Source organism: Salmonella sp. 741265055_HSA, from assembly GCF_046569525.1.
Classification (GTDB): Bacteria; Pseudomonadota; Gammaproteobacteria; order Enterobacterales; family Enterobacteriaceae; genus Salmonella; species Salmonella enterica.
This window is the reverse complement of record NZ_JBKFSQ010000034.1, coordinates 1-45,593: the sequence shown is the minus strand read 5'-3', so window position 1 is coordinate 45,593 and position 45,593 is coordinate 1. Positions and strand designations below refer to the sequence as shown.

The following is a 45,593-nucleotide window of genomic DNA, read 5'->3' as shown; positions in this document are numbered from 1 at the left end:
CTGCCCAGGTCCAAAATGGCAAGTAAAATAGCCCTAATGGGATAGGCTCTAAGATTGTCATGAATAGTCATTTGCGATTCCTAAAAAAGCGAAGGCTGTTATGAGAGTTGAATTGTTTAATATGCTTCTGCTGTGATGCAACGGTCCACTGCCCGAAGCCCCGCTTTATAAGCTGCGGCGTGTATAACTACAAGGTAATCTTTGACACTCATTAACAACATCAAGAAAATAGACTTTCTGTGCTTCAGATAAATGTTCTGCGATTTCCTCAACCGTAAACTCTGATGACCTCATCATGTCCGTTCTGAAGTGCTATAAGTAAAGCAGATACTCCATCATTATTTTTTGCCGCAAGTAATTCTGCTGTTTTATCCGCAGTCAGATATGAGTTTTTAAGCAGTTTTCCGTGAGCAAGAACAGCCTCGGAATGCCCATTATTTGACGCTATAAGCATTCCCGGAACATTATCAAATCTCTTTGCTGCCAACAAAATAGCTTTTTCATCCAAACTGAGCGTCGCTGCTTTGAGAAGTATTATATGCGACCGTTGTTATATGAAAATAAATGCTACGAGGTGAAAATGAAATCGTTCCCGACATATACTATGCCTCCATTTATTATCAATCAATGGGAATTGTTATTTAATAGCCAATTAAATTATTTAAGCTCTTCTTACTCCCATATTTCACAAGGAATGCCGTATATCTCCGTTCTGAACAGCACTGCGATTTTAAAGTTGGCTGTAGTAGAGAAAACTGGATTCCGCTCAAACCACTGGAAAAGAAAAGAAGAGGGGTTTTCTCATCTAAAAGGCACAAGGGATAATCTTTTCCATTAAAACTTGTAAACTGAATGTCCCTGTTGGTAACAGTTTTAACCAATTCATTTTTTGAAAGCGCGGGAACATATCTATTTAATGGTGGAATCATAACAATTAAATGCTCCATGCTTACTTCATTACATATTTTACATGATGATTATTAGCACATGTTTTTTAGCGTTGCAATCGCTGTCAGCTAAAAGATGCTAAATTAAGCATTAACCGATGGATACATACATATCCTACTAGTGAGCAATGAAACAAATATTTTATTGTTAAAATTGATACTTTATGTAAATTCTGTAGACAAATCACAGGGATAACATGATACAACAGCTACGTGCTAATTTTAATCTATGCTTAAACTGAGTTCTATCAAGATCTTTAAGGCGACTGTTAAGGGATACGCCTTGGTTAGCATATAATTCTTGACGGACTGATGTTTAAATAGAGAACATACGATATCATTGTAGCATCTAAATAAAAATGGAATTGTAAATGAAAATACCCAGCATTAGCAATCAAAAGATTTCGTTTTCGGATCGGATTAATACAATAGATATAATAATGAAAACTTATCCTGATGTAACTCATTATTTTTTCATGGAAAAACCTAATATTTATGATCAGAAATATATTTCAGGTATAACCAGAGAACAGTCTGTATTTAAAATTAATGGATACATTAATAAAAAGGCAGAACTCACTCATTATATGCAACGTATGTATTCAGACTCTCACGTTAATTTTAAAACCATCTCCAGGGATGAAGCCAACACCGCTGAAGGAAGTTGGTTAACTGTTATTACAGGGAAACGTCCAATGGGACAGTTTTCAGTAGATAGTCTTTATTCACCGGTGTTGCATTCATTGCTTGAACTACCAAATATTGGATGTAAAATCTTCCCCAAAGAGGGCAATAATTTTTTATATATAATAGTAGTATACAGAAAAGATTGTGCGCAGGGTGAACAATATGCAAACCGATTTATTGAATTATACAATAAAAAAAGAGAATTAATGTATGATATGAGTGATGAGTCTAATGAATTGAAAACAATAAAATCAGAGCTTGTTGTCGCAAGGGAGATGGGAACAATTTTAAGTTACTTACCAGAGGAAATAGATAATTATATCTCTAAAATGAATTTATTATTTTTAAAAAAAACTAATTAACATAACCACGAGAGTCCGCAGCATAAAAAGAGACTGTAATTTAAATTATGTAATTGTCTGTTTTTGATATGTTCACTCCAACACCGGAGACAGGCAAATTATGGACGAAAATAAACTCAAAGCACTGGCTGCTGTACTGGCTAAGGGCCTTAAAACCGAAGCCGATCTTAACCAGTTTTCCCGGATGCTGACGAAGCTTACTGTCGAAACAGCACTCAATGCTGAGCTGACTGACCACCTCGGACACGAGAAAAATGCGCCCAAAAAAGGCTCTAACACCCGCAATGGCTACTCGTCAAAAACGGTGTTGTGCGATGACGGCGAGATTGAGCTGAACACGCCGCGTGATCGTGAAAATACCTTTGAACCTCAGTTGATTAAGAAGAACCAGACGCGTATTACGCAGATGGACAGCCAGATTTTATCTCTGTACGCCAAAGGTATGACCACGCGCGAAATCGTCGCCACGTTCAAAGAAATGTACGACGCGGATGTATCGCCCACGCTGATATCTAAAGTCACCGACGCCGTAAAAGAGCAGGTCACTGAGTGGCAAAACCGACAGCTGGATACGCTGTATCCCATTGTTTATATGGACTGCATTGTCGTCAAAGTCCGTCAGAATGGCAGCGTAATCAACAAAGCCGTCTTCCTGGCGCTGGGTATCAACACCGAAGGCCAGAAAGAATTACCAGGTATGTGGCTGGCCGAAAATGAAGGCGCAAAGTTCTGGCTAAGCGTACTGACGGAGCTGAAAAACCGTGGCCTTCAGGACATTCTGATTGCCTGTGTGGACGGTCTGAAGGGCTTCCCGGATGCGATAAACAGCGTCTACCCGCAGACTCACATCCAGCTGTGCATCATCCATATGGTGCGTAACAGCCTGAAATACGTGTCCTGGAAGGACTACAAAGCCGTCACCGGTGGGCTAAAAGCAGTTTATCAGGCTCCGACCGAAGAGGCGGCGCTGATGGCGCTGGATGCGTTCGCAGACGCGTGGGATAATAAGTATCCGCAAATCAGCAAAAGCTGGCGTACGCACTGGGAAAAACTGAACACATTCTTCGGCTACCCGCAAGGCCATCTACACCACGAATGCCATAGAATCGCTGAACAGCGTGATCCGTGCCGCGATTAAGAAACGCAAAGTGTTCCCAACGGACGACTCGGTGCGGAAGGTTATTTATCTGGCAATCAAGGATGCGTCAAAAAAATGGAGTATGCCGATCCAGAACTGGCGGCTGGCGATGAGTCGTTTTATTATCGAGTTCGGTGACCGCCTGAGCGATCAACTTTAATACAGTGGCAGTTACACAGAATTACGGACAAGCTCTCTCCGAGAGAGTAACACAGTACATGATAAAATTTATCATATAGATTTGCATTTAGCGATAAGGTGAATCCCCCTTTTGCGCCTGGTTACATAATCACGCATCACGATGCTTTGCTGTCTGATTAACACTACGTCCTTTCTGGGGAAACATTCTCCATCCATGTTGTCTGACTTACACCATACCAGCCAAATAAATATATTGGCTTATACTCGTCATACTTCAAGTTGCATGTGCTGCGGCTGCGTTCCCTCACCCCAGTCACTTACTTTAGTAAGCTCCTGGGGATTCGCTCGCTTGCCGCCTTCCTGCAACTCGAATTATTTAGAGTATAAACATTATTTAAAATAATAAACACGGCATTCGTTTTAATACTACGTTCAGGACTCATCCCATTCATTAGCAGAAAACCTATTAAAAAGCGTGTTCAGGCGTTTTATTGCTTCCATTGATAAACCGTTTAACAACATCGTCTATACAGGCCCTCTTCGTTGCCTTTACGTTTAACTCAATCAGGCTACCGTCTCGGTTATAAGTCTATCGAGTAGTAGGGACGTAGTATGACGATGCAGCCAAGTGATATGGAAAGATATAATCCATTATTAATGTTAAAAGAAGTCATGGCGCAGACGCCTTATCGCCATAAACGCTGGGGAGAGCGTAAGTTTCGCTATAAATTTGTATTACGTTGCCTTATTAACCCCGTAACGACAATTAAATACTTCAATGAATTATGCCATCTGTCTCAGCCCAGAACGCTGATCATTCATCGTCCACTGTTGCCGGCAAAAATCCAGCGGCCCTATTTGTATACCGGACTTAGCATGCGTTGCCGGGCAAGGGCTATTCTGGAACACTACCAGTTCGTTCAGTCCTTTCCGGAAAATAAAATTAAAAAGATCCTCCTGTCCGAGGAACAAATCTTACTCGCTCACCTGGAAGGAAAAAACGGTGCTCTGGTAGATATCTACTGCGGTCCCTGTGGCTATGACAGAGAAGGTGAACTGACATTAACGCTGTGCTTCAATGATACGCCGTTGGCACGTTTATCATTTTCCTTTATCCGCCATGAAGGGAAGCAAATAGCGCTGGTTGCCGGGTTACAAGGGCCCAGTAAACATGTCGGCCCACAAGTCATACGTAACGCCACCAAAGATTGTTACGGTCTCTTTCCTAAACGGATGCTGTATGAAGCATTTGCGACATTGATGCAGGCCTGTAATGTCGACGAGATTTATGCGGTAAGTGAAAACAACCATGTTTATCGTCAACTCCGGTACTTATTCCAGAAGAAAAAAACTTTTGTGGCCAGCTATAGTGAATTCTGGGAGTCGCTAAACGGCGTTAAGAAAGGTGCCTTATATCATCTGCCATCACAGGTGATGCGTAAAGCGCCTGAAAGTATCCCCAGCAAAAAACGCGCAGAGTATCGGAAACGCTATCATATTCTGGATACAATAATACAAGAGGTTAACAGCCTCTCCCGATAGAACTATTTCATACGCGGATGTGCAGATCCTGCTACCGTTCAGCGGAGCTCTTTGAAATCTGTATCGCTACTGGATGGTTAAATACAGAATGGCTTGCGAGTGAAAAGCGCGGCATTAAACCGTCGCTTTCACTCATGCTATGATCAACATCTTAATCTTATTCCCTTCACCATAACGTCATCGATTAGCATGTTAACCATTAAATACAAGCTAAACATTTTTCACTTTTTTATTTGGTTGAGCGAAAAAATAATACAAAATAGAATTTTCAGTAAGCTAAGTCAGGAGTTTTGGTGAAAATACAAGAAGTTAAGCGTATATTAACCCGCTGGCAACCGTCTTCCTTTTCCCTATACCGGGAGGTGTTTACGCAATACGGCGGTAGTATCAATATGCACCCAGATATTGTGGATTATTTCATGAAGCGCCATAACTGGCATTTTAAATTCTTCCACTATAAAGAAGATGATAAGATTAAAGGCGCCTACTTTATCTGTAATGATCAGAATATTGGCATCCTGACGCGCAGAACCTTCCCGCTATCTTCAGATGAGATACTTATTCCGATGGCACCAGATTTACGCTGCTTCTTACCCGATCGTACTAACCGGCTTTCGGCGTTACATCAGCCACAAATACGCAATGCCATATGGAAACTCACCAGAAAAAAACAAAATTGTCTGGTCAAAGAAACGTTCTCTTCTAAGTTTGAAAAAACACGCCGTAATGAATATCAGCGGTTTCTTAAAAAAGGCGGAAGTGTAAAAAGCGTTGCTGATTGTTCTTCTGATGAACTGACTCATATTTTTATCGAGTTATTTCGGTCTCGTTTCGGCAATACTTCATCCTGCTATCCCGCTGATAACCTTGCCAACTTTTTTAGTCAACTGCATCACCTTCTGTTTGGGCATATTCTTTATATTGAAGGGATACCCTGTGCATTTGATATCGTACTGAAATCTGAAAGCCAGATGAACGTCTACTTTGACGTATCTAATGGTGCAATTAAAAATGAGTTCAGGCCACTCAGTCCCGGCAGCATACTAATGTGGCTAAATATTAACCGCGCCAGACATTACTGCCAGGAAAGACAAAAAAAATTACTTTTTTCCATCGGCATACTAAGGCCTGAATGGGAATATAAGCGCATGTGGTCGAACCCCTATTTTACCGGAAAATCGATTTGCTAAAAAGAAAGCCTGGACGTAAATATGTTTTTTACGTCCAGATTTTTCATAAGTCCTGATGAACTGATAAAAAACGAAAGTTTAATCATAATTTGAAAAATAAGTTAACCACCATATAATCATAATGACAATTACTCGAAATTCACTTACACTACACTCGGTTTTACGGAATTGATTAACACAGTATGTTACAGATAACGTGCTAAAAAGCGTGCAGCGGTTATACATTTTCATATGTGTGTGTCATTAACCTGGCGTCAGGAACAGATGATGATGACAACCACCATTTTATCTCTTCTGCCCTGGCATACCGTCAGTAGATTAAAGGTGTAGCCTTGTTTTATGGCATTACAAAAATGTGGGTGAGGTCTATGCTCAATGTATACGTTATTTGTAACAACGCTCTTGTGCATAAACAATGCGTTATTGCCAACAGCACTGAACGGGTACAGTGGTTCTTGCTGACAACAGGCTTAAAGATCGCCTTAACACGGGATACCTGATAACTGGATTATATTATGACACATGCAGACTGGCTGATTCTTGGGTATACAACTGTTATTATTATTTTTGGTATTGTATGTTATATCGGATTGCTTAAATTGATAACGAAAGGCAAGCATGAAAAATAACGCACTTACCGGGAAGAATATACTCTCAGGAGATAAAATTCTTCGGCAATGATGCGACACCACTGCCGAAATGCTATTTTTACAGAAATCAATCAGGTATTGAGGGTGATTTTATCATAGCCGCGCCAGCGATAATTCAACAACGAGAGCAGCCAGAATAGCACAAAAGCGCCCACTACCCAGAAGCCCACATTCCCCATATGATCGTTAAGCGTGCTTACGGTCTGCCAAAATGTTCCGCTTAACTGTAACGCATCATCAATCAACCCCAGCGCCTCAAGCCCGCCAATCGCCAGCGCGACAATGACGGATGCGGCGGTAATGGTCATATTATAATAAAGCTTACGTAATGGATGCGAGAAAGCCCAACCGTAAGCGCCGACCATGACAAAGTTATCCAGGGAATCCACCAGCGCCATCCCGGCGGTAAACAGCACAGGAAAAATCATCATCGACCAGAGAGATAGCCCCTGGTTGGCTGCTGAAGCGGAAATGCCCAGCAACCCAACCTCGGTTGCGGTATCAAATCCCAGACCAAACAGAAAACCGACAAAATACATATGCCAACTGGAAGTGACCAAACGAAACGTACGCTGAAATATACGCGTCATCAGCCCGCCAGGTATCGCCTCGTCATGCGCCCTCACTGACTCGCCGCGGGTAACCGAGCGAAATTGCCGCCAGACGTTGAACAAAATAAACAGGTTAAGCAGGGCCATCGCCAGCAGAAAAAAAGCGGAAACAGCCGTACCAATCAACGAACCATATTGATGCAAAACATCAATACGATCGCGAAATGCCATCGACGTCACAACAATCGCCAGACATGCCAGAACGACAATGGTCGAATGACCCAATGAAAAAAACGCCCCCACGCCTAAAGGCGTTTTACCCTGCTGCATCAGTTTACGGGTGACGGTATCGATGGCTGCGATATGATCGGCATCAACCGCATGACGCAGCCCAAAGCTATACGCCAGTATGGCTGCACTTAGCATGACTGCATGGTGATGAAAAACACAGAACGCCCAAATCCAGGCCAGGAGGTTAACCCCGACAAGAAAGACGGTTAATGCTATTCCCCGTCGTTTAGTATGATTATTCATGCCCCTGCACCCACTATATTTTTAATTAACGCTACGGTTTGTAGGGGGAATGTATGATCATTTGATTAAAACGTCACACCTCAAGATGCGACTTTTTGTAAACGTGCTTTACCGCTGACACATTTGTGCGCATTACTGCGGAACAAGGCTTAAAAAGCGTATCCGAACGTATAACCCTCCCAACGCTTCGCTACGGGAAAAATGGGGATGAGTACGGTGCAGGCGTGCGATATCATTGACCAAAGCCAGACCAATGCCCGCCCCGGCCACATTTCCTACGTTATCGAGCCGGTGGAACGGCTGTAGCGCCAGATGGATGTGTTCATCATCAATGCCGGGGCCGCTATCTTCGACAACCAGCGTCACGGCATCGCCATCCCGTTCAAGCCGCGCGGTGACGATGCCTTGCTCCGGCGTGTATTTCAGCGCATTATCCAACAAGTTTCCGCACAGCTCGCTAAGCAGTACCTCATCCCCCTCGATCCACATCGCTTCCTGTTCGCCTTCGTAGCCCAGGTCGATATGTTTACTCCGCGCCTGCGCCAGGCGGGTAAAGCAGCCGCTCTGTACGATATCGTACAGATTCACCGGGGAAAAACGCCGCTCGCCCTGCTCTTTATGCTTTACCGCAGAAAGTTGCAACAATCTTTCCGTGAGCTGAATGGTGCTATTCAGCGTTACGCTCATCGCCTGCAGACTTTCGTACCAGTGATGAGGGTGCTGGCTGGCTAACGCCACCGCCGCCTGCGTTTTTAACACCGCCAGCGGCGTTTTTAACTGGTGAGAAGCATCGGCGCTAAAGCGTTCCTGCCGGGAGAGGATGCCGCGGAGCCTGTCAATGTAGCGATTAAACGCCACGATTAACAAGCGTGTTTCCGACCACGGCAGCAGTTCCGGCAGCGGCGTTAACAAACCCGGTTCGCGGCGTATCATTAATGACGAAAGTTGCCGCATAGGCCGCAGGATCCGGCGTAATAACCAGCCAACCAGCACCAGGGTCAGCAACACCAGCAGACCCTGTGAGATCCAGGAGGAGAACAGCAGTTGGCCCGCCAGATAACGACGGGACTGCAGCGTCTCTGCGACATAAATCTCCGCCATGCCGATAATGCCGCCTTCGTTGACCGGCTGTAGCAAACGCGCCACGCGGATCGCCTCGCCGCGATACTCGGTATGATAGAACCACGCCAGCGCCGGATAAAGCCGGGTACGGGGCGTAGCAGGCGGCATGGCGGGCAGATCGTCATAACCGGAAATGACCTTTCCGGAAGGGTCTACGACTTTGTAATAGAGTCGATCATTCATATTAAGCTCGAAGCTATCCAGCACCACCCAGGGCACGTTAACTTCCAGATGGTTATTGCGCACCACCAGCCGTTCCGATACCGTTCGCGCCGAGGAGAGCAACGTACGATCATAAGCCTGCGTGGCGGCCTGTAGCGCATTGACATAACTGTTAAACGCCGACAGCCCCCATAGCAGAATCAGCGGCAACCCCAGGAATAGCAAGAGTTGCAGGTACAACGATTGCGGCTTAACCCACTTCATCGCCGCGCTCCAGCACATAACCCAGGCCGCGCAGCGTCGTAATTCGTACATCGCTTCCCTGGAGTTTTTTACGCAGTCGATGAATATAAAGTTCGATGCTTTCAGGACTTACCTCATCGTTCAGGCTGAACACCTGTTCAAAAAGCTGCTGACGCGAAACCGGCCGCGTTCGTCGGTACATCAATACGGTTAAGAGCGCCTGCTCACGCGGCGTCAGCGCTAACGGCTGTCCCTGTAACAGAAAATACCCTTCATCATGAAAGATCAATTCCCCCAGTTGCTGAACTTCATGAACCTGCCCAGCGCTGCGTCGGAGCAAGGCCCGTAAACGGGCATCCAGCTCCTCCAGTTCAAAGGGTTTCGGCAGATAGTCATCGGCACCGACGTTGAGACCTTTTACGCGATCCGCCACCGCGCTTCGCGCCGTGAGCAGCAAAACGGGCAAGGTCTGACCGCGTTTACGCAGCCGTTGCACCACCTCCAGCCCATCCATTCCCGGCATATTGATATCCAGCACCGCCAGCGCGTACATTTCACTGTGCAGAAGATGGTCAGCCGCCAGGCCGTCAAATACGCAGTCCACGGCAAAGCCGTTTTGCACCAGCGCTTTCTCCAGCCAGTGAGCCAGCTCACGGTTATCTTCCGCCAATAAGAGACGCATATCACATCCTGTAAAGTTTCTGCCGCATTGAAAGGGAATTGAAAGGTTATTGTTTTAACAATCACGCAACCGAACTGCTACATGTCGGCTCACATAATCACAAAAATCTTCTTCCGAACCTGAAAAATCCGGACGTCCGGCGTGAGGATAAAAAATGAAAAAACAATTACTTCGTACCCTTACTGCAAGCATTTTATTAATGAGTACCTCTGTTCTGGCGCAGGAGGCGCCGTCGCGAACGGAATGTATCGCGCCAGCCAAACCTGGCGGCGGTTTCGACCTCACCTGTAAGCTGATTCAGGTGAGTTTGCTGGAGACTGGCGCTATCGAGAAACCCATGCGGGTAACGTATATGCCCGGCGGCGTCGGCGCTGTGGCCTATAACGCGATAGTCGCCCAACGCCCTGGCGAACCCGGGACAGTGGTCGCCTTTTCCGGCGGTTCGCTGCTCAACCTGTCGCAGGGGAAATTTGGTCGCTACGGCGTGGATGATGTGCGCTGGCTGGCCAGCGTGGGCACTGATTACGGCATGATCGCCGTGCGTGCGGATTCCCCGTGGAAAACGCTGAAAGATCTGATGACGGCGATGGAAAAAGATCCCAACAGCGTGGTCATTGGCGCTGGCGCCTCTATTGGCAGCCAGGACTGGATGAAGTCGGCGTTGCTGGCGCAAAAGGCGAACGTCGACCCGCACAAGATGCGCTACGTTGCCTTTGAGGGCGGCGGCGAGCCGGTGACGGCATTAATGGGCAACCATGTTCAGGTTGTCTCCGGCGATCTCAGTGAAATGGTGCCTTATCTGGGCGGCGACAAAATCCGCGTGCTTGCCGTCTTTTCAGAAAATCGTCTGCCGGGCCAGCTTGCCAATGTCCCTACCGCTAAAGAACAGGGCTACGACCTGGTGTGGCCGATTATTCGCGGCTTCTACGTCGGCCCCAAAGTCAGCGATGCCGATTACCAGTGGTGGGTGGATACCTTCAAGAAGCTCCAGCAAACCGACGAGTTTAAAAAGCAGCGCGATCTGCGCGGCCTGTTTGAGTTCGACATGACCGGCCAGCAGCTCGATGACTACGTGAAAAAACAGGTTACTGATTACCGTGAACAGGCGAAAGCCTTCGGACTCGCGAAATAATCGCGGAGGCAATGATGAGCGATCGTATCTTTGCGGGTATCTGGCTGTTGCTCTGTATCGCCGGGCTATTCATCGCCTGGCAGATCCAAAGCGAATACAGCTATGAACCCGTCGGCCCCCGCCCTTTTCCGCTGGGGATTATCGGCCTGATGGCGCTCTGCGCGCTGGCGCTGTTATTACGCCATCCCGACACGGTTAGCTGGCCGCGCCGCCATGTTCTGCAAAAGCTAATTACCATGATCATCATCCTGTTGATGTATGCCTGGGGATTCGAATGGCTGGGTTTTCCCATCGCCACCGCGCTTCTCACCATGGTTATCGGGATGCTGTTCGGCGCCACGATTCCGGCGGCGGGTATCTCCGGCGCGGTATTGGGCATTCTGCTGTGGTATGCCTTTGACCGGCTGCTTGATGTCACCTTACCTCTCGGCGCCTGGCTGAGTTAACGGAGCAACGATGGATACCTGGATATATCTTTCTCAGGGCTTTGCGGTGGCGATGACGCCGGAAAACCTGGTTATCGCGTTGATTGGCTGCTTCGTGGGCACGATCGTCGGTCTGCTGCCGGGTCTGGGACCGATCAACGGCGTGGCAATCTTACTGCCGCTGGCCTTTGCGTTGCATCTGCCTGCGGAGTCGGCGCTAATTCTGCTGGCGACGGTGTACATTGGCTGTGAGTATGGCGGCAGGATCTCCTCCATATTGCTCAACGTCCCAGGCGATGCGGCGGCGATCATGACGGCGCTGGACGGTTACCCGATGGCGCAGCAAGGGAAAGGCGGCGTGGCGCTGTCGATTTCCGCAGTCAGCTCATTTTTCGGTTCATTAATCGCTATCGGCGGCATCATTCTGTTCGCCCCTTTACTGGCGCAATGGTCGCTGGCCTTTGGCCCGGCGGAATATTTCGCCTTAATGGTTTTTGCTATCGCCTGTCTTGGCAGCATGATGGCACAAAACCCGCTTAAATCATTTCTGGCAGCGCTGATCGGTCTTGGCCTGGCGACCGTCGGCGTGGACGCCAACACCGGGGTTTATCGCTTTACCTTTGACAGCGTTCATCTTTCCGACGGCGTACAGTTTATCGTCGTGGTGATCGGCCTGTTCTCGGTATCAGAAATACTTTTAATGCTGGAACATACCAGCAGCGGGCAAACAATGGTCCGCAAAACGGGTCGAATGTTGTTCAACCTGAAAGAAGGCGCGCAGTGTATCGGCACCACCCTGCGTTCTTCGGTAATCGGCTTTTTTGTCGGCGTATTGCCCGGCGCCGGGGCGACCATCGCCAGCGCCATTACCTATATGACCGAGAAAAAACTCAGCGGCAACAGCGATAGCTTCGGCAAAGGGGATATTCGCGGCGTCGCGGCGCCGGAGGCGGCAAACAACGCCTCAGCCTGCGGCTCCTTCATCCCGATGCTGACGCTGGGCGTTCCCGGTTCCGGTACTACGGCAGTGATGATGGGGGCGCTGACGCTGTACAACATCACGCCAGGCCCGGCGATGTTCACCGAACAGCCGGATATCGTCTGGGGACTCATCGCTGCGCTGCTGATTGCGAACGTGATGCTGCTGATCATGAATATCCCGTTGATCGGTCTGTTCACCCGTATGCTCACCATTCCGCTGTGGTTCCTGGTACCCGCCATCGCTGCCGTATCGGCGGTAGGGGTGTATGCGGTACACAGCACCACCTTCGATCTGGTGCTGATGGTCGCGCTTGGCGTGTTAGGGTACATTTTACGTAAAATGCACTTCCCCATGTCGCCGCTGATCCTGGGGTTCGTACTGGGGGAAATGCTGGAGCAGAACCTGCGTCGCGCACTCTCCATCAGTAACGGCAATATGGCGATTTTGTGGCAAAGCGGCGTTGCCAAAGCCCTGCTGATCATGGCGATCATGGTCATTGTCGTACCGCCAGTGTTACGTCTGATCCGTAAACACAGCCGTAAACCGCAGGTTGACGCCGGTTAATTGACTACTGAAATACGTTGTACTTGTCCGGCCTACGCGCTCATGTGCCAGGCCGGGCAACCCCGCCAGCATCCCTCTCCCATAACTTGTTAATTTTATACCCCTTCTTGCCGTTGTCAGGCTCGTGGCGCCGTTAACCTCACTTTTCATATTGTTAAATATTTGTTGTTTTTGATCACAATAATTAAACAAAAGCGGTTATTTCATACGCGTTCCTGGAAAATGTCGATATTTTTAATTTATGGCTACGAAATGAGCATCGCCATGTCTCCCTGACCACCTATCGAGAGGAATGATTCTGATGAATGCACTGACTGCCGTAAAAGCGAACACAGATGATTTAGCCCAACGCCATACTGGTTTCACCCTTGCCCCTTCGGCGCAGTCGCCGCGCCTGCTGGCGTTAACGTTTACGGCGGATACCACAAGACAATTTCTCCATCAGGTTGCGCAGTGGCCGGTGCAGGCGCTGGAATACAAATCTTTCTTACGTTTTAAAATCGGCAAGATCCTCGACGATCTGTGCGGCAATCAGCTACAACCGCTGTTGATCAAAACGCTCCTCAACCGTGCACAAGGCGCGCTGTTGATCAGCGCCGAAGGGATCGATGATGTCGCACAGGCAGAAGAGATGGTCAAACTGGCGACGGCGGTGGCGCATCTTATTGGTCGCTCCAACTACGATGCGATGAGCGGCCAGTATTACGCGCGTTTCGTGGTCAAAAACGTCGACAACTCCGACAGTTATCTGCGCCAGCCCCACCGCGTAATGGAACTGCACAATGACGGCACCTATGTTGAGGAGGTGACCGACTACGTGCTGATGATGAAAATCGACGAACAAAATATGGAAGGCGGTAATTCGCTGCTGCTGCACCTTGATGACTGGGAACATCTGGAGTCGTTTTTTACCCATCCGCTGGCGCGTCGCGTCATGCGCTGGGCGGCGCCGCCAAGCAAGAATGTTAGCCATGACGTCTGGCACCCGGTGTTTGATGTCGACCAACAAGGCCGCCCGGTCATGCGTTATATCGACCAGTTCGTCCAGCCAAAAGACTTTGAAGAAGGCGTCTGGCTCAGCGAGCTTTCAGACGCGCTGGAAACCAGTCAAAACATCCTCTCCGTACCGGTACCGGTCGGCAAATTCCTGCTGATTAACAATCTGTTCTGGCTACATGGACGCGATCGTTTTACGCCGCATCCTGACTTGCGTCGCGAACTGATGCGCCAGCGCGGTTACTTCGCCTACGCCGTCAGCCATTATCAAACTCACCAATAAGCGCCACGGCGAAGGAATTACGCGGATGTATGATTTTGTGATTATCGGCGGCGGCATTATCGGCATGTCGACCGCCATGCAACTTATTGATGTCTACCCGGATGCGCGCATCGCGTTGCTGGAAAAAGAGTCCGCGCCAGCTTGCCACCAGACCGGGCATAACAGCGGCGTGATCCATGCCGGGGTGTACTACACGCCCGGCAGCCTCAAAGCGCAGTTTTGTCTGGCAGGCAATCAGGCGACCAAAACCTTTTGCGATCAAAACAACATCCGCTACGACACCTGCGGCAAAATGTTGGTCGCCACCTCGGAGCTGGAAATGGCGCGGATGCGCGCGCTATGGGAGCGGACGGCGGCCAACGGCTTAGAGCGCGAGTGGTTAAGCGCGGCGGAGCTGCGTGAACGCGAACCCAATATCATTGGCCTGGGCGGGATTTTTGTCCCTTCCAGCGGGATTGTCAGCTATCGCGATGTCGCGACGGCCATGGCGAACCGCTTTCAGGCCAAAGGCGGCGAGATCATCTACCATGCCGAGGTCAGCGCGCTAACAGAACATGCCGCTGGCGTTGTCATTCGCACCTCGCAAGGTCGGGAAATCGAAACCGCTACGCTTATCGGCTGTGCAGGACTGATGGCGGATCGGCTGGTCAAAATGCTGGGCGTGGAGCCCGGTTTTATTATCTGCCCTTTCCGCGGCGAGTACTTTCGTCTGGCCCCGCGACACAACCGGATCGTTAACCATTTGATCTACCCGATCCCCGATCCGGCAATGCCGTTTCTCGGCGTCCATCTTACCCGCATGATCGACGGCAGCGTTACGGTCGGGCCGAATGCGGTGCTGGCGCTTAAACGCGAAGGCTACCGTAAGCGCGACGTTTCCTTCACCGACACCCTGGAGATTTTCCGCTCCGCCGGCATTCGCCGCGTACTGCAAAACCATCTGCTTTCCGGACTGGGCGAGATGAAAAACTCGCTGTGCAAAAGCGGCTATTTGCGGCGAGTACAAAAGTATTGCCCCAGCCTGACCGTCAACGATCTCCAGCCCTGGCCGGCAGGCGTGCGGGCGCAGGCGGTTTCGCCGGACGGCAAACTGATTGATGATTTTCTGTTTGTCACGACGCCGCGTTCCATTCACACCTGTAACGCCCCCTCCCCGGCGGCGACATCCGCGATACCTATCGGCGCGCATATCGTCAGCAAAGTTCAGGCGCTACGCGCAAGCCAGAGCAACCCCGGACGTGCGCTGCGTGCGGCACGCAGCGTGGACGCATTACACGCCGCATTTACCCGTTAACCCTTCAGACAGGAAGCAATTATGCAACTTAACGACTCTACCCTGTTCCGCCAGCAGGCCTTTATCGATGGCGACTGGCGCGACGCGCGCGGCGGCGATGTCATCCCCGTGAGCAACCCCGCCAACGGGAAACCGATCGGCAATGTGCCCAAAATGGGGGCGGAAGAGACTCGCGACGCCATCAATGCCGCCAATCGCGCCCTGCCCGCCTGGCGCGCGCTCACCGCCAAAGAGCGAGCCAATATCCTGCGTCGCTGGTTCAATCTGATGATGGAAAATCAGGACGATTTGGCGCGTCTGATGACGCTGGAACAGGGCAAACCGCTGGCGGAAGCGAAAGGCGAAATTAGCTACGCCGCCTCGTTTATTGAATGGTTCGCCGAAGAGGGGAAACGTATCTATGGCGACACGATTCCAGGTCATCAGGCCGATAAACGGCTGCTGGTGATTAAGCAGCCCATCGGCGTCACCGCCGCGATTACCCCGTGGAACTTTCCCTCGGCAATGATCACCCGTAAAGCCGGCCCCGCGCTGGCCGCAGGCTGCACAATGGTACTCAAACCCGCCAGCCAGACGCCGTTTTCCGCGCTAGCGCTGGCGGAACTGGCCCGGCGCGCCGGAATTCCCGCAGGCGTATTTAACGTCGTTACCGGTTCGGCAGGCGATATCGGCGGCGAGCTGACCAGCAACCCGCTGGTACGCAAACTGTCGTTTACCGGCTCGACGGAGATTGGCCGCCAGCTAATGGAACAATGCGCCAAAGACATTAAAAAAGTGTCGCTGGAGTTGGGCGGCAATGCGCCGTTTATCGTCTTTGACGATGCCGATCTGGATAAAGCCGTCGAAGGCGCGCTGGCTTCGAAGTTTCGCAACGCCGGGCAGACCTGTGTCTGCGCCAATAGATTGTATGTACAGGACGGCGTTTACGATCGTTTTGCGGAAAAACTCAACCAGGCGGTAAATAAGCTCGCGGTCGGCGACGGCCTGCAAGCCGACGTTGCTATCGGGCCGCTGATTGATGAAAAAGCCGTGGCGAAAGTCCAGGAGCATATCGCCGATGCGCTGGAAAAAGGCGCCCGCGTCATTACGGGTGGTGAAGCGCACAAATTGGGCGGCAACTTCTTTCAACCGACCATTCTGGCGGATGTTCCTGATAACGCGAAAGTCGCCAAAGAAGAGACATTCGGGCCGCTCGCGCCTCTGTTCCGCTTCAGCGGCGAGGCGGATGTCATCAGGCAGGCTAACGATACCGAGTTCGGCCTGGCAGCCTATTTTTATGCACGCGATTTAAGCCGCGTTTTCCGCGTCGGCGAAGCGCTGGAATACGGCATCGTCGGTATTAATACCGGCATTATCTCCAACGAAGTCGCGCCTTTCGGCGGTATTAAGGCCTCCGGATTAGGCCGTGAAGGTTCCAAATACGGCATCGAAGATTATTTAGAAATCAAATATATGTGCATCGGCCTTTAACAGGAGAGTCGCTAATGAATACCAATCACGCTTTAATGCAGCGCCGTCATAACGCCGTTCCTCGCGGCGTGGGCCAGATTCACCCGATTTTCGCCGAGCGGGCGGAAAATTGTCGGGTCTGGGATGTCGAAGGCCGTGAGTATCTCGATTTCGCGGGCGGCATTGCCGTCCTGAACACCGGTCATTTACATCCGGGCATTGTTTCAGCGGTGGAAGCGCAGCTGAAGAAATTGTCGCATACCTGTTTTCAGGTGCTGGCCTATGAACCGTATCTGGCGTTGTGCGAACGCATGAACCAGAAGGTACCAGGCGATTTCGCCAAAAAAACGTTGCTGGTCACGACCGGTTCAGAAGCGGTTGAAAACGCGGTGAAAATCGCCCGCGCGGCGACAAAACGCAGCGGCGCTATCGCGTTTAGCGGCGCTTACCACGGTCGTACCCACTACACGCTCTCTCTGACCGGGAAAGTACACCCGTACTCTGCTGGTATGGGATTGATGCCAGGCCATGTCTACCGCGCGCTTTATCCTTGCCCGCTACACAACATCAGCGACGACGACGCCATCGCCAGCATTGAACGCATCTTTAAAAATGATGCCGCGCCGGAAGATATCGCCGCCATTATTATTGAGCCGGTACAGGGCGAAGGCGGATTTTACGCCGCCTCTCCCGCGTTTATGCAGCGACTGCGCGCGCTATGCGACCAACACGGCATTATGTTGATTGCCGACGAAGTGCAAAGCGGCGCGGGCCGGACCGGTACGCTGTTCGCCATGGAACAGATGGGCGTTGCGGCAGATATTACCACGTTTGCGAAATCGATCGCCGGCGGCTTTCCGCTGGCAGGCGTTACCGGTCGGGCAGACGTGATGGACGCTATCGCGCCGGGCGGTCTGGGCGGCACCTATGCCGGAAACCCGATTGCCTGCGCCGCCGCGCTGGCGGTACTGGACATTTTCGAGCAGGAAAATCTACTGCAAAAGGCGAATACGCTTGGCAACACGCTGCGCGATGGCCTGATGGAGATAGCGGAAACGCACCGTGAGATTGGCGACGTGCGCGGACTGGGCGCCATGATCGCCATTGAGTTGTTCGAAAATGGCGACCCCGGCAAACCGAACGCGACTCTGACCGCCGACATTGTGGCCCGCGCCCGCGATAAAGGATTAATTCTGCTCTCCTGCGGTCCTTACTACAACATCTTGCGCATCCTCGTTCCACTCACTATTGAGGCCTCGCAGATTCGGCAAGGCCTGGAGATTATCGCCCAGTGCTTTGATGAGGCGAAACAAGCGTAATGTCCAATAAGCAGCGTCGGATGGCGACGTAACTGTCTTATCCGGCCTACAAAAACCGTTTCGATTGTAGGCCGAATTAAGCCAGGCGCCATCCGGTAAACGAGCGCAATAACAATAAAGAGGTTTTAGGATGGGGCAATTGTCACAATCACATGCATTAGGGGGCGGGCTGAAATCACGCCACGTCACCATGTTATCGATCGCCGGCGTCATCGGCGCCAGCCTGTTTGTCGGCTCCAGCGTGGCGATTGCGGAGGCCGGCCCTGCGGTACTGCTGGCCTATCTGTTCGCAGGACTTTTAGTCGTCATGATTATGCGAATGCTGGCTGAAATGGCCGTCGCCACGCCGGATACCGGTTCTTTTTCCACCTATGCGGATAAAGCGATCGGCCCCTGGGCCGGGTATACCATCGGCTGGTTATACTGGTGGTTTTGGGTGCTGGTTATTCCGCTGGAGGCCAATATTGCCGCCATTATTCTGAATTCATGGATACCGGGTATTCCGGTGTGGCTATTTTCATTAGTGATTACGCTTGCCTTAACCGGAAGCAATTTATTGAGCGTCAAAAATTACGGCGAATTCGAATTCTGGCTGGCGCTATGTAAAGTAATTGCCATTCTGGCGTTTATCGCGCTGGGCGCGACGGCGATTAGCGGTTTTTATCCATATGCCGAGGTAAGCGGTATCTCCCGGCTCTGGGATCACGGCGGTTTTATGCCTAACGGCTTCGGCGCGGTGTTAAGCGCCATGTTGATCACCATGTTCTCTTTTATGGGCGCGGAAATCGTCACTATTGCTGCCGCGGAATCCGATACGCCGGATAAACATATCGTACGCGCCACCAATTCTGTTATCTGGCGAATTTCCATCTTTTACCTGTGTTCCATTTTCGTGGTGGTGGCGCTGATCCCGTGGAATATGCCGGGTCTGAAAAGCGTAGGTTCGTACCGCTCGGTACTGGAGCTGCTTCATATTCCGCACGCAAAATTCATTATGGACTGCGTGATTTTGTTGTCGGTGACCAGTTGTCTGAACTCCGCATTATATACCGCCTCCCGGATGCTCTATTCCCTTAGCCGCCGCGGCGATGCGCCTGCGATAATGGGAAAAACTAACCGTAGCAAAACGCCCTGGGTGGCGGTTCTCCTCTCTACCGGCGCGGCCTTTTTAACCGTTATCGTCAATTATTACGCCCCGGCAAAAGTGTTTAAATTTCTTATCGACAGTTCTGGCGCCATCGCGCTGCTGGTCTATCTGGTGATTGCGATTTCGCAATTGCGGATGCGTAAAATTCTGCTGGCGCAGGGCGGAGAAATTAAGTTGAAAATGTGGCTTTATCCGTGGCTCACCTGGCTGGTTATCGGCTTTATCTGCTTTGTCCTGGTGGTGATGCTGTTTCGACCGGCACAACAACTAGAAGTCATTTCGACCGGGCTGTTAGGGCTGGGCATAATAGGTACTGTACCCATTATGTCTCGCTGGAAAAAACTGATAAGGTGGCAAAAAGCCCCCCTGCAAAACCTACGTTAGTTATTCCCGGCGTCAGCCGGGAAGCTTCTCAGGAGTAAAAGATGACCGCCCTTTCCCAACCGACGGCCATAGATGGCTATCGCTGGCTTAAAAATGACATTATTCGCGGCACTTATCAGCCGGATGAGAAACTGCGGATGAGTTTATTAACCGCCCGCTATGCGCTCGGCGTAGGGCCGCTGCGCGAGGCGCTGTCGCAACTGGTGGCGGAACGGCTGGTCACCGTGGTGAATCAAAAAGGCTATCGCGTGGCATCCATGTCAGAGGCGGAACTCCTCGATATTTTTGACGCGCGCGCCAATATGGAAGCGATGCTGGTACGCCTGGCGATTGAACGCGGCGATGATGCGTGGGAGGCGGAGATCCTGGCGCGAGCGCATATGCTCAGTAAACTGGAAGCCAGCGATGCTAGCGAACATATGCTCGATGAATGGGACCAGCGCCACCAGGCGTTCCATTCCGCCATTGTCGCCGGGTGCGGCTCCCACTATCTGCTACAGATGCGTGAACGCTTATTTGACCTGGCGGCCCGCTACCGCTTTATTTGGTTACGTGAAACCGTTCTGTCCGTCGAGATGCTGGAAGATAAACATATCCAGCATCACACGCTAACCGAAGCGATACTGGCGCGCGAGGCGGCACGCGCCAGCGAATTAATGCGTCAGCATTTGCTGACGCCGATTCCCATTATTCGCCAGGCGATGGCAGGAAAAATGTAGCCTGGCGCGACCTGATAGCCATTATTCTTCAGGAATACGCAACACTTGTCCCGGATATATTTTTTCCGGGCTTTTCAGCATCGGTTTATTTGCCTCGAAGATTTTATTATACAGATTGGCGTTACCATACACTTGCTTTGAAATAGCGCTCAGGGTGTCGCCTGATTTTACGGTATAAAACTGACTTTCAGCCGCCGGCGTCGTGGTTTTAACCTGATCGTCAACACTGCTAATCCCGGCGATATTCCCCACGGCAACCAGAATTTTTTCTTTTGCCTCCTGACTCAGCCCATCACCCGTCACTGTCGCTTTTCCATCAGCAATTTGCACATTCACTTTGTCAGCGTCGGGTATTCCCGTTTTATACCCTTCATACTTCAAGTTGCTTATGTGTTGGCTACGCTCGCTCACCCCAGTCACATAGTTATCTATGCTCCTGGGGACTCACTCCCTTGCCGCCTTTAAGCAACTCGAATTATTTTGGGTATATTTAAATGTTCCTGGACTTTTTTCGCCTGATCGTCCTTATCATGATTATCGGTTACCGCGTCCCAGAGTTTTTCACCTGCATCTTTTACAAAATTGAAGAGTCCCATATTCGCCTCGCTTGTCAAAAATACACACAGAGAAAAGTGTAGCAGAGGGAATGAGGTTATCCTGATAAGCGGCGCTTATGCGCCGCCGGTGGCCGGTAATTAATGACGCATCTGAACCCAAAACGCGTGGATAAGCCCCGGAATATATCCGAGTAATGTCAGCAGGATATTAAGGATAAATGCCCAACCGAACCCTTTTCCTAAAAGTACGCCGAGCGGAGGCAAAATAATCGTAAATATAATTCTCCAGAAACCCATATACACTCCATACAAGCAAAATTAGTCTTTGTTTAAAAAGAGATTTTATCTCTAAGCATAGTCAGTTTACCTGAGCCTGCCAGTCGCGCACCGCGCTTTTACCCTCCTTTACGCTCTTTACGCTGGCATTAGGTTGACGTTTATTTTAGAATTAACTAAATTTAGAAAATGCTTAAATAGCTATGACAGAGCTTGAACAACTTCAGGCCAGCGCAGAACAGGCGGCGGCCCTGCTCAAAGCGATGAGCCACCCAAAAAGATTACTGATTTTATGTATGCTTTGCGGTTCGCCAAAAACCAGCGCAGGCGAACTGGCGCGCATTACCGGGCTAAGCCCCTCCGCGACGTCGCAACATCTGGCGCGGATGCGGGAAGAAGGGCTGATTGATAGTCAACGCGATGCCCAGCGCATTCACTATTTCATTAAAAATGAGGCGGTTAATACGATTATCGCCACGTTAAAGAATCTCTATTGTCCATAAGGAGGCACGATGTCCATTGGGATAGTTTCCCCCCGTGAGGCGCAAGCGCTGATAGCGCAAGGCGCAAAATTGATTGATGTGCGCGACGCCGACGAATATCTGCGCGAGCATATTCCACATGCGCAACTGGCGCCGCTCTCCCGGCTTGAACAGGGCGATTTACCCGCCAACCTGCGAGCGGAACAGATTATTTTTCACTGTCAGTCAGGTAAACGAACCAGCAGCAATGCAGCAAAACTACAGGCCATTGCCGCCCCTGCTCAGGTCAGTTTACTGGAAGGCGGTATCGACGGATGGAAAGCGGCAGGATTGCCCGTCACAGAAGACAAATCGCAACCGCTGCCGCTGATGCGTCAGGTGCAAATCGCCGCCGGCGGGTTGACATTGCTTGGGGTGATTCTGGGCTATACGGTCCACGGCGGCTTTTTCCTCATTAGCGGTTTTGTCGGGGCCGGGTTAATGCTGGCAGGCATGACCGGCTTCTGCGGAATGGCGCGACTACTGGAAAAAATGCCCTGGAATACCCGTACTCATTAAGCGGTACACTCACCGCGCGTCGGTAAGTGTGTAGTAGACTGAAGGCGGGTTTATACCATTGTTCAACGGGAGGACGTGATGTTCACACCAGGCGATATCGTACAGCCCCGAATGGGGGGGCCGAAACTGAAAGTGATTGAAGTCAACGAGGATCATATTGTCGCGGTACAGGTCGGTAATGAGCAGGGCGAAAAATTGATCCTCAAAGCGGCAGATGTCACCCCCTATTGCGAAGAGGGCGATTTTGGCGTGTGCTGATTTATCAAAATGAGCATGGCGCAACGTTCCCTGAGTCCCGGTTAATAGAAACAGGAAACGCAGCGCCATCTGTTAAAGGTTATCCGTGATTAGATTAAGAAATCATCCAGAGATTTCCCCGCCGCCAGCGCCTGGGCAATCGGTTTAGGCGTACGACCTTGTCCGGTCCAGGTTTTTTCTTCGCCATTGAAATCAGTAAAACGATATTTTGCCGGACGCGGCTGGCGCTTTTTAGCAGAACGCGGCATTGCTGAATCCATGGCAAATAACTCTTCCGGGTTAATACCGTCTGCTTTCATCAGCTCCAGAAAGGCATTAATTTTCTCCTGCTTCTCGGCAAGCTGGCGTTGCTGCAATTCTTCTTCTTCGCGTCTTTCTTTAGTGACAACCCTGAATTTTTCGAGCATTTCTTCAAGAACGTCAATGGAGAATTCGCGAGCCATAGCGCGCAGCGTACGGATATTATTTAAGTTCTGTAACATCAAATTCATATCAATAAAAACCTTTTAACGCAGAAAACAAAAAACTATTACAGGCGGTATTGTATACGATTATTGATTATATTTCCAGATCCTAAAGTTCATACAGATATACTCAGTATAACTCGATTAATTATATTAATCTGTTAACCAGAAGGTTATATTCATTACCCCCTGTGTGTTTCAGGTTATTCTGCCTACGGTATATCTGTAGGTTTCCCGTTCGGCTGTTTATACCCTTCATACTTCAAGTTGCTTATGTGTTGGCTACGCTCGTTCACCCCAGTCACATCGTTATCTATGCTCCCGGGGACTCACTCCCTTGCCGCCTTTAAGCAACTCAAAATCCATAGAATATATAGCGTATTGCGTATCTCAGTAACCACGGTGGCCCTCACGGTGGCTGACCTTATACAGAAGTGAATATTTCAGCACAATAATAGATTAACCATTCAAAAATGATCATCAGAGCTTTATGCTAAAAATCAGCCTGCAATAGCTATAATTATGCTGAGAAAAGTAGAGCGCGTGCCGTTAGCCGAGAATACATCGCATCTGACAACATTTGGAATGTGGCTGAAAATAGCCAGAAAAACAATGCATTATAATACATTGATTTAAAAGTAATTAATGACTAACAACAACGAAAATCTCGCCGCGGGCAAAAAACAGACAATCACAGAGTATTTTATCGACAAAAAGCCCATAAATAAAAATATTGCACTAGTTGATAGTTATTATATAGGGATATACTCTATACAAATACAAAAGTGCTTTATGATTTCACTACCAACCATCACCTCATTCTGATCGATACACTACAAGGAGCATTAACATGTTCTCTCCACAGTCACGCTTGCGTCATGCCGTAGCAGACACGTTTGCGATGGTTGTTTACTGTTCTGTTGTGAACATGTTGATCGAGATATTTCTCTCCGGAATGAGCTTTGAGCAGTCGCTTTCTTCCAGGCTGGTGGCGATACCTGTCAACATTTTGATTGCATGGCCATACGGCGTTTACCGCGATCTAATTATGCGCGTCGCGCGTAAGGCAAGCCCGGCGGGATGGGCCAAAAACCTGGCGGATGTATTGGCTTATGTCACCTTTCAGTCACCCGTTTATATTATCATCTTGCTGACCGTCGGCGCCGGCTGGCATCAGATAGTGGCCGCCGTGAGTTCAAACATTGTTGTTTCAATGTTAATGGGCGCGGTTTATGGCTATTTCCTGGATTATTGTCGTCGCCTGTTTAAAGTGAGCAGCTATTATCAGGCTAAGGCATAAGTTAACGTCGCGACTGGCATTGCCAGTCGCGCTTTTAGTCGCTTTTTTCGTCGCCAAAAAGCCCATTCAGATAACGTTCTAACGCTATTCGGGAGCTAAAGCCGTGGGGAATACCGTAATGTTCGTGGGTCTCGCCGCCTAAATAGAGCGGAAAATTTTGGTAGTGATCGCAGGTTTTAATATCCGAAGCCGGGTCAGCCAGTGATGAGCTACGGTCTTTTAATCTGGGGTGAATGATCAGCGCGGTACGCCCCATACGCGCCTCACGGTTAACATAAACATAATTCTCGCCGCGTCGATAACCATACGTCTTATTCGTCACCACATCGACGGTAAACCCTGCCTTTTCCAGTACCCGCGCCACTTCGTCAGGTCGTAAATACATATTTTATCCTCATTCTCTTTTACTGCGGGCTTACCTTACCCGATAGCGCGTTATCAACGCTTTCAGAAAAGTCCAGAAACGCATGATATCGCCGTAACAAGCCTCAGCAGGTAAAAATATGAACTACACTGAAAGCTACATCGAAATCAATGGAGGATCATATGCTTAACAAACCGAACCGAAACGACGTCGATGATGGTGTTCAGGATATTCAGAATGATGTCAATCGATTAGCCGACAGTCTGGAAGATGTCCTTAAATCCTGGGGAAGCGATGCGAAAGACGAAGCCGAGGCTGCGCGACGTAAAGCACAGGCGTTGCTGAAAGAGACCCGGGCGCGGATGCAGGGTCGTACTCGCGTAAAACAAGCCGCCTGTGATGCGATGGGGTGCGCGGATACGTTTGTGCGTGAAAAACCCTGGTGTAGCGTAGGAACCGCCGCAGCGGTAGGGATTTTTATCGGGGCGCTGCTTAGCCTGCGTCGCTAACGACGTGCCCTGCCGGATGGCGACATACTTTATTGGGCCTGCATCATTGCCGCAGGCCCAGGTCGCGCCATTCGGCGAAACGGTTACTGTATCGCCTGTCGAAGCTGCCATGCGACCTGTTTCGCCATGCCAGCGGAAGTAATATTGGTAAACGACAGTAAAATGCCCCCCTTTCCTGACGAAACCACTCGCCAACGGCTTAGCGCCTGTACCGCCAGTCCGGCCTGATTCGCTTTTGCTACCTGCACTTTATCATCACCTTCAACCTCAATAACCAATTGAATACCGCCTTTCTGTAATGTCACGACAAATCCCTGTTCTGCCAGCGCCTCTTCAATCCATAACCGTCGCTGAGCATAATGTTGACGCATCTTTTTCAGATGCCGCCAGAAATGGCCATCACGGATAAAATCAGCCAGCGTGTGCTGCCATAACAACGGTACGCTACAGGGCATCAGCGACGCCTGCTGGCGGAAATGCTCAATCTGCTTTATCGGCACCACCAGCCAGGCGGTACGTAATGCCGGAAAGAGCGACTTACTGAACGTTCCGGCGTAAATCACTCGCTGCGGGGCATCCAGACTCTTGAGTGGCGGAAGTGGTTTACCGTGATAACGAAATTCGCTGTCATAGTCATCTTCAATAATCCAGGCCTGCACATTCGCCGCCCATGCCAGAAGTTGCCGTCGGCGAGTTAGCGACAGCGCCACCCCCAACGGACTTTGATGGGCGGGCGTCACCAATGCAAAGCGCCCCTGCGGGCAATCCCGCATCCCCGCCGCGACATTCAGCCCATCGGCATCGACCGGAATCGGCACCAGCGTAATCCCCTCCTGCGTTATCACCGGGCGAATTAACGGAAAGCCGGGATCTTCCACCCACATGCTGTCTCCCGGCACAGACAATGTACGCAGGATTAGCCGCATAGAATCCGCATATCCGGAGGTAATAAATACCTGTTCCGGCAGGCATTCAATGCTACGCGAAACCCGCAGGTAATCGACTATTGCCTGGCGCAAAATCGCCTCGCCGCAGACGTCGCCTAATGCCAGATCGAAGCGCGTCTGCGTGCGCAACCGACGCCCCATCACTCGCGCCCACTTCTCGCGCGGAAAGAGATCCAGCGCCGGTAACCCCATCTGAAAGGGTTTCGGCTCCGGACTTTCTCCGGCAAAAACGGCGGGTATCGGCGGCGCCGTCTCAAACCGTAGAGCGTTGCTCACAAACGTGCCTGCCTGGCCACGTCGCTCCAACCAGCCCTGCGCCACCAGCTCGCCATAGGCATTTTCCACCGTGGCGCGAGAAACGCCCAGTTCCTGCGCCCACGTCCGACTGGAAGGCAAACGCGTTCCGGGCGCGAGTTCCCCTTGCTCAATGGCCGTTTTTAACTGACGAGCGATGTGTTGATAGCGCGGCATATGGTCTGCTTTTTCTGTAAAAATATGGCTCTCTTTAACAGACCATTATAGTGCTACAGTGCTCGTCATCAACACGAGGAGAAACATGATGACGACGTTACGCCAACCCTATTATGAACTGAGCCCGGAGGTTTACAGCGCTCTGGTGCAGGCGAAAAACGCGCTGGAAAAGAGCACGCTTGACCTCACTCTGATGGAGCTGATTTACCTGCGTGTTTCGCAAATAAATGGTTGTGCATTTTGCCTGGAGATGCACAGTAAAGCGCTGCGTAAGGCTGGCGTAAATCAAGCTAAATTAGATGCGCTGGCAGGATGGCGGGTAAGTCACCATTTCAGCGAGCAAGAGTGCGCGGCGTTAGCCTGGGCGGAATCGGTGACGCACATTGCTGAAACCCACGCCGAAGATAATGTTTACCTGCCGCTGCTCGATCATTTCAGCGCGCGTGAAATCAGCGATCTGACCTTCGCCATTGGTTTAATGAACTGCTTTAACCGTCTGGCGATCGGTATGCGAATGTGACGCATTGTTGCCGGATGGCGCGGATGCCAGCCAACTCTGTTATGCGTGAACCTGCAGGCCGGATCGGGCGTTCACGCCGCCATCCGGCAAAAATTAGCCATGCCCCCCTACCCCGCTGCGTTCATCAGCGGCGTTAAAATCAATCTAAAATTCCCATATCTTGTATGGTTGAATCTTAATTCAACTACATCTAGTATTCCCTGTATCAACACACGACAATCCGACGCGTTTCATCGCGCCGTTTTCTCATTTTAAATGGAAATACGAATCATGAGCATTACTATTTACACTCGCAATAACTGTGTTCAGTGCCACGCCACAAAGCGGGCGATGGAAAGCCGTGGATTTGAATTTGAGATGGTGAACGTCGATCTGGTGCCGGATGCAGCGGATACGCTCCGGGCGCAAGGATTTCGTCAATTACCGGTGGTGATGGCGGGCGATTTGAGCTGGTCCGGCTTCCGCCCGGACATGATTAACCGTCTGCACCCGACACCCCACGCGGCAAACGCATGAGCGCGCTCGTCTACTTCTCCAGCAGCTCTGAAAATACGCACCGTTTTATGCAGCGTCTGGGGCTGCCTGCCACGCGTATTCCGCTCAATGAACGGGAGCGAATTCAGGTAGACGAACCGTACATTCTGGTTGTGCCGTCATACGGCGGCGGCGGGATGGCCGGTGCGGTGCCGCGACAGGTGATCCGCTTTTTAAATGATGAACACAACCGGGCGCGCATTCGCGGCGTCATTGCCTCCGGTAATCGCAATTTCGGCGATGCCTGGGGATGCGCTGGCGATGTGATAGCACAAAAATGCGGCGTACCCTGGCTGTACCGCTTTGAGCTCATGGGCACACAACGCGACATCGATAACGTCCGAAGAGGAGTAAATGAATTTTGGCAACAACTACCCCGGAGCGCGTAATGCAGGAAACTATGGATTACCACGCCCTGAACGCGATGCTGAATCTTTACGATAAAGCAGGCCATATTCAGTTCGACAAGGACCAGCAGGCGATCGACGCCTTCTTTGCCGCCCACGTCCGCCCGCATTCCGTGACGTTTGCCAGCCAGCATGAACGTCTGGAGACGCTGGTTCGGGAAGGGTATTACGATGACGCTGTCCTCGCGCGTTACGACCGCGCCTTCGTCCTCCGCCTGTTCGAGCACGCCCACGCCAGCGGCTTTCGCTTCCAGACGTTTCTTGGCGCCTGGAAGTTCTATACCAGTTACACGCTGAAAACCTTCGACGGCAAACGTTATCTGGAACACTTTGAAGATCGGGTGACAATGGTGGCGTTGACGCTGGCGCAGGGTGACGAAACGCTGGCCACCCAACTGACCGATGAAATGCTTTCTGGTCGCTTTCAGCCCGCCACCCCGACTTTTTTAAATTGCGGTAAACAGCAGCGTGGAGAACTGGTCTCCTGCTTCCTGCTCCGTATCGAAGACAATATGGAGTCGATCGGGCGGGCGGTGAATTCGGCGCTGCAACTCTCCAAACGCGGCGGCGGCGTCGCGTTTTTGCTCTCCAATCTGCGCGAGGCGGGCGCGCCGATCAAACGCATTGAGAATCAGTCTTCCGGCGTGATCCCGGTGATGAAAATGCTGGAAGACGCATTTTCGTATGCCAACCAGCTTGGCGCGCGCCAGGGGGCCGGCGCGGTTTATCTCCATGCGCACCACCCGGATATTCTGCGTTTTCTGGATACCAAACGGGAAAACGCTGACGAAAAAATCCGGATCAAAACGCTCTCTCTCGGCGTGGTGATCCCGGATATCACCTTCCGGCTGGCGAAAGAAAACGCGCAAATGGCGCTCTTTTCGCCCTATGACGTACAACGACGCTACGGCAAACCGTTTGGCGATATCGCCATTAGCGAACGGTACAATGAATTAATTGCCGATCCACACGTGCGTAAAACCTATATTAACGCCCGTGACTTTTTTCAAACACTGGCGGAGATTCAGTTCGAATCCGGGTATCCCTACATCATGTTTGAAGATACGGTAAACCGCGCGAATCCCATTGCTGGGCGCATTAATATGAGTAATCTGTGCTCGGAAATTTTACAGGTCAATAGCGCCTCCCGTTACGACGATAACCTTGACTATACCCACATCGGGCATGACATCTCCTGCAATCTCGGCTCGCTGAATATCGCTCACGTCATGGATTCACCGGACATTGGCCGTACCGTAGAAACCGCTATTCGCGGCCTGACGGCGGTGTCGGACATGAGCCATATACGCAGCGTGCCCTCAATAGCCGCCGGTAATGCCGCCTCTCATGCCATCGGTCTGGGCCAGATGAATCTGCATGGCTATCTGGCGAGAGAAGGCATTGCCTACGGTTCGCCGGAGGCGTTGGATTTCACCAATCTCTATTTTTACACCATTACCTGGCATGCCGTGCATACTTCAATGCGGCTGGCCCGCGAACGCGGCAAAACCTTCGCCGGATTTGCGCAGTCGCGCTATGCCAGCGGCGACTATTTTACGCAGTATTTACAGGATGACTGGCAACCGAAAACAGCGAAAGTCAGGGCGCTATTTGCCCGCAGCGGCATTACGCTGCCCACACGAGAAATGTGGCTAAAGCTGCGCGACGATGTGATGCGCTATGGCATCTATAACCAAAATTTGCAGGCGGTGCCGCCGACCGGTTCGATTTCTTACATTAATCATGCGACCTCCAGCATTCATCCGATTGTGGCCAAAATTGAGATTCGCAAAGAGGGCAAAACCGGGCGTGTGTATTACCCCGCGCCGTTTATGACCAATGAAAATCTGGATATGTATCAGGATGCTTACGATATCGGTCCGGAAAAAATTATTGATACCTATGCCGAGGCCACGCGCCACGTCGATCAAGGGCTGTCGCTCACCCTGTTTTTCCCCGATACCGCCACGACCCGCGATATCAACAAGGCGCAGATCTATGCCTGGCGAAAAGGTATTAAGTCACTGTATTACATCCGGCTTCGCCAGTTGGCGCTGGAAGGTACTGAAATTGAAGGCTGCGTATCCTGCGCGCTATAAGGAAAGCCATATGAAATTATCTCGTATTAGCGCCATCAACTGGAACAAGATCCAGGACGACAAAGATCTGGAGGTGTGGAACCGGCTGACCAGTAACTTCTGGCTGCCGGAAAAAGTGCCGTTGTCGAATGATATTCCGGCCTGGCAGACGCTGAGCGCCGCCGAACAGCAGCTCACCATTCGCGTGTTTACGGGACTTACGCTGCTCGACACTATCCAGAACATCGCAGGCGCGCCGTCGTTAATGGCAGATGCCATCACGCCGCATGAAGAGGCAGTGCTGTCGAACATCAGCTTTATGGAAGCGGTACACGCCCGCTCTTACAGTTCTATTTTTTCCACGCTGTGCCAGACGAAAGAGGTTGATGCCGCCTACGCCTGGAGCGAAGAAAACCCGCCGCTACAGCGTAAGGCGCAGATTATTTTGGCTCATTACGTCAGCGATGAACCGCTAAAGAAAAAGATTGCCAGCGTCTTTTTAGAGTCTTTTCTGTTCTATTCCGGCTTCTGGCTGCCGATGTATTTCTCCAGCCGCGGTAAGCTCACGAACACTGCCGACCTGATTCGTTTAATCATTCGCGATGAAGCGGTTCACGGTTATTATATTGGCTATAAGTATCAGATAGCGCTACAAAAACTATCGGCAATCGAGCGCGAAGAGTTAAAGCTTTTCGCGCTGGATTTATTGATGGAACTGTACGACAACGAAATCCGCTACACAGAAGCATTATATGCGGAAACCGGCTGGGTTAACGACGTCAAAGCCTTCTTGTGCTACAACGCCAATAAAGCCTTAATGAACCTGGGTTATGAGGCGTTATTTCCGCCGGAGATGGCAGACGTGAATCCCGCGATCCTTGCCGCGCTCTCGCCGAATGCCGACGAAAACCATGATTTCTTTTCCGGCTCAGGTTCATCTTATGTGATGGGGAAAACAGTCGAAACCGAAGACGAAGACTGGAATTTTTAACCTTACGGGCATGGGAAATAACGTTACATTTTCCATGCCTTTATTTCAGGCAATACCGGGTTAAATCGCGCAAATATTACAACATGTCCTACACTCAATACGAGTGAGATTATTCACCTGGATTCCCCCAGTTCAGGTGGATTTTTGCTGGTTGCCCCAAAAAATATCTCTCTCTCCTCATTCGCGTTCAGCCCTTATATCATGGGAAATCACAGCCGATAGCACCTCGCAATATTCATGCCAGAAGCAAATTCAGGGTTGTCTCAGATTCTGAGTATGTTAGGGTAGAAAAAGGTAACTATTTCTATCAGGTAACATATCGACATAAGTAAATAACAGGAATCATTCTATTGCATGGCAATTAAATTAGAAGTGAAGAATCTGTATAAAATATTTGGAGAGCATCCGCAGCGTGCCTTCAAATATATTGAAAAGGGACTATCGAAAGAGCAAATACTGGAAAAAACGGGGCTATCGCTTGGCGTTAAAGACGCCAGTCTGGCCATTGAAGAAGGCGAGATATTTGTCATCATGGGATTATCCGGCTCGGGTAAATCCACAATGGTACGCCTTCTCAATCGCCTGATTGAACCCACCCGCGGACAGGTACTGATTGACGGCGTTGATATTGCCAAAATATCAGACGCTGAGCTTCGCGAGGTGCGCAGGAAAAAGATTGCGATGGTCTTCCAGTCATTTGCGCTCATGCCACATATGACCGTGCTGGATAATACGGCATTCGGTATGGAATTAGCGGGCATCGCGGCGCAAGAGCGTCGCGAAAAAGCGCTGGACGCCTTGCGTCAGGTAGGGCTTGATAATTACGCTCACGCCTATCCGGATGAACTTTCCGGTGGGATGCGTCAGCGTGTTGGGCTTGCCCGCGCGCTGGCAATCAACCCTGATATCTTATTAATGGATGAAGCGTTTTCCGCCCTCGATCCATTAATTCGTACCGAAATGCAGGATGAGCTGGTGAAATTACAGGCGAAACATCAGCGCACCATTGTCTTTATTTCCCACGATCTTGATGAGGCTATGCGTATTGGCGACAGGATTGCCATTATGCAAAATGGCGAGGTTGTACAGGTTGGAACGCCGGATGAGATCCTGAATAATCCGGCAAATGATTATGTCCGCACGTTCTTCCGTGGCGTGGATATTAGTCAGGTCTTTAGCGCCAAAGATATTGCCCGCCGCAGTCCGGTCGGCTTAATTCGTAAAACGCCAGGTTTTGGTCCCCGTTCGGCACTGAAATTATTACAGGATGAAGACCGTGAATATGGTTACGTCATTGAGCGTGGCAATAAATTCGTGGGCGTCGTGTCCATCGACTCATTAAAAGCGGCATTAAGCCAGGCGCAAGGGATTGAAGCGGCGCTTATCGACGACCCTTTAGTTGTTGATGCGCAAACCCCACTCAGCGAGTTGCTCTCTCACGTCGGCCAGGCGCCCTGCGCGGTGCCGGTTGTCGATGAAGAACACCAGTATGTTGGCATTATTTCAAAACGTATGTTGCTACAGGCTTTAGATCGCGAGGGGGGTAACAATGGCTGATCAAACGAATCCGTGGGATACCGCACAGGTGGCCGATACGACGACGCAAACGGCTGATGCCTGGGGAACACCGGCAGGCGTAGCCACGGACGGCGGCAGTACCGACTGGTTGAACAGCGCGCCCGTGCCAGCCCCTGAACACTTTTCTCTTCTGGACCCGTTCCATAAGACGCTGATCCCGCTGGATAGCTGGGTCACAGAGGGAATCGACTGGGTTGTCACCCATTTCCGTCCCCTTTTTCAGGGGATTCGTGTGCCGGTGGATTACATCCTTAACGGCTTTCAGCAACTGCTGCTGGGAATGCCCGCCCCTGTGGCGATTATTCTCTTTGCGCTGATTGCCTGGCAGGTTTCCGGCGTGGGCATGGGGATCGCGGCGCTGATATCGCTGATCGCCATCGGCGCGATCGGCGCCTGGTCGCAGGCGATGATTACCCTGGCGCTGGTGCTGACCGCCCTGTTGTTCTGCGTCGTGATCGGATTACCGATGGGAATCTGGCTGGCGCGCAGCCCGCGCGCGGCCAAAATAGTTCGTCCGCTGCTGGATGCGATGCAGACCACGCCCGCGTTTGTCTATCTGGTGCCGATTGTCATGTTATTCGGCATCGGTAACGTGCCGGGCGTGGTGGTGACGATTATTTTTGCTCTACCGCCGATTGTACGCCTGACGATCCTGGGCATTAACCAGGTGCCTGCCGACTTAATTGAAGCGTCGCGCTCGTTCGGCGCCAGCCCGCGCCAAATGTTGTTCAAAGTGCAGCTACCGCTGGCGATGCCCACCATTATGGCAGGCGTTAATCAGACGCTGATGCTGGCTCTCTCGATGGTCGTCATCGCCTCGATGATTGCGGTCGGCGGGCTTGGCCAGATGGTACTACGCGGCATTGGTCGTCTTGATATGGGGCTGGCAACCGTCGGCGGCGTCGGCATAGTGATTCTCGCCATCATTCTGGACCGTCTGACGCAGGCCGTCGGACGCGACTCGCGTAGCCGCGGTAACCGTCGCTGGTATACCACCGGTCCTGTTGGGCTAATCACCCGCCCTTTCGTTAAGTAACTCTCCTGACGCCCGGTGACGCTGCGCTTACCGGGCTTACAACTCTCTACCATAATTAAAGGAACAACGATGCGACATACCGTGATATTTGCCTCAGCGTTTGCCACCCTTGTCACCGCCAGCGCTTTCGCTGCCGACCTGCCTGGCAAAGGCATTACCGTCCAACCTATCCAAAGCACGATTTCTGAAGAGACCTTCCAGACGTTACTGGTCAGCCGGGCGCTGGAAAAGTTGGGTTATACCGTAAATAAGCCGAGTGAAGTCGATTACAACGTAGGCTATACCTCCATCGCCTCTGGCGATGCGACGTTTACCGCCGTGAACTGGCAGCCGCTGCATGATGATATGTATGCCGCAGCAGGCGGAGACAACAAGTTTTACCGCGAGGGCGTCTTCGTCTCCGGCGCTGCGCAGGGCTATCTGATCGATAAAAAAACCGCCGAGCAGTACAACATCACCAATATCGCTCAGCTAAAAGATCCGAAAATCGCCAAAATCTTCGATACCAATGGCGACGGAAAAGCGGACATGATGGGCTGCTCGCCGGGCTGGGGCTGCGAAGCCGTGATCAATCACCAGAATAAAGCGTTTGATCTGCAAAAAACCGTTGAGGTCAGCCACGGTAACTATGCGGCGATGATGGCTGATACCATTACCCGTTTTAAAGAAGGCAAGCCGGTGCTGTATTACACCTGGACTCCGTACTGGGTGAGCGACGTAATGAAGCCGGGTAAAGATGTCGTCTGGCTACAGGTACCGTTCTCCTCCCTGCCGGGCGAACAGAAAAATATTGATACTAAACTGCCGAACGGCGCGAACTATGGGTTCCCGGTTAATACCATGCATATTGTCGCCAATAAGGCATGGGCGGAGAAAAACCCGGCGGCGGCGAAACTGTTCGCCATCATGAAGCTGCCGCTGGCGGATATCAACGCGCAGAACGCCATGATGCATGCCGGTAAATCGTCTGAAGCCGATGTTCAGGGCCACGTGGACGGCTGGATCAACGCCCACCAGCAGCAGTTTGACGGCTGGGTGAAAGAAGCGCTGGCCGCGCAGAAATAGTATCGTTTTTTATGCCGGATAAGGCGCAGTTCATGCGCTGCTATCCGGCCAACGCAATCTCTCCTCAAAGCGCACGATTCATCACGTCACCGTTCCCCTTTATTCATCAACATCCGCTATGATTGTTTTCCCAGGAAATAATTATCTGAATCACGATTACCATAATGACGAAACCCACTCATGAGCTTAGCCCGGCGCTGATCGTTTTAATGTCTGTGGCCACGGGTCTGGCGGTCGCCAGCAACTACTATGCCCAGCCGCTGCTTGATACCATCGCGCATCACTTTTCGCTTTCCGCCAGCTCCGCAGGGTTTATCGTTACCGCCGCGCAGTTGGGCTATGCCGCTGGCCTGTTGTTTCTGGTGCCGCTCGGCGACATGTTTGAACGCCGAACGCTGATTGTCTCCATGACGTTGCTGGCGGCTGGCGGAATGCTGATCACCGCCAGCAGTCAGTCGCTTAGCATGATGATACTCGGAACGGCCTTAACCGGACTGTTCTCCGTGGTGGCGCAGATTCTGGTTCCGCTGGCCGCCACGCTTGCGACGCCCGCCACCCGCGGTAAAGTGGTCGGCACCATTATGAGCGGCCTGTTGCTGGGGATCCTGCTGGCGCGAACGGTCGCCGGACTGCTGGCAAACCTCGGCGGTTGGCGCACCGTATTTTGGGTAGCGTCGGCGCTGATGGCGCTGATGGCCGTCGCGTTGTGGCGCGGACTGCCAAAGCTCAAATCCGACACCCATCTTAACTACCCGCAACTGTTGGGTTCTGTATTCAGCCTGTTTATTCACGATAAGCTGCTGCGTACCCGCGCGCTGCTGGGCTGTCTGACCTTTGCTAATTTCAGCATCCTCTGGACATCAATGGCCTTTTTGCTCGCCGCGCCGCCGTTTAGCTACTCCGAGGGGATGATTGGCCTGTTTGGCCTGGCGGGGGCCGCCGGCGCTTTAGGCGCGCGTCCGGCGGGCGGATTTGCCGATAAAGGTAAATCTCACCTCACCACCACGTTCGGCTTACTGCTGCTGTTACTCTCCTGGCTGGCTATCTGGCTTGGGCACACCTCGGTACTGGCGCTGATTATTGGCATTCTGGTACTGGACCTCACCGTTCAGGGGGTACATATCACCAATCAGACGGTCATCTATCGTTTGCATCCGGATGCGCGTAACCGGCTCACCGCCGGCTATATGACCAGCTACTTTATCGGTGGCGCTGCAGGGTCGCTGATTTCCGCCTCCGCCTGGCAACATGCCGGCTGGGCCGGCGTTTGTCTGGCGGGTGTCACGGTAGCCTTACTTAATTTACTGGTCTGGTGGCGAGGTTTTCACCGACAGGAAGCCGTAAATTAAGCGGATAGTGAGCGTTTACCTTTGTTTAAGCTCCTTAGGGTGTTAAGGAGCTCCCCAGTCTGTTAAGGTTATGCTATTCATTTATCATGGTTATTTTTATACCGGTGAAGAATAATATAATTCTATGGAAAGCCCTGCATCCCCATCTGCTCCCAGGCCAATAGCGCCCGTTCAAGGATTCGAAGGTCGTTCACCGATAGCTATCCGTGATATTCCGGTGGCTTTTGCATCGGGTTGTAAGGCCGTTTACCCGGCTTTCGCCCCTCCCGCTTATCGTTCTCTCCTGATTTTTTCATGCAGGCACTCACGCTTTTCTCGTCATTCCTGGATTTGCCGCAGGCGGCGCTTTACCGGGCCCAATGTTCCCGCTGGCGTCTCAGTCTGCGTATCATTGGTTGCTTTATAGCCTGAAAGAATGATTTTGTATTAATAATACATTTACTTTATTTGTCACTGTCGTTACTATATCGGCTGAAATTAATGAGGTCATGCCCAAATGGATAGTTCGTTTACGCCCATTGAACAAATGCTAAAATTTCGCGCCAGCCGTCACGAAGACTTTCCTTATCAGGAAATTCTTTTGACTCGTCTTTGTATGCACATGCAAGGCAAGCTCCTGGAAAACCGCAATAAGATGCTGAAGGCTCAAGGGATTAACGAGACGTTGTTTATGGCGTTGATTACGCTGGAGTCTCAGGAAAACCACAGTATTCAGCCGTCTGAATTAAGCTGCGCGCTGGGTTCATCTCGCACCAATGCGACACGCATTGCAGATGAGCTGGAAAAACGCGGCTGGATTGAGCGTCGTGAGAGCGATAACGACCGCCGTTGCCTGCATCTGCAATTAACGGAGAAAGGCCAGGCATTTTTGCAAGAAGTGCTTCCGCCTCAGCATCATTGTCTGCATCAACTCTGGTCATCACTTAGCACTGCCGAAAAAGATCAACTTGAGCACATCACTCGTAAACTCCTGACGCGTCTTGATCAAATGGAGCAGGAAGGCACTGTTCTTGAGGCGCTGCGCTAAAGCGCCGACCCGCTCAAAAATCCAGATTAATAACAGGAAAGCGGACAGGCCGGCACGCGTTACTGCTGGCCTTTCTGACAACAGGTCGGCTCAGCCGATGTGAATAATAAGATCGTGGAGAACAACATGAGCGCAAATGCGGAGATCCAAACCCCGCAGCAACCGGCTAAGAAGAAAGGCAAGCGCAAAACAGCGCTGTTACTTCTTACCTTGCTCTTTATTATTATTGCCGTGGCATATGGAATTTATTGGTTTTTAGTATTGCGTCATATTGAAGAGACAGATGATGCTTACGTGGCAGGGAACCAGGTTCAAATCATGGCGCAGGTGTCAGGCAGCGTGACGAAAGTCTGGGCTGATAACACCGACTTTGTAAAAGAGGGCGATGTTCTGGTCACGCTCGATCAGACTGACGCCAAACAAGCGTTTGAAAAAGCCAAAACGGCGCTGGCCTCCAGCGTGCGTCAGACGCACCAGTTGATGATTAACAGCAAGCAGTTGCAGGCGAATATCGACGTGCAAAAAACCGCCCTGGCGCAGGCGCAAAGCGACCTTAACCGTCGTGTGCCGCTGGGGAATGCCAATCTTATTGGCCGTGAAGAACTGCAACACGCCCGCGATGCCGTCGCCAGCGCGCAGGCACAACTGGATGTCGCCATTCAACAGTACAATGCCAACCAGGCAATGATACTCAACAGTAATCTGGCAGATCAGCCCGCGGTTCAACAAGCGGCGACCGAAGTGCGTAACGCCTGGCTGGCGCTGGAGCGTACTCGCATCGTCAGCCCGATGACCGGTTATGTCTCCCGCCGCGCCGTCCAGCCTGGCGCGCAAATCAGCCCCACCACGCCGCTGATGGCCGTGGTGCCTGCAACCGATCTGTGGGTGGACGCTAACTTTAAAGAGACCCAATTAGCGAACATGCGCATTGGGCAGCCAGTGACGGTGATTACTGATATTTATGGCGACGACGTAAAATACACCGGTAAAGTCGTCGGTCTGGATATGGGAACAGGCAGCGCCTTCTCCCTGCTGCCCGCGCAAAATGCGACGGGTAACTGGATTAAAGTGGTTCAACGTCTGCCAGTACGCGTCGAACTGGACGCCCGCCAGTTAGAACAACATCCGCTGCGTATTGGTTTATCGACGCTGGTCACCGTGGATACCGCTAATCGCGACGGTCAGGTACTGGCCAGCCAGGTACGAACGACGCCGGTTGCCGAAAGTAACGCACGCGAAATTAATCTCGCGCCGGTCAATAAACTGATCGACGACATCGTGCAGGCTAACGCGGGTTAATCCTGAGGTGCGTGTGATACAACAGCAAAAACCGCTGGAGGGCGCGCAGCTCGTCATCATGACGATCGCGCTGTCGCTGGCGACATTCATGCAGGTGCTGGACTCCACCATTGCCAACGTGGCGATTCCTACCATCGCCGGGAACCTGGGTTCTTCCCTAAGCCAGGGGACATGGGTTATCACCTCTTTCGGGGTGGCGAACGCTATCTCGATTCCCTTAACCGGCTGGCTGGCGAAACGTTTTGGCGAAGTCAAACTGTTCATGTGGTCGACGGTCGCCTTTGCCGCGGCCTCCTGGGCCTGTGGCGTATCCAGCAGCCTGAATATGCTGATCTTCTTCCGCGTGGTGCAGGGCGTGGTCGCCGGGCCGCTGATTCCGCTCTCGCAAAGCCTGTTGCTGAATAACTATCCGCCCGCAAAGCGCTCCATTGCGCTGGCGCTCTGGTCAATGACCGTCATTGTCGCGCCGATTTGCGGCCCGATTCTGGGGGGCTACATCAGTGATAATTACCACTGGGGATGGATTTTCTTCATCAACGTGCCGATTGGCATCGCCGTCGTCCTGATGACGTTACACACGCTGCGCGGACGTGAAACGCATACCGAACGGCGACGTATTGACGCCGTCGGGCTGGCGTTACTGGTGATTGGCATCGGCAGCCTGCAAATTATGCTCGATCGCGGTAAAGAGCTGGACTGGTTCTCCTCACAGGAAATTATCATCCTGACCGTGGTCGCCGTCATCGCCATCAGTTTCCTGATCGTCTGGGAACTGACCGACGATCACCCTATCGTCGATCTTTCTCTTTTTAAATCGCGTAACTTCACGATTGGCTGCTTGTGCATCAGCCTTGCCTATATGCTCTATTTCGGCGCCATTGTTCTACTGCCGCAGCTTTTGCAAGAGGTGTACGGCTATACCGCAACGTGGGCAGGTCTGGCGTCGGCGCCAGTCGGCATTATTCCGGTAATTTTGTCGCCGATTATCGGACGCTTCGCGCATAAACTGGATATGCGCAGGCTGGTCACGTTCAGCTTCATTATGTACGCCGTCTGTTTTTACTGGCGCGCCTGGACGTTCGAACCGGGTATGGATTTCGGCGCTTCCGCATGGCCGCAGTTTATTCAGGGATTTGCCGTCGCCTGCTTCTTTATGCCTCTGACCACCATTACGCTCTCCGGGTTACCGCCAGAACGGCTGGCGGCGGCATCAAGCCTGTCGAACTTCACGCGAACGCTGGCGGGCTCCATCGGCACCTCGATTACCACCACTATGTGGACCGATCGTGAGTCGCTACACCATGCTCAGCTCACGGAGTCGATTACGGCGTATAATCCAAACGCTCAGGCTATGTACGATAAACTGGAAGGCTTAGGGATGACGCACCAACAGGCGTCAGGCTGGATAGCCCAGCAAATCACGAATCAGGGGCTGATTATTTCCGCCAACGAAATCTTCTGGATGTCGGCGGGGATCTTCCTGGTGCTGCTCGGCCTGGTGTGGTTCGCCAAACCGCCCTTCGGTGCGGGCGGCGGCGGCGGCGGCGCGCACTAACTATCTGATAAAAGGGATCTGCGGATCCCTTTTTTAGTAGACCAACAATCAGAAGAAATATTTGAATCTCAGACGCCCGCCGTAACGCGCATCTTCACTGTTATCGCCATTATTCGGATTGGCCTCTACCCATGAAGCATAGGCACCGAGATAGATGTTAAAGTTTTTCATATCCATCACGTTGGGGAATAAATATGAGGCATGAATAGTGTGAATGTCATAATTGCCGGGATCGGTGATCCAACAATCGTCCTCACAAACGGCATCGATATTGGTAGCATTGAAGGCTTCGATTTTGTTATGCGCATAGATATAACCCAGTTCAAATCGATGCCACAGCGCATTCACCCCAGCGGTAAAATCTGTCTCATCGGTCGCATCCATATAGGCGGTATTCAGGTTAATCACTGCGCCATCTTCCGGGTCAGTTTTTTGACCATTCCAGGTCATGGTAAAACCATAGCCCGTACGATCTGACTGATCGATCCACTTCCCATTCTCATAATAGCCATAGGCGTTGTTAACGACGTTACTTTCCATCGCTATCGCCGTTGAAAAACGCCCGTTTTGCCAGGCGATAACCGGACGGACGTAAGCCGCGTTTTTATCGTTGGTTAAATCCATTCCGTGGTACTGCTTCTCGGTATATAACGTACTGCCATTTTCCAGCAATGTGTTAACTTCGAAATACCAGTTGTCGATGGTTTTACTCAGCAGGAAGTTACCCCCACTGTCGCTACGTCCCCGTCCTTCTTTCATCATATAGATATAGCCGTAACCGTCACTGTAAAGATCGTTCGCTGTATTCCCCGAATATTCAATAAACGTATCCTGATTCAGCGGGAACATATCGTAGGCTTCAAAACGACCAACCTTAATTTTCCAGTCATTCTCACGACCAAAGAAGAAAACAGCATCATCAAGGTTCATTTTTCCGGTCAGGTCCGCCAGTGGCTGTACAGAGAATCCGGCAAAATTACCATTGTCCAGCCGCTGGTAGCCATCAAAGCCCAGCAACAGGCGTCCGTTAATATCCCAGCGTTCATTGGTTCCTGATGCCCAATCTTTATTCGCTGACGTTCTCATCGATGTCAGGCTACCGGAACGGCTTGCCGCATCCATATTAAATTCGACATCGCCATAGAACTTAATATCGCTGAATCCGGATAAGGTCAGCTTCGGCGGCTTTTTACCTGCTGCTATGGGCTCGGCGGACTGGACATTCACCGTCGGCGTAGCGGCGACCTGCTGCTGTTTCAGCGAGCGAATTTGCGCCTCGGCATCGGATGCCCGTTTTTCAGCATTAACAACACGTTGCTCCAGTTCAGCCAGACGCTGCTCAATAGTGATATTATTCGCTGCCCAAAGGTTATGAGAAAAGCAAGCACCGATCAGCAGCGCCAAATATTTAGCCTTCATTTTTTATCCCTTAAGTTTGATGTATACCAGATAAGATTTGCTAAAAACCCCATCTACCGGCTATTAGTAGAGTCTTGTTATTACCTGGATATCTGGCGCATTCCATTATGTTTTTCTATTAATTATTTATGATTTTTAGTTTATGTGATCAATACACTCTGGCATCGTTAATTATGCCGCCTTTTCTGTTTACCAGATCACACTTTATTATTTAACAGGCCAGGCACTACTTAATTTAAAATGTATTCTCGCCGCAAATATAATAAACAAAAATTATATTAAGCAATAAAAAACCCCGGACATAAACCGGGGTTAATTTAAATACTGGAACCGCTTACCAATAAGACTAAATATGCAGTTCCTGCAGTTTTTCTTTCGGTAGCGCCAGCTCTTTATTGCTGTTCACGCGTACATCACGCTCCAGAATATGACGGGCAATGTCCTGCGCTTCACTGAGCGAGTGCATCTGATACGTACCGCACTGGTAAACGTTCAGCTCCGGGATCTGGTTTTGATCCTGCACTTTCAGCACATCCGCCATCGCCGCTTTCCAGGCGTCGGCAACACGCTGCTCGTCCGGCGTGCCAATCAGGCTCATGTAAAAGCCGGTACGGCAGCCCATCGGCGAGATATCGATAATCTCAACGCCGTTACCATTAAGGTGGTCGCGCATAAAGCCAGCAAACAGATGCTCAAGCGTATGAATCCCTTTTTCCGGCATCACTTCTTTGTTCGGAATGCAAAAACGCAGATCAAATACGGTGATTGCGTCGCCATGCGGGGTGTTCATCGTTTTTGCCACGCGGACCGCCGGCGCTTGCATCCGGGTATGATCGACTGCGAAGCTATCTAATAATGGCATTTAGTCACCTCCGATAATTTTTTAAAAATAAACTGAACTCTTTGTTCCGGGGCGAGTCTGAGTATATGAAAGACGCGCATTTGTTATCATCATCCCTGTTTTCAGTGATGAAATTTTGGCCACTCCATGAGTGGCCTTTTTCTTTTGGGTCAGGCGTGCTTCGCAAGCCACGCGGCAAACGGCTCGGTATCCGCCGCCTCAATCTCCTGCTGACGACGTACTGAAGCGTCACGTTCAGCAATAAACTCTTCTTCCTGTAAAATCTCCAGCGGCTCTTCGCGTAACAGATTACGGTAAGCCTCACCGAACGCTTTCCCGGTGCCGCCAATGCCTTCATCAATCATAGACCGTAGGATCCGGGCGGAGAATGTCAGTTCAGGATTATCAAAGCAGGCGACCAACTCGTCACACACCTTTTGATACTCCTCTCCCCCGTGGATACTGTCCAGCGTTTGCGCCACACGTTTCAGATCGCGGAAGAGATCTTTCCCTACTTTGGGCAGCGGGAACTGCGCAGTTTCACAGCCAATGCCTAACGTCAGGCCCGGCTTACGCCCTTCCAGAATAACGCGATTCCAGTTAGTACGCGTACATAACAGCTCATCGCTACTCATTTCCGGCGCATCGGCCAATACGCACCAGACCATAAACAGATCGAGGAAGCGCACCTGTTGCTCGTCTACGCCGATCGGTGAGAACGGGTTAATATCGAGAGAACGAACTTCGATGTACTCAATACCACCACGCAGAAGCGCGTCAGAAGGCGATTCGCCACTGCGCGTCACGCGCTTGGGACGAATGGGCGCGTACAGCTCATTTTCAATTTGCAGAACGTTGCTGTTAATCTGTAGCCGCTTGCCGTCTTTTTCCAGACCAATCCGCGCGTACTCTTCGGAAGGGGTTTTAATTGCCCGCTTCAGACCTGCCACATACTCATGCAAATCGTTAAACGTAATTCCGAGATTGCTTTGCGACTTATTGGTATAACCCAAATCACTCAAACGCAGCGACGTCGCATACGGCAGGTAGTACATGCCGCAGTCCGTTTTTTCAAACGGTAATGTGGTTGGCTTTCCTTGCAGGAAAGAGGAACAAATGGCCGGAGACGCGCCAAACAGATAGGGGATGACCCAGCCAAAACGGTAATAGTTGCGAATCAGACGAAAATAGCCGGCAGAAATTTTTTCTTTTGCCGCTTCGCCTTCCGTAACGCCGCATTTCGCCTGCCAGAACGCCATCGGTAATGAAAAATTGTAATGTACGCCGGAGATGGTTTGCATCAAAGCGCCATAACGATTTTTCAGCCCTTCGCGATAGAGCGTCTTAAAGCGCCCCGTATGTGATGTGCCGTACTGCGCCAGCTCTATGTCCTGCCCTTCCGCAATATAGCAGGGCATACTTAATGGCCACATTCGCTCATCGCCCAGTTTCCTGGCCGTATACCGATGGAGATCGCGCATAAAGGTGAGCATATGCTGGATATCGCCATCGACTGGCGTAATAAACTCCAGTAGGGCTTCCGCAAAATCCGTGGTAATCCATTTATGGGTCAGCGCTGAACCTAACGCTTCAGGATGACCTGTTGTCGCCAGCGTGCCATCAGCATTGACACGCAGCGTTTCGCGCTCTAACCCGCGCTGTATCCCCTTTAACGCCTGAGGATGTTTTTCCAGCCAGGCCAGAGCCTGTGATACGTCCGGGATCAAATTGACCTCCCGCCTGTCCAAATCGTTTTAATAAGCATAACTGTAATGGCGGCCATACATACATGCCAAACCTACAATTATTACCACCACATCATGCCCTGAACCGTCGCCGCTGCGAGCGCAACATAGCGCAGCGCCTTACCAAGACACAAAAAAAAGATCGTCCGCCCCCACGGGATGCGCATCCATCCCGCTAACAGGCACAACAAATCACCGATGACCGGCATCCAGCTTAATAATAGTGTGGCTGCGCCATAACGCTTTAGCCAGCCAGTCGCTTTTTCCTGCCAGCGCGACGTTTTGCGCAGCGGAAAGAAACGCCCAAGAATAACGTTAGTTACCCCTCCAAGGCTATTACCCATTGTTGCTGTTAAGACTAAGACCCAGGGATGACTGACGCCGGAGACCAGCATAGCAACCAAAACCACCTCAGAATTACCGGGTAACAGCGTCGCGCTGAGAAAACTGCTGGCAAACAGAGACAGGAGCGACAGTCCGTCACTCACAATAGTCGAACATCCACGGCATCCATTCCCGCCGCCCGCGCCGCCTGTAAACCAAAATCGGCATCTTCAAATACCACGCACTGCGTCGGCATGACGCCCATCCGCTGGGCGCACAGTAGGAAGGTGTCAGGCGCGGGTTTGTGATGCTGTACGTGATCTGCCGCCACAACCGCATCAAAATAACGACGCAGTCCCAGATGCGCTAACAAGGCTTCCGCGATAGCGCTTTCGCTACCGGTACCGACCGACATGGGACGCCGCCCATGCCACACTTTAACCACCTCAACCAGCGGCAGCGGTTCTACGCAGTCCAGCAGGATGCTTTTTACCGCGTCGGTTTTCTCGCGCGCCAGTGACAGGGGATCAAGATCGGCATGGTTAAGCTCAATGATTGACTGGGCGATAAGCCAGGTTGGCGAACCGTTAAGCGCGACCATTGCCTGTTCATCAAAACGAAGACCATAGCGCCCCAAAACCTCACGCCACGCTTTGCGATGCGTGGGTTCGGTATCCAGGAGAGTACCGTCCATATCAAAAATCAAACCAGCATAACGTGCGTACATCGTGTTCTCGCAAACCGAATAACCAGACAGTACTTTATCGCAATTGGTTGATTTTGTCGCTAATAGAGATGAAGAGGTATGTTCAGGATAAGGGGAAAAGCGATTGCAGGGCAGGAACGTATCCGGGAGGATTATTCGCCTTATGGGCCGTTGCTGACGCAACGTTATCCTTCCTGGTGCCAGCGGTGATTATAGCTATCTTATCTTCATCGCTGAAAGTACGGAGAATATGGTGCATCCGGGAGGATTCGAACCTCCGACCGCTCG

44 protein-coding genes and 3 pseudogenes are annotated in these 45,593 nt (G+C 51.2%); 31 read left to right on the top strand and 16 right to left on the bottom strand.

Features of this window, described 5'->3' with window-relative positions:
- Positions 1 to 268: 268 nt before the first annotated feature.
- Entirely contained in the window at positions 269 to 508 is a 240-nt protein-coding gene (locus ACLD4K_RS17430; protein ID WP_183058741.1) for a hypothetical protein, read from the bottom strand.
- 248 nt (positions 509 to 756) lie between these two features.
- Positions 757 to 947, bottom strand: a pseudogene (locus ACLD4K_RS17425) (non-LEE encoded effector protein NleB); the annotation flags it as partial.
- Between the two features lie 371 nt (positions 948 to 1,318).
- Here ACLD4K_RS17425 and ACLD4K_RS17420 point away from each other — a divergent pair.
- The 5 genes and pseudogenes from ACLD4K_RS17420 to ACLD4K_RS17400 all read left to right on the top strand — a co-directional run bounded on the left by ACLD4K_RS17420 (position 1,319) and on the right by ACLD4K_RS17400 (position 6,007).
- Positions 1,319 to 1,996 (top strand): NleE/OspZ family T3SS effector cysteine methyltransferase, encoded by a 678-nt coding sequence (locus ACLD4K_RS17420; RefSeq protein WP_411012227.1) that lies wholly within the window; start codon positions 1,319 to 1,321, stop codon positions 1,994 to 1,996.
- Between the two features lie 100 nt (positions 1,997 to 2,096).
- Positions 2,097 to 3,156: pseudogene (locus ACLD4K_RS17415) on the top strand (IS256 family transposase); the annotation flags it as partial.
- Positions 3,157 to 3,165: 9 nt separating this feature from the next.
- Positions 3,166 to 3,294, top strand: a complete 129-nt coding sequence (locus ACLD4K_RS17410; protein WP_411012230.1) for a hypothetical protein — start codon at positions 3,166 to 3,168, stop codon at positions 3,292 to 3,294.
- A gap of 593 nt (positions 3,295 to 3,887) precedes the next feature.
- Positions 3,888 to 4,817: a VirK family antimicrobial peptide resistance protein gene (locus tag ACLD4K_RS17405; RefSeq protein ID WP_000178730.1), complete on the top strand. Its 930-nt coding sequence runs from the start codon at positions 3,888 to 3,890 to the stop codon at positions 4,815 to 4,817.
- A 293-nt stretch (positions 4,818 to 5,110) separates the two neighbouring features.
- On the top strand, positions 5,111 to 6,007 hold the full coding sequence (locus ACLD4K_RS17400; protein WP_411012226.1) for an antimicrobial resistance protein Mig-14: 897 nt from the start codon (positions 5,111 to 5,113) through the stop codon (positions 6,005 to 6,007).
- Positions 6,008 to 6,728: 721 nt separating this feature from the next.
- Here ACLD4K_RS17400 and ACLD4K_RS17395 read toward each other — a convergent pair.
- From ACLD4K_RS17395 to tctD, 3 genes are all read right to left on the bottom strand, one after another.
- Positions 6,729 to 7,742 (bottom strand): HoxN/HupN/NixA family nickel/cobalt transporter, encoded by a 1,014-nt coding sequence (locus ACLD4K_RS17395; protein ID WP_076727043.1) that lies wholly within the window; start codon positions 7,740 to 7,742, stop codon positions 6,729 to 6,731.
- A 132-nt stretch (positions 7,743 to 7,874) separates the two neighbouring features.
- A complete protein-coding gene (locus tag ACLD4K_RS17390; protein WP_411012229.1) occupies positions 7,875 to 9,290 on the bottom strand; it encodes a sensor histidine kinase in 1,416 nt (471 codons plus the stop codon).
- A complete protein-coding gene (gene tctD / locus ACLD4K_RS17385; RefSeq protein ID WP_001237934.1) occupies positions 9,277 to 9,951 on the bottom strand; it encodes a transcriptional regulator TctD in 675 nt (224 codons plus the stop codon). The genes ACLD4K_RS17390 and tctD overlap by 14 nt, the downstream gene beginning before the upstream one ends.
- A 154-nt stretch (positions 9,952 to 10,105) precedes the next feature.
- Between tctD and ACLD4K_RS17380 the strand changes: the two genes are divergently transcribed.
- The 9 genes from ACLD4K_RS17380 (at position 10,106) to csiR (ending at position 20,645) form a co-directional block, all read left to right on the top strand.
- Positions 10,106 to 11,083 carry a Bug family tripartite tricarboxylate transporter substrate binding protein gene (locus ACLD4K_RS17380; protein ID WP_000744416.1) on the top strand — a complete coding sequence of 326 codons (978 nt, stop codon included), beginning with the start codon at positions 10,106 to 10,108 and terminating at the stop codon, positions 11,081 to 11,083.
- Between the two features lie 11 nt (positions 11,084 to 11,094).
- On the top strand, positions 11,095 to 11,529 hold the full coding sequence (locus ACLD4K_RS17375; RefSeq protein ID WP_001574835.1) for a tripartite tricarboxylate transporter TctB family protein: 435 nt from the start codon (positions 11,095 to 11,097) through the stop codon (positions 11,527 to 11,529).
- Positions 11,530 to 11,539: 10 nt separating this feature from the next.
- Positions 11,540 to 13,054, top strand: a complete 1,515-nt coding sequence (locus ACLD4K_RS17370; RefSeq protein ID WP_000382034.1) for a tripartite tricarboxylate transporter permease — start codon at positions 11,540 to 11,542, stop codon at positions 13,052 to 13,054.
- A 301-nt stretch (positions 13,055 to 13,355) separates the two neighbouring features.
- The gene (gene glaH / locus ACLD4K_RS17365) at positions 13,356 to 14,333 is read left to right on the top strand and encodes a glutarate dioxygenase GlaH (RefSeq protein WP_411012225.1); all 978 of its coding nucleotides are present in this window, start codon (positions 13,356 to 13,358) and stop codon (positions 14,331 to 14,333) included.
- Between the two features lie 25 nt (positions 14,334 to 14,358).
- Positions 14,359 to 15,627 carry an L-2-hydroxyglutarate oxidase gene (gene lhgO, locus ACLD4K_RS17360; RefSeq protein ID WP_023136556.1) on the top strand — a complete coding sequence of 423 codons (1,269 nt, stop codon included), beginning with the start codon at positions 14,359 to 14,361 and terminating at the stop codon, positions 15,625 to 15,627.
- 21 nt (positions 15,628 to 15,648) lie between these two features.
- Complete coding sequence (gene gabD / locus ACLD4K_RS17355; RefSeq protein WP_411012224.1) at positions 15,649 to 17,097, top strand: NADP-dependent succinate-semialdehyde dehydrogenase; 1,449 nt, start codon at positions 15,649 to 15,651, stop codon at positions 17,095 to 17,097.
- Between the two features lie 14 nt (positions 17,098 to 17,111).
- Positions 17,112 to 18,395 carry a 4-aminobutyrate--2-oxoglutarate transaminase gene (gabT, locus tag ACLD4K_RS17350; RefSeq protein WP_411012223.1) on the top strand — a complete coding sequence of 428 codons (1,284 nt, stop codon included), beginning with the start codon at positions 17,112 to 17,114 and terminating at the stop codon, positions 18,393 to 18,395.
- Between the two features lie 130 nt (positions 18,396 to 18,525).
- Entirely contained in the window at positions 18,526 to 19,926 is a 1,401-nt protein-coding gene (gene gabP, locus ACLD4K_RS17345; RefSeq protein ID WP_411012222.1) for a GABA permease, read from the top strand.
- A gap of 41 nt (positions 19,927 to 19,967) precedes the next feature.
- Positions 19,968 to 20,645: a DNA-binding transcriptional regulator CsiR gene (gene csiR, locus ACLD4K_RS17340; protein WP_000126152.1), complete on the top strand. Its 678-nt coding sequence runs from the start codon at positions 19,968 to 19,970 to the stop codon at positions 20,643 to 20,645.
- A gap of 21 nt (positions 20,646 to 20,666) precedes the next feature.
- On the opposite strand, the gene lysM is transcribed toward csiR, so the two are convergent.
- From lysM to ACLD4K_RS17325, 3 genes and pseudogenes are all read right to left on the bottom strand, one after another.
- Positions 20,667 to 21,056: a peptidoglycan-binding protein LysM gene (gene lysM, locus ACLD4K_RS17335; protein WP_411012228.1), complete on the bottom strand. Its 390-nt coding sequence runs from the start codon at positions 21,054 to 21,056 to the stop codon at positions 20,667 to 20,669.
- Positions 21,057 to 21,133: 77 nt separating this feature from the next.
- Positions 21,134 to 21,241: pseudogene (locus ACLD4K_RS17330) on the bottom strand (peptidoglycan-binding protein LysM); the annotation flags it as partial.
- Positions 21,242 to 21,340: 99 nt separating this feature from the next.
- Positions 21,341 to 21,499 carry a YqaE/Pmp3 family membrane protein gene (locus tag ACLD4K_RS17325; protein WP_411012221.1) on the bottom strand — a complete coding sequence of 53 codons (159 nt, stop codon included), beginning with the start codon at positions 21,497 to 21,499 and terminating at the stop codon, positions 21,341 to 21,343.
- Between the two features lie 182 nt (positions 21,500 to 21,681).
- Between ACLD4K_RS17325 and ACLD4K_RS17320 the strand changes: the two genes are divergently transcribed.
- The 3 genes from ACLD4K_RS17320 (at position 21,682) to ACLD4K_RS17310 (ending at position 22,776) form a co-directional block, all read left to right on the top strand.
- Positions 21,682 to 21,981, top strand: coding sequence for an ArsR/SmtB family transcription factor (locus ACLD4K_RS17320; protein WP_000137432.1), 300 nt, complete (start codon positions 21,682 to 21,684; stop codon positions 21,979 to 21,981).
- A 9-nt stretch (positions 21,982 to 21,990) separates the two neighbouring features.
- The gene (locus tag ACLD4K_RS17315) at positions 21,991 to 22,518 is read left to right on the top strand and encodes a rhodanese family protein (RefSeq protein WP_000022011.1); all 528 of its coding nucleotides are present in this window, start codon (positions 21,991 to 21,993) and stop codon (positions 22,516 to 22,518) included.
- Between the two features lie 78 nt (positions 22,519 to 22,596).
- On the top strand, positions 22,597 to 22,776 hold the full coding sequence (locus ACLD4K_RS17310) for a hypothetical protein (protein ID WP_000494943.1): 180 nt from the start codon (positions 22,597 to 22,599) through the stop codon (positions 22,774 to 22,776).
- 89 nt (positions 22,777 to 22,865) lie between these two features.
- Here the strand turns inward: ACLD4K_RS17310 and stpA are convergent, their stop codons facing one another.
- Positions 22,866 to 23,267 (bottom strand): DNA-binding protein StpA, encoded by a 402-nt coding sequence (gene stpA / locus ACLD4K_RS17305; protein WP_001051100.1) that lies wholly within the window; start codon positions 23,265 to 23,267, stop codon positions 22,866 to 22,868.
- Positions 23,268 to 24,090: 823 nt separating this feature from the next.
- Between stpA and alaE the strand changes: the two genes are divergently transcribed.
- The gene (gene alaE / locus ACLD4K_RS17300) at positions 24,091 to 24,540 is read left to right on the top strand and encodes an L-alanine exporter AlaE (RefSeq protein ID WP_411012220.1); all 450 of its coding nucleotides are present in this window, start codon (positions 24,091 to 24,093) and stop codon (positions 24,538 to 24,540) included.
- A 34-nt stretch (positions 24,541 to 24,574) separates the two neighbouring features.
- Here the strand turns inward: alaE and ACLD4K_RS17295 are convergent, their stop codons facing one another.
- Positions 24,575 to 24,925: a DUF2002 family protein gene (locus ACLD4K_RS17295; protein WP_000281304.1), complete on the bottom strand. Its 351-nt coding sequence runs from the start codon at positions 24,923 to 24,925 to the stop codon at positions 24,575 to 24,577.
- Between the two features lie 161 nt (positions 24,926 to 25,086).
- Between ACLD4K_RS17295 and ACLD4K_RS17290 the strand changes: the two genes are divergently transcribed.
- On the top strand, positions 25,087 to 25,413 hold the full coding sequence (locus ACLD4K_RS17290) for a DUF883 domain-containing protein (RefSeq protein WP_001519557.1): 327 nt from the start codon (positions 25,087 to 25,089) through the stop codon (positions 25,411 to 25,413).
- Between the two features lie 83 nt (positions 25,414 to 25,496).
- Here the strand turns inward: ACLD4K_RS17290 and ACLD4K_RS17285 are convergent, their stop codons facing one another.
- A complete protein-coding gene (locus tag ACLD4K_RS17285) occupies positions 25,497 to 26,831 on the bottom strand; it encodes a PLP-dependent aminotransferase family protein (RefSeq protein WP_411012219.1) in 1,335 nt (444 codons plus the stop codon).
- Positions 26,832 to 26,919: 88 nt separating this feature from the next.
- On the opposite strand from ACLD4K_RS17285, the gene ACLD4K_RS17280 reads away from it, so the two are divergent.
- The 12 genes from ACLD4K_RS17280 (at position 26,920) to emrB (ending at position 40,270) form a co-directional block, all read left to right on the top strand.
- Positions 26,920 to 27,351, top strand: a complete 432-nt coding sequence (locus ACLD4K_RS17280; protein WP_000209807.1) for a carboxymuconolactone decarboxylase family protein — start codon at positions 26,920 to 26,922, stop codon at positions 27,349 to 27,351.
- Positions 27,352 to 27,621: 270 nt separating this feature from the next.
- Entirely contained in the window at positions 27,622 to 27,867 is a 246-nt protein-coding gene (nrdH, locus tag ACLD4K_RS17275) for a glutaredoxin-like protein NrdH (protein WP_000028870.1), read from the top strand.
- A complete protein-coding gene (nrdI, locus tag ACLD4K_RS17270; RefSeq protein WP_001275405.1) occupies positions 27,864 to 28,274 on the top strand; it encodes a class Ib ribonucleoside-diphosphate reductase assembly flavoprotein NrdI in 411 nt (136 codons plus the stop codon). The genes nrdH and nrdI overlap by 4 nt, the downstream gene beginning before the upstream one ends.
- Complete coding sequence (gene nrdE, locus ACLD4K_RS17265) at positions 28,247 to 30,391, top strand: class 1b ribonucleoside-diphosphate reductase subunit alpha (protein ID WP_080250683.1); 2,145 nt, start codon at positions 28,247 to 28,249, stop codon at positions 30,389 to 30,391. The genes nrdI and nrdE overlap by 28 nt, the downstream gene beginning before the upstream one ends.
- Positions 30,392 to 30,401: 10 nt before the next feature.
- Entirely contained in the window at positions 30,402 to 31,361 is a 960-nt protein-coding gene (gene nrdF, locus ACLD4K_RS17260) for a class 1b ribonucleoside-diphosphate reductase subunit beta (protein ID WP_000777903.1), read from the top strand.
- Positions 31,362 to 31,715: 354 nt separating this feature from the next.
- Complete coding sequence (proV, locus tag ACLD4K_RS17255; RefSeq protein WP_411012218.1) at positions 31,716 to 32,918, top strand: glycine betaine/L-proline ABC transporter ATP-binding protein ProV; 1,203 nt, start codon at positions 31,716 to 31,718, stop codon at positions 32,916 to 32,918.
- Entirely contained in the window at positions 32,911 to 33,975 is a 1,065-nt protein-coding gene (gene proW, locus ACLD4K_RS17250) for a glycine betaine/L-proline ABC transporter permease ProW (protein WP_411012217.1), read from the top strand. Before proV ends, proW begins: the two co-directional genes overlap by 8 nt.
- Before the next feature lie 69 nt (positions 33,976 to 34,044).
- Entirely contained in the window at positions 34,045 to 35,040 is a 996-nt protein-coding gene (gene proX / locus ACLD4K_RS17245; protein WP_001216622.1) for a glycine betaine/L-proline ABC transporter substrate-binding protein ProX, read from the top strand.
- Between the two features lie 164 nt (positions 35,041 to 35,204).
- On the top strand, positions 35,205 to 36,389 hold the full coding sequence (locus ACLD4K_RS17240; RefSeq protein WP_000165758.1) for an MFS transporter: 1,185 nt from the start codon (positions 35,205 to 35,207) through the stop codon (positions 36,387 to 36,389).
- Positions 36,390 to 36,885: 496 nt separating this feature from the next.
- Entirely contained in the window at positions 36,886 to 37,416 is a 531-nt protein-coding gene (gene mprA, locus ACLD4K_RS17235; RefSeq protein ID WP_000378431.1) for a transcriptional repressor MprA, read from the top strand.
- Between the two features lie 126 nt (positions 37,417 to 37,542).
- Entirely contained in the window at positions 37,543 to 38,715 is a 1,173-nt protein-coding gene (gene emrA, locus ACLD4K_RS17230; protein ID WP_411012216.1) for a multidrug efflux MFS transporter periplasmic adaptor subunit EmrA, read from the top strand.
- A 16-nt stretch (positions 38,716 to 38,731) separates the two neighbouring features.
- A complete protein-coding gene (gene emrB, locus ACLD4K_RS17225) occupies positions 38,732 to 40,270 on the top strand; it encodes a multidrug efflux MFS transporter permease subunit EmrB (RefSeq protein ID WP_001187297.1) in 1,539 nt (512 codons plus the stop codon).
- 48 nt (positions 40,271 to 40,318) lie between these two features.
- Here the strand turns inward: emrB and ACLD4K_RS17220 are convergent, their stop codons facing one another.
- The 5 genes from ACLD4K_RS17220 to yqaB form a co-directional block, all read right to left on the bottom strand.
- The gene (locus tag ACLD4K_RS17220; RefSeq protein ID WP_183060279.1) at positions 40,319 to 41,689 is read right to left on the bottom strand and encodes a carbohydrate porin; all 1,371 of its coding nucleotides are present in this window, start codon (positions 41,687 to 41,689) and stop codon (positions 40,319 to 40,321) included.
- A gap of 346 nt (positions 41,690 to 42,035) precedes the next feature.
- Complete coding sequence (gene luxS, locus ACLD4K_RS17215) at positions 42,036 to 42,551, bottom strand: S-ribosylhomocysteine lyase (protein ID WP_001130194.1); 516 nt, start codon at positions 42,549 to 42,551, stop codon at positions 42,036 to 42,038.
- A gap of 149 nt (positions 42,552 to 42,700) precedes the next feature.
- Complete coding sequence (gene gshA / locus ACLD4K_RS17210; protein ID WP_411012215.1) at positions 42,701 to 44,257, bottom strand: glutamate--cysteine ligase; 1,557 nt, start codon at positions 44,255 to 44,257, stop codon at positions 42,701 to 42,703.
- An 80-nt stretch (positions 44,258 to 44,337) separates the two neighbouring features.
- Entirely contained in the window at positions 44,338 to 44,763 is a 426-nt protein-coding gene (locus tag ACLD4K_RS17205; protein ID WP_001279499.1) for a YqaA family protein, read from the bottom strand.
- The gene (gene yqaB / locus ACLD4K_RS17200; protein WP_411012214.1) at positions 44,760 to 45,326 is read right to left on the bottom strand and encodes a fructose-1-phosphate/6-phosphogluconate phosphatase; all 567 of its coding nucleotides are present in this window, start codon (positions 45,324 to 45,326) and stop codon (positions 44,760 to 44,762) included. Before yqaB ends, ACLD4K_RS17205 begins: the two co-directional genes overlap by 4 nt.
- Between the last annotated feature and the right edge of the window lie 267 nt (positions 45,327 to 45,593).

What these genes read in the sequence shown, in the direction of transcription:
- ACLD4K_RS17420 (WP_411012227.1), top strand. Translation starts at nt 1,319, where the DNA reads ATGAAAATACCCAGCATTAGCAATCAAAAGATTTCGTTTTCGGATCGG.
- ACLD4K_RS17405 (WP_000178730.1), top strand. Translation starts at nt 3,888, where the DNA reads ATGACGATGCAGCCAAGTGATATGGAAAGATATAATCCATTATTAATG.
- ACLD4K_RS17395 (WP_076727043.1), bottom strand. Translation starts at nt 7,742, where the DNA reads ATGAATAATCATACTAAACGACGGGGAATAGCATTAACCGTCTTTCTT.
- ACLD4K_RS17390 (WP_411012229.1), bottom strand. Translation starts at nt 9,290, where the DNA reads ATGAAGTGGGTTAAGCCGCAATCGTTGTACCTGCAACTCTTGCTATTC.
- tctD (WP_001237934.1), bottom strand. Translation starts at nt 9,951, where the DNA reads ATGCGTCTCTTATTGGCGGAAGATAACCGTGAGCTGGCTCACTGGCTG.
- ACLD4K_RS17380 (WP_000744416.1), top strand. Translation starts at nt 10,106, where the DNA reads ATGAAAAAACAATTACTTCGTACCCTTACTGCAAGCATTTTATTAATG.
- ACLD4K_RS17375 (WP_001574835.1), top strand. Translation starts at nt 11,095, where the DNA reads ATGATGAGCGATCGTATCTTTGCGGGTATCTGGCTGTTGCTCTGTATC.
- ACLD4K_RS17370 (WP_000382034.1), top strand. Translation starts at nt 11,540, where the DNA reads ATGGATACCTGGATATATCTTTCTCAGGGCTTTGCGGTGGCGATGACG.
- glaH (WP_411012225.1), top strand. Translation starts at nt 13,356, where the DNA reads ATGAATGCACTGACTGCCGTAAAAGCGAACACAGATGATTTAGCCCAA.
- lhgO (WP_023136556.1), top strand. Translation starts at nt 14,359, where the DNA reads ATGTATGATTTTGTGATTATCGGCGGCGGCATTATCGGCATGTCGACC.
- gabD (WP_411012224.1), top strand. Translation starts at nt 15,649, where the DNA reads ATGCAACTTAACGACTCTACCCTGTTCCGCCAGCAGGCCTTTATCGAT.
- gabT (WP_411012223.1), top strand. Translation starts at nt 17,112, where the DNA reads ATGAATACCAATCACGCTTTAATGCAGCGCCGTCATAACGCCGTTCCT.
- gabP (WP_411012222.1), top strand. Translation starts at nt 18,526, where the DNA reads ATGGGGCAATTGTCACAATCACATGCATTAGGGGGCGGGCTGAAATCA.
- csiR (WP_000126152.1), top strand. Translation starts at nt 19,968, where the DNA reads ATGACCGCCCTTTCCCAACCGACGGCCATAGATGGCTATCGCTGGCTT.
- ACLD4K_RS17325 (WP_411012221.1), bottom strand. Translation starts at nt 21,499, where the DNA reads ATGGGTTTCTGGAGAATTATATTTACGATTATTTTGCCTCCGCTCGGC.
- ACLD4K_RS17320 (WP_000137432.1), top strand. Translation starts at nt 21,682, where the DNA reads ATGACAGAGCTTGAACAACTTCAGGCCAGCGCAGAACAGGCGGCGGCC.
- ACLD4K_RS17315 (WP_000022011.1), top strand. Translation starts at nt 21,991, where the DNA reads ATGTCCATTGGGATAGTTTCCCCCCGTGAGGCGCAAGCGCTGATAGCG.
- ACLD4K_RS17310 (WP_000494943.1), top strand. Translation starts at nt 22,597, where the DNA reads ATGTTCACACCAGGCGATATCGTACAGCCCCGAATGGGGGGGCCGAAA.
- stpA (WP_001051100.1), bottom strand. Translation starts at nt 23,267, where the DNA reads ATGAATTTGATGTTACAGAACTTAAATAATATCCGTACGCTGCGCGCT.
- alaE (WP_411012220.1), top strand. Translation starts at nt 24,091, where the DNA reads ATGTTCTCTCCACAGTCACGCTTGCGTCATGCCGTAGCAGACACGTTT.
- ACLD4K_RS17295 (WP_000281304.1), bottom strand. Translation starts at nt 24,925, where the DNA reads ATGTATTTACGACCTGACGAAGTGGCGCGGGTACTGGAAAAGGCAGGG.
- ACLD4K_RS17290 (WP_001519557.1), top strand. Translation starts at nt 25,087, where the DNA reads ATGCTTAACAAACCGAACCGAAACGACGTCGATGATGGTGTTCAGGAT.
- ACLD4K_RS17285 (WP_411012219.1), bottom strand. Translation starts at nt 26,831, where the DNA reads ATGCCGCGCTATCAACACATCGCTCGTCAGTTAAAAACGGCCATTGAG.
- ACLD4K_RS17280 (WP_000209807.1), top strand. Translation starts at nt 26,920, where the DNA reads ATGACGACGTTACGCCAACCCTATTATGAACTGAGCCCGGAGGTTTAC.
- nrdH (WP_000028870.1), top strand. Translation starts at nt 27,622, where the DNA reads ATGAGCATTACTATTTACACTCGCAATAACTGTGTTCAGTGCCACGCC.
- nrdI (WP_001275405.1), top strand. Translation starts at nt 27,864, where the DNA reads ATGAGCGCGCTCGTCTACTTCTCCAGCAGCTCTGAAAATACGCACCGT.
- nrdF (WP_000777903.1), top strand. Translation starts at nt 30,402, where the DNA reads ATGAAATTATCTCGTATTAGCGCCATCAACTGGAACAAGATCCAGGAC.
- proV (WP_411012218.1), top strand. Translation starts at nt 31,716, where the DNA reads ATGGCAATTAAATTAGAAGTGAAGAATCTGTATAAAATATTTGGAGAG.
- proW (WP_411012217.1), top strand. Translation starts at nt 32,911, where the DNA reads ATGGCTGATCAAACGAATCCGTGGGATACCGCACAGGTGGCCGATACG.
- proX (WP_001216622.1), top strand. Translation starts at nt 34,045, where the DNA reads ATGCGACATACCGTGATATTTGCCTCAGCGTTTGCCACCCTTGTCACC.
- ACLD4K_RS17240 (WP_000165758.1), top strand. Translation starts at nt 35,205, where the DNA reads ATGACGAAACCCACTCATGAGCTTAGCCCGGCGCTGATCGTTTTAATG.
- mprA (WP_000378431.1), top strand. Translation starts at nt 36,886, where the DNA reads ATGGATAGTTCGTTTACGCCCATTGAACAAATGCTAAAATTTCGCGCC.
- emrA (WP_411012216.1), top strand. Translation starts at nt 37,543, where the DNA reads ATGAGCGCAAATGCGGAGATCCAAACCCCGCAGCAACCGGCTAAGAAG.
- ACLD4K_RS17220 (WP_183060279.1), bottom strand. Translation starts at nt 41,689, where the DNA reads ATGAAGGCTAAATATTTGGCGCTGCTGATCGGTGCTTGCTTTTCTCAT.
- luxS (WP_001130194.1), bottom strand. Translation starts at nt 42,551, where the DNA reads ATGCCATTATTAGATAGCTTCGCAGTCGATCATACCCGGATGCAAGCG.
- yqaB (WP_411012214.1), bottom strand. Translation starts at nt 45,326, where the DNA reads ATGTACGCACGTTATGCTGGTTTGATTTTTGATATGGACGGTACTCTC.